Source organism: Gordonibacter sp. 28C (assembly GCF_003339845.1).
In the GTDB taxonomy this organism is placed as follows: domain Bacteria; phylum Actinomycetota; class Coriobacteriia; order Coriobacteriales; family Eggerthellaceae; genus Gordonibacter.
Genome location: NZ_PPTR01000018.1, coordinates 1 through 49,692, shown reverse-complemented (window position 1 = coordinate 49,692; position 49,692 = coordinate 1). Strand labels below are relative to the sequence as shown.

Annotated in this window: 32 protein-coding genes, 1 tRNA gene and 1 pseudogene; 16 read left to right on the top strand and 18 right to left on the bottom strand. The window is 62.5% G+C overall.

Annotation, left to right across the window (positions count from 1 at the left end):
• Window positions 1-171 precede the first annotated feature (171 nt).
• Together C1878_RS15600 and C1878_RS15595 are read right to left on the bottom strand one after the other, a co-directional pair.
• Window positions 172-417, bottom strand: a complete 246-nt coding sequence (locus tag C1878_RS15600) for a hypothetical protein (RefSeq protein WP_147272973.1) — start codon at window positions 415-417, stop codon at window positions 172-174.
• Between the two features lie 197 nt (window positions 418-614).
• Window positions 615-2,327: an FAD-binding protein gene (locus tag C1878_RS15595; RefSeq protein WP_114602521.1), complete on the bottom strand. Its 1,713-nt coding sequence runs from the start codon at window positions 2,325-2,327 to the stop codon at window positions 615-617.
• A gap of 250 nt (window positions 2,328-2,577) precedes the next feature.
• On the opposite strand from C1878_RS15595, the gene C1878_RS15590 reads away from it, so the two are divergent.
• Window positions 2,578-3,486: a LysR family transcriptional regulator gene (locus tag C1878_RS15590; RefSeq protein WP_114602520.1), complete on the top strand. Its 909-nt coding sequence runs from the start codon at window positions 2,578-2,580 to the stop codon at window positions 3,484-3,486.
• 107 nt (window positions 3,487-3,593) lie between these two features.
• On the opposite strand, the gene C1878_RS15585 is transcribed toward C1878_RS15590, so the two are convergent.
• Together C1878_RS15585 and C1878_RS15580 are read right to left on the bottom strand one after the other, a co-directional pair.
• On the bottom strand, window positions 3,594-3,833 hold the full coding sequence (locus C1878_RS15585; protein WP_114602519.1) for a glutathione S-transferase N-terminal domain-containing protein: 240 nt from the start codon (window positions 3,831-3,833) through the stop codon (window positions 3,594-3,596).
• A 335-nt stretch (window positions 3,834-4,168) separates the two neighbouring features.
• Window positions 4,169-4,244, bottom strand: a tRNA-Arg gene (locus C1878_RS15580).
• Between the two features lie 537 nt (window positions 4,245-4,781).
• Here C1878_RS15580 and arcA point away from each other — a divergent pair.
• The 5 genes from arcA (at window position 4,782) to C1878_RS15555 (ending at window position 20,284) form a co-directional block, all read left to right on the top strand.
• Window positions 4,782-5,999 carry an arginine deiminase gene (gene arcA, locus C1878_RS15575; protein WP_114602518.1) on the top strand — a complete coding sequence of 406 codons (1,218 nt, stop codon included), beginning with the start codon at window positions 4,782-4,784 and terminating at the stop codon, window positions 5,997-5,999.
• 174 nt (window positions 6,000-6,173) lie between these two features.
• A complete protein-coding gene (gene argF, locus C1878_RS15570; RefSeq protein WP_114602517.1) occupies window positions 6,174-7,169 on the top strand; it encodes an ornithine carbamoyltransferase in 996 nt (331 codons plus the stop codon).
• A gap of 34 nt (window positions 7,170-7,203) precedes the next feature.
• Window positions 7,204-8,157 (top strand): carbamate kinase, encoded by a 954-nt coding sequence (gene arcC / locus C1878_RS15565; protein WP_114602516.1) that lies wholly within the window; start codon window positions 7,204-7,206, stop codon window positions 8,155-8,157.
• A gap of 143 nt (window positions 8,158-8,300) precedes the next feature.
• On the top strand, window positions 8,301-9,923 hold the full coding sequence (locus C1878_RS15560) for a YfcC family protein (RefSeq protein WP_114602515.1): 1,623 nt from the start codon (window positions 8,301-8,303) through the stop codon (window positions 9,921-9,923).
• Window positions 9,924-10,462: 539 nt separating this feature from the next.
• Window positions 10,463-20,284, top strand: a complete 9,822-nt coding sequence (locus C1878_RS15555; protein ID WP_147272972.1) for a SpaA isopeptide-forming pilin-related protein — start codon at window positions 10,463-10,465, stop codon at window positions 20,282-20,284.
• Between the two features lie 167 nt (window positions 20,285-20,451).
• Here C1878_RS15555 and C1878_RS15550 read toward each other — a convergent pair whose 3' ends face one another.
• Entirely contained in the window at window positions 20,452-20,889 is a 438-nt protein-coding gene (locus C1878_RS15550) for a GNAT family N-acetyltransferase (RefSeq protein WP_114602513.1), read from the bottom strand.
• A gap of 224 nt (window positions 20,890-21,113) precedes the next feature.
• Here C1878_RS15550 and argS point away from each other — a divergent pair, with 224 nt between their 5' ends.
• Window positions 21,114-22,841, top strand: coding sequence for an arginine--tRNA ligase (argS, locus tag C1878_RS15545; RefSeq protein ID WP_114602512.1), 1,728 nt, complete (start codon window positions 21,114-21,116; stop codon window positions 22,839-22,841).
• Window positions 22,842-22,990: 149 nt separating this feature from the next.
• On the opposite strand, the gene C1878_RS15540 is transcribed toward argS, so the two are convergent.
• The gene (locus tag C1878_RS15540; RefSeq protein WP_114602511.1) at window positions 22,991-25,036 is read right to left on the bottom strand and encodes a Na+/H+ antiporter; all 2,046 of its coding nucleotides are present in this window, start codon (window positions 25,034-25,036) and stop codon (window positions 22,991-22,993) included.
• A gap of 131 nt (window positions 25,037-25,167) precedes the next feature.
• A complete protein-coding gene (locus tag C1878_RS15535) occupies window positions 25,168-25,710 on the bottom strand; it encodes a DUF1836 domain-containing protein (protein WP_114602526.1) in 543 nt (180 codons plus the stop codon).
• 151 nt (window positions 25,711-25,861) lie between these two features.
• Here C1878_RS15535 and C1878_RS15530 point away from each other — a divergent pair, with 151 nt between their 5' ends.
• Window positions 25,862-26,719: a DegV family protein gene (locus C1878_RS15530; RefSeq protein WP_114602510.1), complete on the top strand. Its 858-nt coding sequence runs from the start codon at window positions 25,862-25,864 to the stop codon at window positions 26,717-26,719.
• A gap of 6 nt (window positions 26,720-26,725) precedes the next feature.
• Here C1878_RS15530 and C1878_RS15525 read toward each other — a convergent pair whose 3' ends face one another.
• Window positions 26,726-28,222 carry a sensor histidine kinase KdpD gene (locus tag C1878_RS15525; RefSeq protein WP_114602509.1) on the bottom strand — a complete coding sequence of 499 codons (1,497 nt, stop codon included), beginning with the start codon at window positions 28,220-28,222 and terminating at the stop codon, window positions 26,726-26,728.
• A gap of 7 nt (window positions 28,223-28,229) precedes the next feature.
• Window positions 28,230-28,979 (bottom strand): response regulator transcription factor, encoded by a 750-nt coding sequence (locus C1878_RS15520; RefSeq protein WP_167510338.1) that lies wholly within the window; start codon window positions 28,977-28,979, stop codon window positions 28,230-28,232.
• 423 nt (window positions 28,980-29,402) lie between these two features.
• Between C1878_RS15520 and C1878_RS15515 the strand changes: the two genes are divergently transcribed.
• Together C1878_RS15515 and C1878_RS15510 are read left to right on the top strand one after the other, a co-directional pair.
• On the top strand, window positions 29,403-30,224 hold the full coding sequence (locus C1878_RS15515; RefSeq protein ID WP_114602508.1) for an ABC transporter ATP-binding protein: 822 nt from the start codon (window positions 29,403-29,405) through the stop codon (window positions 30,222-30,224).
• Window positions 30,214-32,319 carry an FtsX-like permease family protein gene (locus C1878_RS15510; RefSeq protein ID WP_114602507.1) on the top strand — a complete coding sequence of 702 codons (2,106 nt, stop codon included), beginning with the start codon at window positions 30,214-30,216 and terminating at the stop codon, window positions 32,317-32,319. The genes C1878_RS15515 and C1878_RS15510 overlap by 11 nt, the downstream gene beginning before the upstream one ends.
• A gap of 646 nt (window positions 32,320-32,965) precedes the next feature.
• On the opposite strand, the gene C1878_RS15505 is transcribed toward C1878_RS15510, so the two are convergent.
• On the bottom strand, window positions 32,966-33,343 hold the full coding sequence (locus C1878_RS15505) for a recombinase family protein (protein WP_114602506.1): 378 nt from the start codon (window positions 33,341-33,343) through the stop codon (window positions 32,966-32,968).
• Between C1878_RS15505 and C1878_RS16655 the strand changes: the two genes are divergently transcribed.
• Entirely contained in the window at window positions 33,342-33,710 is a 369-nt protein-coding gene (locus C1878_RS16655) for a hypothetical protein (RefSeq protein WP_158539846.1), read from the top strand. The two genes, C1878_RS15505 and C1878_RS16655, sit on opposite strands and share 2 nt — an antisense overlap.
• A gap of 74 nt (window positions 33,711-33,784) precedes the next feature.
• Here C1878_RS16655 and C1878_RS15495 read toward each other — a convergent pair whose 3' ends face one another.
• The 5 genes from C1878_RS15495 to C1878_RS15475 form a co-directional block, all read right to left on the bottom strand.
• On the bottom strand, window positions 33,785-34,126 hold the full coding sequence (locus tag C1878_RS15495; protein ID WP_241963791.1) for a 4Fe-4S dicluster domain-containing protein: 342 nt from the start codon (window positions 34,124-34,126) through the stop codon (window positions 33,785-33,787).
• Window positions 34,127-34,144: 18 nt separating this feature from the next.
• The gene (locus C1878_RS15490; RefSeq protein ID WP_114602504.1) at window positions 34,145-36,388 is read right to left on the bottom strand and encodes a molybdopterin dinucleotide binding domain-containing protein; all 2,244 of its coding nucleotides are present in this window, start codon (window positions 36,386-36,388) and stop codon (window positions 34,145-34,147) included.
• A 225-nt stretch (window positions 36,389-36,613) separates the two neighbouring features.
• Entirely contained in the window at window positions 36,614-37,156 is a 543-nt protein-coding gene (locus C1878_RS15485) for a TetR/AcrR family transcriptional regulator (RefSeq protein WP_114602503.1), read from the bottom strand.
• 24 nt (window positions 37,157-37,180) lie between these two features.
• On the bottom strand, window positions 37,181-37,759 hold the full coding sequence (locus C1878_RS15480; protein ID WP_114602502.1) for a TetR/AcrR family transcriptional regulator: 579 nt from the start codon (window positions 37,757-37,759) through the stop codon (window positions 37,181-37,183).
• Between the two features lie 325 nt (window positions 37,760-38,084).
• Window positions 38,085-38,738, bottom strand: coding sequence for a TetR/AcrR family transcriptional regulator (locus tag C1878_RS15475; RefSeq protein WP_114602501.1), 654 nt, complete (start codon window positions 38,736-38,738; stop codon window positions 38,085-38,087).
• Window positions 38,739-39,019: 281 nt separating this feature from the next.
• On the opposite strand from C1878_RS15475, the gene C1878_RS15470 reads away from it, so the two are divergent.
• The 4 genes from C1878_RS15470 to C1878_RS15455 all read left to right on the top strand — a co-directional run bounded on the left by C1878_RS15470 (window position 39,020) and on the right by C1878_RS15455 (window position 44,756).
• A complete protein-coding gene (locus C1878_RS15470; RefSeq protein WP_114602500.1) occupies window positions 39,020-41,506 on the top strand; it encodes a molybdopterin-dependent oxidoreductase in 2,487 nt (828 codons plus the stop codon).
• Window positions 41,507-41,518: 12 nt separating this feature from the next.
• Complete coding sequence (locus tag C1878_RS15465) at window positions 41,519-41,866, top strand: oxidoreductase (protein ID WP_114602499.1); 348 nt, start codon at window positions 41,519-41,521, stop codon at window positions 41,864-41,866.
• A 33-nt stretch (window positions 41,867-41,899) separates the two neighbouring features.
• Window positions 41,900-43,198, top strand: coding sequence for an MFS transporter (locus tag C1878_RS15460; protein WP_147272971.1), 1,299 nt, complete (start codon window positions 41,900-41,902; stop codon window positions 43,196-43,198).
• A gap of 253 nt (window positions 43,199-43,451) precedes the next feature.
• Window positions 43,452-44,756 (top strand): MFS transporter, encoded by a 1,305-nt coding sequence (locus tag C1878_RS15455; RefSeq protein WP_114602497.1) that lies wholly within the window; start codon window positions 43,452-43,454, stop codon window positions 44,754-44,756.
• A 507-nt stretch (window positions 44,757-45,263) separates the two neighbouring features.
• On the opposite strand, the gene C1878_RS15450 is transcribed toward C1878_RS15455, so the two are convergent.
• From C1878_RS15450 to C1878_RS15440, 3 genes are all read right to left on the bottom strand, one after another.
• Window positions 45,264-47,093 carry a hypothetical protein gene (locus tag C1878_RS15450; protein WP_114602496.1) on the bottom strand — a complete coding sequence of 610 codons (1,830 nt, stop codon included), beginning with the start codon at window positions 47,091-47,093 and terminating at the stop codon, window positions 45,264-45,266.
• Entirely contained in the window at window positions 47,090-47,749 is a 660-nt protein-coding gene (locus C1878_RS15445) for an RNA polymerase sigma factor (protein WP_241963790.1), read from the bottom strand. Before C1878_RS15445 ends, C1878_RS15450 begins: the two co-directional genes overlap by 4 nt.
• Window positions 47,750-47,919: 170 nt before the next feature.
• On the bottom strand, window positions 47,920-48,513 hold the full coding sequence (locus C1878_RS15440) for a flavodoxin family protein (RefSeq protein WP_114602495.1): 594 nt from the start codon (window positions 48,511-48,513) through the stop codon (window positions 47,920-47,922).
• A 524-nt stretch (window positions 48,514-49,037) separates the two neighbouring features.
• Here C1878_RS15440 and C1878_RS15435 point away from each other — a divergent pair.
• A pseudogene (locus tag C1878_RS15435) lies at window positions 49,038-49,692 on the top strand (hypothetical protein); the annotation flags it as partial.

Sequence of the window (49,692 nt, the reverse complement as noted above, 5' to 3'; positions counted from 1 at the left end):
CCTTCCGTGCGTGTGGCAACCTGGCCGGCTGCCGGTTTTATACGACACGACCATTGTCGGCCCCGATCCGCGGAAAATCAAAGACGGCACGAGCAAGGGGCTCCCAATGCTCTACTCATATCGTCTTTTACGCCAGCCTCTCGAATGCAACATCGTGAAGCCTTTCCCCGACTAGTCCAGGTCGGGGCTTTTCAGGTGCACGTACCATTTGGGCGGGTCGCTGTGCTGATAGGGCACCTCGTAGTAGAGGTTGGTGTAGTGCTCGCCGTTTATCGCTATGTGGTACTGCGTGCCGGTGCCGTGCCGGTCGCGCAGGGGATGCGAGTCGAGTACCTTCACGTCCCACCGTCGACGCCCCATGATTATCCTACGGGGCTCGACCTTGCCGTGCTCGTCGGTGGACGATATGACTTTCACGTACTTCTTCATACCGTATATGATACATACGTTCGTAGATTTGCAGCTGACGTTGCGCGAAACTTGAAAAAGCCGGACGTTTCCGGTTTCGGACCGCCCCGAGAAAAACGCGGCCCCGCCAACCAGGCGGGGCCGCGTTTCGCGCATGCGCCGTCGCGGGGGGAGGGGTGCGGCGGCGCGAGGGGAGGGGCTGTCGGTTACTTGCCCAGGTACTCCTTGGCGTCCTTCACGGCCAAGCGCCCGGAGTTCACGGCCCATGCGGCCTGCGAGCCGGGGGCGAACTTCACGTCGTAGGAATCGCCGTACAGGCCGCCCGCGTCGGAGCCGCCCGCGTACAAGCCGGGGATGACCTGGCCGTCGGCGTCCAGAACCTGGATCTTCTCATTTACCTTGATACCGCCGCACGTGGTGTAGAAGCCGTCGGCCGTCTCGCAGAGCCAGTAGGGGCCCGCGTCCATCTTGTGCAGGTACTTGGCGCGCTTGCCGAACTCCTCGTCGGCGCTGGGGTCGTCGCCGTCCAGGCCCGCGGCGGCGTCGCAGTAGCCGTTGTACTGGTCGACGGTCGCCTGCACGGCCGCGGCGTCGAGCCCGACCTCCTTGCACACGGCCTCGATCGAGTCGCCCACGTGGCAGCCCTCGGCCTTCTCCAGCACCTCGCGCGCCTTCGCAAGCGGGGTTCCGGGCGTGCCGAACGAGAACACCTGCCCGTCGGGCCCGTCCGTCTCCCAGCGCTTCATGTCGGCTTCGGTGAACAGCGCGAACGTCTTCTCCTGGTTGCGCACGCAGATGCCCGCGCCCGCGAAGTCGTCGAGCCAGAGGTCCTCCTTGCAGAAGCGCTCGCCCTTCTCGTTGAGCCAGAGGGTGGGCTGCACGCCGGCGGAGTACGCGTCGGTTGTCCACGTGGCCGTCACGGCGCCGATGGTGACCGGGCCGCACCACATGACCGTGCCCAGCCCCTCGGCGAACTCGGCGCCGGCGTCCTTGGCCATCTTCAGGCCGTCGCCGTCGCGGCAGTCCATGCCGAGCGCCTGGATGTTGGCGTTCTTCGTCTCCGACACGCTGTAGAGCATGTCGGAGTTGTTCGCGTAGCCGCCGGTGCCCACGATGACGACGGGCGCCTCCACCTTGATGACGTCGCCTTTGTCCGTCTCGGCCAGAAGCCCCGCCACCTTGCCGTTCTCCATGACTATCTTGCGGCCGAGCGTGTTGAAGCGCGCCTCCACGCCCAGCTTGTCGGCCTCCTTGCCGAAGCACTGCATGAAGTAGCCGCCGGGGCTGGCGTTGTCGCCCTTGTCGTAGACGTGCCACACCTTCGGGCCCACGCCGATGGAGATGTTGCCCTCGAACTCGATGCCGTGGCTCTCGAGCCAGTCGATGGTCTCGGCCGTCTGCCCGAAGAAGTTCTCGTAGAGCTTGTGCTGGGGGATCCAGTGGTGGAAGTTCAGGCAGGTGTTTATGGCGTTCTTCACGCCGTAGGGGGCGTTGGGGTTGTACGCGCCGGCGAACGTCACGCCGCCGTCGGCCTCGGTGAAGTGCGTCTCGAGGCCCGTCATGCCCTCGGTGCCGATGAACGATCCGCCGTAGCCGTTCAAACGCTCGATGACGACCGGCTTCAGGCCCAGGTCGATGGCCTGGATGGCCGCCGCCGTGCCCGTGCCGCCCGCGCCCACGATGCACACGTCGGCCTGGATGGTCTCCTTCGGCTCGCCCAGTTCGGGGATGCTCCAGATGGCGTCGGTCGCCTGGGTTCCCTCGGCGGCGCCCGTCGCGGCGGGCTCGGCCTCGCCGGCCTTCGGCTCGGTCTCCTTCGGCGAGCAGCCGACGAGCGCTCCGCCGGCTATGCCGGCCGTGAGCACGCCGGCGCCTGCGAGGAACGACCGCCTGCTCAGGTTCTGCGTTTTCTCGAACATGGGTAACCTCCTTGACGAAATGCCCCGCGATCGCCGATCCGACGCCCCGCGCCGTCCCGGCACCCCTGCGGGCAGCCGCCCTCCTGCGGCTTGGGTGCAGTATGTGCCTTCGCCGCGCCGGCCCGCAACGGTTTCGGGTTGAGCGAAAAGCTCAAGGTTGAACCGGTTGGATACAAGCGGTCTTCCAGGGGGTGGCGTATAATGGGGAGGCTGCACGAAAGCGCTCAGGAGGGGACGGGAGGGGTCCTGCATGCTGAACGACAAGTGCGACTACTTCATCTTGGCGTACGACTCGCCGAGCTTCAGCGCGGCCGCCGCCAAAGTGCCCATGTCGCCTCAGGGCTTTACGAAAGCCATCCACAATCTCGAACGCGAGCTGGGCGTCCCGCTGTTCGCCACCGAAGGCGACGGCACGCGGCGCCCCACGCCCTACGCGCACGAGTTCTACGAGTACGCCAAGCACATGCAGGTCGAGCGCAACATGCTGCAGGCCGCCTTCGAGCGCATCGCCTCGAGCGGCTACGTGGAGATCCGCGTGGCGTCCGCGCTGGGGGTGCCGGGGCTGCTCGGCCCCGACTTCCCGAACGGCTTCGCCGCCCAGCACCCGGACGTGTCCATCACGCTCAACGAGCTGCCCGACTCCCTGTGCGAGGCCGTCGTGCGCGACGGCCTGTACGACCTGGCGCTCACCATAACGCCTGCCGGGGGAGACTTCGCCACCCGCGAGCTGTACTCGTCGCCCGTGCTGTACTGGGTGCGCCGCGACGACCCGCTGGCCGCGAAGGCGTCCATCGGCGTGCGCGACCTCGCGGACCGGCGCATCGCCATACCCGGCCGCGAGTTCAAGTGCTGCCAGCAGCTGTGCCGGCGCTTCGAGGGCGAGGGGCTCGGCCAGCCCGCCATAGTCGAGCACTCCGAGATATTCTGGATCTACGAGTTCGTGCTGCACGGCGGCGGCGTGGGCTTCACGTTGCCGCATCTGGCCAAGCTCGAGGTGTTCAACGGAAGCGACGACGTGGTGGCCGTGCCGATGGAGGGCTGTTCCTGGGGCTTCGGCGTGTCCCGCCTCGGGATCCGCGGCCTGGGCGAGCGCGAAGAGGAGTTCGCCGCGTACGTGGCGAACTGCGCTCGGGAATCCGCCACGCGCCTTAGAGCATGACGCCTCTTGGGTTGCGGCTTCGCGGCGCTGTGCGCCGCTTTCCGCGCATAGAGAGCAACCCGCTTGCGCGGGTTGCTGCGAACTGAAAACCGATGGCGGGGAAGGGGCTAGGCTTTCCCCCGCAGGTACGCGATGATGTCGTCCGATTCGTACATCGGCTTCCCGCCCACCACGAGGCAGGGCACCTGCTTCTTGCCGCCGATGCGGATGAGGTCGTTCTGGTTTCCGGGTTGGAGCGTGTCGCGCATGTCCAAGTTGATCTTGTTGTCCTGCATGAACCGCAGCACCTTCTGACAGTACGGGCACGACTTCTTGTAATAGAGGGTGTGGTCTTCCAGGTAAGGCATGGGCGTTCCTTTCCTTATCGCTCGCAAAGAAGGCTTCGGCGATAACTATATGAACGGAAGCTTAATCATAATCGATAATCCGCCTTATTTTGCGCTCAACAGGCAAATCGTTTAAGAGCAGTTCATTTTATTAAGGAAAAATGATGGCGCCGTCGAGGCGAGCCGACGGGTCCCTCGCGCACCGAATCGGGTCGGGCAAGCTTTCGGGAGTGCGAACAGCGGGCAACTAATTTTCAAATTTTGCACCATAAAATATAAAATTATGATAAAATATTTTGTTTTTTGTCAAAACATTAAAAAAGCCGCATCCCTAAAGGGACGCGGCTGGCTCGTACTGGTGCGCCCGGCAGGACTCGAACCTGCAACCGACGGATTAGAAGTCCGTTGCTCTATCCATTGAGCCACGAGCGCGTTTGATTCAGCACCGGTATTATACCGTAAAACGCCTTCGCGCATATGGGGGAGACGGGAAAGGTTCCCGAACTATTCCCTGCGGAGAAACCGCACGTGAAAAACTACATTTTGGCTGCACGACGTCCGGAGGCGGCGCATGCGCGCCCCGCAGGCGCTCCCAGCTGCCAGCCCATCGATGAGCCGTTTGCGCCAGAAATGCATGTTTGACCCCGTTTATGCATTCCAATTTATCAGCTTGCGTCGAAACGGGGGAGGAACCTCTTGTCCCGGGGCGCAAAAAGCGACGTTTCGTTCGATTCAGCACTCTGTTGCAGTAAAGCAAATGTGAAGGAACGGTGAATTTGAGGGTAGTCAAAAGCAACCGCTCACCGAAAAAGCACCCGATATCAAACGGGGTACGATTTTGTTGCGAAAATGTGGTTGCAATTCGAATCGAACCGTGAGATTTTGGCCCTATCGAACGGGCAGACGGTGCGCAACGGCTGCCCTCGAGTCCGAAAATCTGGAAAATGCATAAAGAAAAGGAGGGTTGCAATGGCTGGTGTCAACGTTAAAAGCGAGATCAAGCCTTTGAAGCGAGTCCTGCTGCACCGCCCGGGCCGTGAGCTTCTGAACCTGACGCCGAACACGCTCGAAGAGCTGCTGTTCGACGACATCCCGTTCCTGAAGGTCGCCCAGGAGGAGCACGACGCGTTCGCCCAGGCTCTGCGCGACAACGGCGTGGAGGTCGTGTACCTCGAGGACCTCATGACCGAGGTGCTCGACCAGAACCCCGATGTGCGCGAGTCGTTCCTGAAGCAGTTCATCGAAGAGGCCGGCATCCGCACGGACCGCTACCAGAAGATCATCTTCGACTACCTGAACGACAACTATCCCAACAACAAGGACCTCGTGCTGAAGACCATGGAGGGCATCAACCTCACCGAGCTTCACACCGACAAGTCCAACTCGTTGGTCGACCTGGTCTCCGAGGCCTCCAAGATGGTCGTGGCCCCCATGCCGAACCTGTACTTCACGCGCGACAACTTCGCCATGATCGGCAACGGCGTGTCCATCAACCGCATGTACTCCGTCACGCGCAACCGCGAGACGATCTACGGCGAGTACATCTTCGAGTACCATCCGGACTTCAAGGACGTTCCGCAGTACTACAGCCGCTACAACACGTTCCACATCGAGGGCGGCGACATCCTCAACATCAACGAGCACGTGCTCGCCGTGGGCATCTCGCAGCGCACCGAGCCCGACGCCATCGACGCGTTGGCCCACAACATCTTCAACGACGACACCAGCCCCATCGACACCATCCTGGCGTTCAACATCCCGAACAATCGCGCCATGATGCACCTCGACACCGTGTTCACGCAGATCGACACGGACAAGTTCACCATCCATCCGGGCATCATGGGCCCGCTGACCGTCTTCGAGATCACGCCGGAAGGCGACGGCATCAAGGTCAAGGAGACGTCCGGCAAGCTGGAGAGCATCCTGGAGACCTACATGGGCCATCCGGTCGAGCTCATCCCCTGCGGCGGCGGCGACCGCATCGCGGCCGAGCGCGAGCAGTGGAACGACGGCAGCAACACGCTGTGCATCGCTCCGGGCGTGGTTTGCGTGTACGAGCGCAACGACGTGACGAACGCCGTGCTCGAGGAGAAGGGCATCAAGCTCGTCGTGATCCCCTCCGCCGAGCTGTCCCGCGGCCGTGGCGGCCCACGCTGCATGAGCATGCCCATCTGGCGCGAGGACTAGTTTCGCACAAGGTCCGGCCGCCGGTCGGACCGCAACCCTTTATCTTTTCCAGCCGAGAGGGGGGCCTTGGGTTCCCCTCGAAGGCTGAAAAGAGGCGGGCGGTTTAACTTGGCGTCGCCCGTCTGTTTGAACGTATCGAAGAAAACTTGGCAAGAAGAACGAAAGGAATGAATTATGCCCACGAGCCTGAGCGGACGCAACTTCCTGAAGCTGCTGGATTTCACGCCTGACGAGATCCGCTACCTCATCAAGTTGTCCAAGGAGTTCAAGAACCTGAAATTGACGGGTACCCCCCATCGCTACCTCGAAGGCAAGAACATCGTTCTGCTGTTCGAGAAGACCTCCACGCGCACCCGCTGCGCCTTCGAAGTCGGCGGCATGGACCTGGGCATGGGCGTCACCTACCTCGATCCCGGCAGCTCGCAGATGGGCAAGAAGGAGTCCATCGAGGACACCGCCCGCGTGCTCGGCCGCATGTACGACGGCATCGAGTACCGTGGCTACTCCCAGGAGATCGTCGAGGATCTGGCCGCCAACGCCGGTGTGCCGGTGTGGAACGGCCTGACCACCGAGTTCCATCCCACGCAGATGATCGCCGACATGCTGACGGTCGAGGAGAACTTCCCCCAGGGCCTCAAGGGCCTGAAGTTCGTGTTCATGGGCGACGCCGAGAACAACGTGGCGAACTCGCTCATGGTCGTGTGCGCCAAGCTGGGCCTGCACTTCGTGGCCTGCGGCCCCGAGGCCCGTATGCCGAAGGCCGATCTCGTGGCGCAGTGCCGCGAGGTTGCCGCCGAGACCGGCGCCACCATCACGCTCACCGAGGACGTCAAGGAAGCCTGCACGGGTGCCAACGTCATCTACACCGACATCTGGGTGTCCATGGGCGAGCCGGACGACATCTGGGCCGAGCGCATCAAGCTGCTGGAGCCGTATCGCGTGACGAAGGAGCTCATGGCCATGGCTTCCGACGACGCCATCTTCATGCACTGCCTGCCGTCGTTCCACGACACGAAGACCACCATCGGCGCCGAGATCGCCGAGAAGTTCGGCGTGACGGAGATGGAAGTCGAGGACGAGGTCTTCGAGTCCAGCCAGTCCAAGGTGTTCGACGAGGCCGAGAACCGCATGCACACCATCAAGGCCGTCATGTACGCCACGCTCTCCTAAGCAAGGCACTGACAAGGAAAGAAGGAGATAAGCTATGGCATACCAGAAAGGCGAAGGCAAGTCCGTGGTCATCGCGCTCGGCGGCAACGCCCTGGGCGACACGCCGCAGGAGCAGCTGGAGCTCGTGAAGAACACGGCCGAGCACATCGTGGACATGGTGGCCGAGGGCATCAACGTCGTGGTCTCCCACGGCAACGGCCCGCAGGTCGGCATGATCAACAACGCGTTCGCCTACGCGAGCGCCAACGACGGCAAGACGCCCGAGATACCCTTCCCCGAGTGCGGCGCCATGTCCCAGGGCTACATCGGCTACCAGCTCTCGCAGGCCATCCTGAACGAGATGAAGCGCCGCGGCATCATGCGCTCCACGGCCTGCGTCGTCACGCAGACGGTGGTCTACCCCGAGGACCCGGCCTTCCAGAACCCGACGAAGCCCGTGGGCGCGTTCATGACGGAGGAGGCCGCCAAGGCCAAGGCCGCCGAGACGGGCCTCACGTTCAAGGAGGACGCCGGCCGCGGCTGGCGCATGGTGGTGGCCTCCCCGAAGCCCCAGCGCATCGTGGAGTTCGACGCCATCAAGGACCTCATGGACGACGGCTACATCGTGGTGTCCACGGGCGGCGGCGGCGTGCCGGTCGTCGAGAAGGACGACAGCTACCACGGCGTGCCGGCCGTCATCGACAAGGACCGCTCGTCCGCCAAGCTGGCCGCGGACTTCCGCGCCGACATGCTTGTCATCCTCACGGCCGTGGAGAAGGTCTGCATCAACTTCAACACGCCGGAGCAGGAGGAGCTTACGAGCATGACGGTGGCCGAGGCCCGGAAGTACATCGAGGAGGGCCAGTTCGCCCCCGGCAGCATGCTGCCGAAGGTGGAGGCCTGCATCGAGTTCGTCCAGCAGCACCCCGAGGGACGCGCGCTCATCACGTCGCTCGAGTGCGCCGCCGACGGCCTGAAGGGCAAGACCGGTACGGTCATCACCGCTTAGTGTTTCGCGGCGGCGGGCGCGGAAGCGTCCCGCCGCCGCTTTGGGGTATCCGCGAGTTGGGCGGTTATGCTTCCGGTCAGCCCGTTTAGGTTTCTCGTTCGCCAAACGTATTCACCTCGATCCTCTTATAAGGAGGGGTTCTCATGACCGAGAAAACGAAGGAAAAAAGCAGAAAGAAGCGATCTATATCTTCATTTACCATTCTGGCCATCATCCTTATCGTGCTGGCGATCATCACGGTGATCATGGGCGCGACCGGAGTGGAAGGTGTCACGGGTGCGACGATCGCCAACGTGGCGACGGCACCGGTCAAGGGCTTTACCGACGCACTGCCCGTTTGTCTGTTCGTCCTCGTTTTGGGCGGCTTTTTGGGCATCGTGACGGAGACCGGGGCTCTCGACGCCGGCATCGCGGCACTCGTGAAGAAGCTGAAGGGCAATGAGCTCATCCTCATTCCCATCCTCATGTTCATCTTCTCCATCGGCGGCACGACGTACGGCATGTGCGAGGAAACGGTGCCGTTCTACCTGCTGCTCGCCGCCACGATGGTGGCTGCGGGCTTCGACAGCGTCGTCGGCGCGGCGGTCGTGTTGTTGGGCGCCGGCTGCGGCGTGCTCGGCTCGACGGTCAACCCGTTCGCCGTGGGCGCGGCCGTCGACTCGCTGTCCGGCACGGGCATCGCCGTCAACCAGGGCACCATCATCATGCTCGGCGTGATCCTGTGGCTGGTGACGCTGGCCATCTCCATCGTGTTCGTCATGCGCTACGCGAAGAAGGTCAAGGCCAACAAGGGCTCCACCATCATGTCGCTGCAGGAGCAGGAGACCATGAAGGCCGAGTTCGGCGAGGCCCAGCAGGAGACCGAAGAGGCTGAGGCGAATCCGGACAAGAAGCTCATGACCGGGCGCCAGAAGTGGACGCTCGTGGTGTTCGCGCTCACGTTCGTGGTCATGATCGTCAGCTTCATCCCCTGGGAGGACTTCGGCATCGACGTGTTCAACGCCGGCGCCGCCACTGAAGAGGTTACGACGCAGGTTTCCGGCGACGACATCTCGGCTTCGTGGGCCGACGCCGCAGACGCGGGCGCGCTCGATGGCGAGCTGACGTTCACGGGCGACGTCGAAGGCACCGTCACCGCCGAGGAGCAGGTGTCCGAGGGCTGGTCCGCGTTCCTCACGGGCGTGCCGCTGGGCCAGTGGTACTTCGACGAGGCCACCACGTGGTTCCTGCTCATGGCCATCGTCATCGCCGTTATCGGCGGCCTGTCCGAGAGCCGTTTCATCAAGGCGTTCATCAACGGCACCGCCGACATGATGAGCGTTGTGCTGATCATCGCCATGGCGCGCTCCATCACGGTGCTCATGGGCGAGACCGGCTTGGATATCTGGATCCTCGAGAACGCCGCGAACGCGCTGGCCGGCATGTCGGCAGTAATCTTCGCACCGCTGTCGTTCCTGCTCTACATCGTGCTGTCGTTCCTCATCCCGTCGTCGTCCGGCATGGCCACCGTGTCCATGCCCATCATGGGCCCGCTGGCGAACTCGCTCGGGTTCTCCACCGACGTGATGATCATGATCTACAGCGCCGGCAACGGCTTGGTGAACCTGTTCACCCCCACGAGCGGCGCCATCATGGGCGGCCTCGCGTTGGCGAAGATCGAGTACTCCACCTGGCTCAAGTTCGGCGGCAAGCTGTTCATCATCTTGGGCGTGGTCTGCGCCGTTATCTTGACCGCGGCGATGATGATCATACCGGGTGCGGCATAACGTTTGCCCTGATAGGCTGACGTAGCGTTCGCGCACGGAACCGCGTTTCGAATCCCCCGCTTCGGCGGGGGATTTTTTTATGCCCGGTGCGCGGGAGCCTGGTTGTAGCGCGCGGTGCGTCAGCGCATGGGAGGAGGTGGGGGACAGAACCGCGCCCCATGCGTTTGTCAAGGAAAGAATCAACTTCTGATCAGGCGTTCACCATATTTTGAATCAATATTAATGCAGTGGGGGTTAGCGTAGAATGCGCTCCAGCGTGCATTGGAGCTACCTGGACGGGGCTTTGCGCGAAATTTGCCGATGCGCGTTTTGGCTTTGCGCCGACGTGGCCGAAGCGAACGTGCTCGAATCCGTCGATCGACAAGGCATGGGGAGGGGAAAGAGAGCAGCGTTCGGGAGTTTAACGGAACGTCAACGAATGCCCAACGGGGCTCTAACGCTCCCTTTGACGGTTACGATTCGGAAATGCGGGTACGTGAAAATGAGCGCGCGAGCCTGTTCGGGCATATCTATGCCCGAACGCAACAGGAGGGACTCCCATGCACAAGAAAAGAATGCGCCGCGTCTTTTCGCTCTTTCTAGCGTTCGCCTTAATCTTCACCTGCAACAACGCCGTTTACCAACCGCTCATCGCGTTGGCCGACGGCGCTTCAGAGCAGGGGAGCGAACGGGCTTCGGCGATCGAGGAAGGCAAAGCCGTCACCGAATCGCCTGGTGAAGAGGATAGCATATACGCGGGAGCGGTCGATAACGTCCCGTTGACCGAACCGCTATCGTTTGATGACCTCGCGATCGAGCGCCGGCCGTTCGATGTCTCTCCAGCTTCCGCGATCGCGTCCGGGCTCGCCCAAACGGCGTCGTTCGACCAGTCGTCCGGCCAGGTTGCGTGGACCGTCGAGCTGGGCGCGGAATCGCCGGGTGCCGACCTGTCAGGTAGCGAGTTGACCTGGAACTACAACAAAGACCAGCTCGACATCGAGGCCGTGTACCTGGGCGGTGCCGCAGACGGCGTGGACGCGACGGGCGCCTTGCGCCATCCGACGTCCCGCGCGCCCCTCGCGGCCGAAGCGGCCGACGGGGCGGTTTCGCTTCCCTTGTCCGAGGTTCTGTCTGCGGCGCGCGACGTCCGCCCCGACGCCTCTGTCGCGGCGCCCTGCACGGTGACCGTCGTGACCGTTCCGAGTGCCGCCATGCGCGCAAGCGCGACGGGCGAACCCGTCGCCGTGACGGCGACCGCCAAGCTCGTCGTCCCGAATGCCGACGACAAACTCGCGGCGAACGTGTTCGAAGCCCGCGCATCCGTCGACGTGACGCTTTCCGCCGCGGAAAGCGGGGCGCCGGGGCGGGAATCCGACGCCTCAAGCGCCGTCGCGGACCTGTTGGCCGCCCCATTCGAGGCCGGCAGCGACGTGACGAGTGACACGAGCCAGCTCAAGCTCGCGGCGGGCTCCCTGACCTACCGGGATACGAGCGGCATTGTCCATCCCGTCGACATCGCGACCGACGCGCAGGGGAACCAGACCGTCGACCTGTCCGCCGTCCCGTTCGAATCCATCGACACGCTCAACATGCGCATCGATTTCTCCATTTTGAAAGACGACGAGGGCCGCAACGTCGAGCAGGGCGACTTCTACCGTTATTCGCTCGATTCGCGCTATTTCACCGTCACGGACGCAGTGGGCAAGATCACCGCCCAGAACGGCGTGGAGCTGGGCGAATACTCCATCGTGAGCAACGTGGTGACGGTGACGTTCTCGCAGGCCGTCAACCTCGACGAGGGCAACCAGAACATCAGGGGCGGCTGCGAGTGCGAGTTCAGGCTCAACGCCGACGGCCTCGACGACGCGAACCCCTCCGACATCGACCTCGACCTGCAGGGCGACGGCGGCAGCAGGCTCACCATCGTCGTGCCGCCGAAAACCCCCTTGCTGGGCGGCATCGAGAAAACCGGCGCGTTCAACAAGCGGGACTCCACCGTCACGTGGAGCATCGTGGTGGGCAAGGACACCCCCGGCGTTCCGCTGGCCGGCGTCAAGGTGGTCGACACGCTGGGCGAGGGCCTGGTCTTGAACCGGGCAACGGTGCAGGGCGAGGAATTCGCCTTCTCGGAAGAAGACGGGCACCTTGCCGGCGCGTTCCCGTCCGACAGCGCGCTCACGGCGCCCCAGACCATCGAGGTGACGACGAGCCTGACCGAGGACGCCCTGAAGCAGGCGAGCGACGGCAGCTTCGCGGCCTCGAACGAGGCGACGCTGCCGCAGCAGAAGGGCCGGGCGAACGTGCCCGCGGACGAAACCACGAGCGACAGCGTTCCGGTCGACGCGCCCTCGCTTGCCAAGCACGGCTCGCAGCTGGACGCGAGCACCATCCACTACGACATCGCGGTGAACGAGGACGGAAGCGGCAGCATCTACGACGCCGTGGTCACCGACGCGCTCGGCCGCGACGACGCGGGCAACTTCGCCACGCTGAAGGCCGACGAGCAGGGCCGCTACTGGGTGACCGTCGACGGAGTAGCCCTCGAGGCGCACACGGCCCTGCCGGTGCCGGACGAGAGCGCGACCTACGTCACCTACCTGCAAACCGACGGCCTTCCCACCATCCAGGTGCACTTCAAGAACGCGGCCGCGAACGACCTGCTGGCCGAGGCGCATCGCATTTCGTTCGACGCCTCCATCAACCTGGTGGACGACGAGCAGAAGGACACGGACCTGAACTTCCAGAACGCCGCCACGCTCGACGGCCGCTGGCCTACCGGCACGGGGCCGGGGCCCGGGTTCGAGCACCGGATGCCGGCCGTCGGCACGGACTTCCAGGTCTCCTACGTGAGCAAGGAGGCGACGGGCGCCGATCCGCGGACGGGCGTCGTCTCGTGGTCCATCACGCCCTCCACGCGCACAGCCGGCTACGACGGCTGGGTGATCGAGGACGTGGTCGGCGCGACGTGGAACGGGGCAGGTTACGCGCTGGGCACCTACACCGATGCGGGCGGCACCGTCCGGGCCGACCAGACCTACGAGCCCGGCTCCCTGGCCGTGTGGTGCGGCGGCGAGGACATCACGGACAAGTGCATCGTTTCGGAGGACGCCTTCACGGTCGGGGGCGTGGCTACCTCCAAGCTGTCCGTGTCGGTCGACCCCGCCAAAGACGACGGCGGCTACGGCCAGCGCATCGGCGAGATCGTCGTCACGCTGGACACGAAGGCCGTGAACTACCTGCACGAGAACGCGAAGAACCACGCGTACGCGAACGCGGCGCACCTCGAGGTGCAGAAGAGCGGCCGCGCCCCCTTCGACGCCTACGACAACGCGAGCAAGGCGTTTCCCAACACATTCTTGCAAAAGACGGCCTCGTTCGAGACGGTCGACGGATCCGCGCCCGGCACGAGCGACAACCTGCTGCGCTTCAAACTCACGGCCAACGCGAGCAAGATGGACTGCGCCGGGTTGGAGGTCGAGGACGACCTGGGCGCCCTCGCGAGCGACATCCGCGACGCGGGCGGCTCGGTCGTGGGAACCCTCGACGCCTCCGATTGGGACGTGGAGGGGGCCTCGGTGGCGAGGGACGGCGTACCCGTCTTGAGCGGCGGCAACGGGACGTGGGGCTTCGCGGGCAAGAAGTTCAGCGCCAACTTCGGCGCCACGTCCTCGACCTACGAGATCGAGCTCACGGTGAAGCTGAACGCGCAGGGGAAGGCCAAGCTCCTCGAGCACGACGGCTGCACCGTCGCGACGAAGAACACCGCCTGGGCGTCCGACGCGAACTTCGACGGCGGCAACGCCTGCAGCGTCGACTTCGCCACCGACGGCGAAACGGGCAGCTTCACGAACGACGTGGTGGGCAAGAGCGGCTCGTTCACGAAGGGAACCGACGCCGATCCCTCGTACATCGTGTGGACCGTGCAGGTCAACGCGCTCGGCAGCGCGCTGCACGACGCGAAGGTCACCGACGTGCTGCCCGACTCGCTCGAGCTCGACTATTCGTCGGTGAAGGTGTACTACGCGAAGCACAACGCGGACGGCTCCATCGCCGTTGACCACGGCGGCGAGGTGCCGGGCTGCACCGTGGGCATGTCGCTCTCGGACGACGGCAAGACCCGGTTCGAGGTGAACCTGCCAAACGGCAGCGAGTCGTACGTGCTGGAGTACCGCACGAACGTGGTGGGCCTGGTCGACGGGGGCGGCGTGAGCAACCATGCCGTGCTCTCCGTCGACGGCCAGGAGCGCGGCGAGGAGACCGCCTTCACGGAAGTGAACGTGGATTCCTGGGGTTGGCTCGACGCAACGGCGCTTCTCAGGCTGGTGAAGCAGGACGAGTTCGGCGGCGCCCAGCAGCCGCTCAAGGGCGTGGTGTTCGAGCTGTACAAGGATCCGGGGCGCACCCAGCTGTTCAAGACGGGCGTGTCGCGCGACGACGGCACCGTCCCGTTCTACGGTTTGGCCGCGAACACGACGTACTACTACAAAGAAACGTCGGCTCCGGTCGGCTACAGCGACCAGGTGCTCGAGGGCGATCTGGCAACGGGCGATGCCGGAAAGGCGAACGCGAAGGACGTCGCGGTGACGAACGCGCGCAAGTCGACCGACGGGCTGGTCGAGATCGACAAGACGTTCGGCAGCCCCGGCGACATAACCAACCCGGTGTCCGAGTTCAAGCTCTGGCTCTATCCGAACGGCTACGGCAACGCCAAGAAGGCGCCGGTGGGCCTGACGGGCGCCGACGGCGCGTACGCGTTCGACCGCACGGCCTCGCCGGACGCGGTCGTCGCGAGCAAGGCATGGGGCGGATCGATCAAGATCGCCGGCCTGCCGTGGGGCTGCTACGCGCTGGAGGAGACGAACCCCCAGGCCGGCTACGCGGCCTACGAGGGCATGAAGTACTTCGAGGTCACGTACGGGACGAACGACCGAGGCCTCGACGTGTGGGGCGTGGACTACGACCCGCGCGGCACCGGTGCCAACACCTCGGCGATCAAGAACGAGAAGACGGCGCTCGAAGTGGTGAAGACCTCGCCGAGCGGCACGTCGCTCACCGGAGCGGTGCTTTCGATTTACGAGACCGACGCGGCGGGGAACAAGACGGGCACCATGGTCCAGAGCCTCTTCGACGGCCTTTCGTACTCCGCGACGGTGACCGATCTTAGCACCCAAACGTTCACCTGGAGTTTGGTCGGGCTGCCTGCGGGCACGTACGTTCTGGCCGAAGACCAGGCGCCCGACGACCAGCAGCTCGTGAAATTCCAAGACGTGAAGTTCTCGGTCGACGCGTACGGAAAGGCGCGGGTTCTGTCCGGCCCGGGCGTCGTCGACGGAAAAGCCATCAAGGTATCGGACGGCACCGCTCTCGTCAAGCTGGCGAAGCTCGACCAGTTCGGCGTTCGCGTGGAGGGCGCCAAGGTCGAGCTTCAAAAACGGGACGGGTCGTCGTGGGATACGGTCGAGACGTACACGACGGACAACGCCGACAAGACCGTCACGGTGGAGCGCGACGCGACGTACCGCTTCGTCGAGACGAAGGTTCCCCTCGCATACCTGCCCGTGAACGACGGAACGCTGGACATCGGCATCTTCGCCTGCGTCGAGTTCAAGATCGACGAATTCGGCAAGATGGAGGTGCTCGACCTGCACAACCCCGCCGGGCTCGGCGCGAACGCGGCGTACGGCAACACGGCGAGCGCCGGTTCCAAATCCGTCACCCTGCGCAACGAGCGCGTCGTCGGCCACGCCTCGTTCAAGAAAACCGACGAGGATGGCACCCCGTTGAAGGACGCGAAGTTCGATCTGTACCGGGTGGGTGCGGCGAGCGATGGAAGCGACGACGCGAAGGTGAACCAGAGCGGCAGCTTCTCAAGCGCCGCGGACGGCACGGTGACGACGGAGGGCTCGTCCCTCGTCAACAACTTCACCGGGGAGCCGATCGCCAACGGCCTCGCACCGGGCAGCTACTACTTCAAAGAGACGGGCACGCACGACGACTTCGTGCTGCCCCGGGGCGATGCCGCAAACACCCCCGTGTTCACTGTTAATGCCGACGGCTCGAACCGCTACACCTGGCAAGGGGCGGGGTCGAACGCTCCCTGGCAGGCCATTCCCGTTTTCGACGGAGGTTCGTCGGCCAGCGCGATGGTCAACGTGCCGCTCGGGGCCGCAGTGGTCGTCAACAAGGTGGGCACGGTGGACGGAGAGCGCGACCAGCCCTTGCCCGGAGCCACGTTCCGGCTGCACGGCACCACGGCGTCGGGCTCGCCGTACGAGACGACCGCCGTGTCGGCCCCTCAAGGCGGCACGATAAACTGGAGCGACTCGAACGGCGGAGCCCATTCCACGGCGGTGGAGAGGGGCCAGGCGGTGTTCGCCAACGTTCCGGCGGGAACCTACGAGGTGGTCGAAGCGGCCGCGCCTCCCGGTTACATACTGGACGAGTACCCCTACAACGTGGTGGTGGCGTCCGATGCGGCCGGTTGGGTTTACGCGGTGGGAGACGGTGCGACCGGCAAGAACATCGTGCCCAACCGGTTGACCGCTTTCCGGTTGGACAAAGTCGACGCCGACACGGGCGCGCCCGTCGACGACGTCGAACTGTCGGTGTATCCGGCCGGCGCGCTCCCGTCGGATGCCGCGCTGGCGGTTTGGACGCGCGATGCCGCCGGCGACACGAGCGTGGAGGTTTTCGGGCCGGCGATGGACGTGGGATGGAACAACCAGGTGCAGGGCCTTCCCGCGGGCGATTATATGCTCAGGGAAACGAAGACGCCGACGGTCTACGCGACGGCTTCCGACATCCCGTTCACGCTCAAGCCCGACGGCGGCATCGAGAGCGCGACGCCCGGGGCGGTGTCGGGCGACGGGTCGACCGGCATCACGATCACCATGAAGGACCATATCGCGAAGGCCCAGGTCGAGTTGGCCAAGACCATCGAGGGAGGCTTGCCGGGAACGGTTTCCGGGGTCGAGTTCAGCCTGTGCAGGAAAGGCGCCCCCGACGCGTTGGTCGCGGAAGGCCTCGTTACGGGTGCCGCTGGAATATGGACGTCCGTCGGTTCGACCGTCGTTCGCGAAGACACCCATGAGCCCTTGGGCGACGGTCTGGAGGTGGGCGAGTACTACTTCGTGGAAACGAAGGCCACCGACGACACCGTGCTCGACGGCAGGCATTGGGAATTCGCGGTCGCGAACGCCGACGACTACGACGTCTCGGGCGCGCCTTTGTCCGTAACTGCGACCAACGCCCCGTTCTCGGCATCGCTCGTGCTGGACAAACTGGACGGCACGAGCGGAGAGGCGCTGGCGGGCGCGAAGTTCACGCTGTCCTACCAGCCTGCGAGCGGCGGTGCCGCCACGGACACCGCGTTGACGAGCGCGGACGGCAGGTTCATCGCCTCCAATCTGAAGAAGGGCTCCTACACCTTGACGGAAACGACGGTGCCGGAGGGCTACCGCGACGCCTTCTCGGCCACGTTCGAGCTGGCCGAGGGGGACAACGGCAAGACGGTCGAGGTCAGGGAGGGGGCGGCGTCCCCCGATGTCGTCGTGGCGAAGACGGGCGGAACCTGGACGGACGCGGGCGTCACGAACGCGCGCATCCCCGGTTCGCTGACGCTGACCAAGGTCGATGGGGACACCGGCGTCGGGCTTGGGGGAGCCGAGTTCGAGCTGACTGGCCCCGGCGGCAACGCGGTCACGTACGCGACCGGCCCCGACGGCACGTTGGGCGTCGACGGCCTCGCCTGGGGCTCCTACACCATCGCGGAAACGAAGGCGCCCGACGGCTATCGGTTGGGAGGCACCCCTTATTCCGGCACGTTCGCCATCGATGCGGGCAACGCCGCTTCCGGAGTCGACCTGGGGCTCGTCGGCAACGTCAAAACACGGGCGTCCATAGCCAAGACCGACGACGGGGGCAGCCCGCTCGCCGGCGCGCATCTGAGGCTTTCGGGCCGGTTCGCCGGTACCGCCGCCTCCGACGTTTCTTGGACGTCGGGGGCGGATCCTCGAGAATTCGCGGGCGAGCTCATCGTGGGCGAGACGTACACGCTGACCGAGTCCGATCGCCTGGGCGGCTACCTCACCTGGTCCGATGCCGTGACGTTCAAGCTGAACGACGCGGGCGCCATCGTGCTGACGGGCAATCCCGATCTGCGGGACGGTTCGCCCGCTGCAAGCGTGTCTCCCGACGGCCTGCGGCTTTCGCTGCGCAACGTGGCCGTCAAGGCGGACGTCGAGTTGGTCAAGACCCGCGACGGGGCAGGGCCGCTGGAGGGCGTCGTGTTCGACCTCTGTCAACAGGGCGCTCCGGGCGCGCTGCGAAGCGGGCTCGTAACCGACATGGACGGCAAGATAAGGGTGGAGGGGCTCCCCGAGGGAAGCTATTACTTCGTGGAAACCGCCACGCCCGGCAACGCGGTGATCGACCAGACGCACCGAACGTTCTCCGTCGGCGAGGCGCAGCACGGCACCACGGTGGCCGTGCTCGTGGACAACGCGAGCTTCCATTCGTCCGTGTCCGTGTTCAAGGTCGACGAAACCAGCGGCGAGCCGCTGGCGGGCACCCAGTTCGCCTTGTCGAAGTCGGACGGCGCGGGCGGGTTCGTCGCCGTGGGGTTGCCCGTCTCCACGAACGAGTTCGGCATGGTGGCGTTCGTGATGAAGGAAAAGGGGACGTACCGTGTCCAGGAGACGCAGGCGGCGCCGGGCTACGCGCTGGACGCCGGCAGCCCCTACACCGCCACGTTCACAGTGGAGAACACGGCCGACTTCCAGAGCCAGGAGCTCAAGCTGCACGAGAACGTCGACCAGGCCACGGCCGGCAAGTACCGCCTGAGCGTGGAGAACGCGCTGTACCGCAACGGCAACGTGGCCAACGAGCGCAAGCTCGGCTCGGTTTCGCTGCTGAAGATCGACGCGGAGACGAACGCCGCGCTCGACGACGTGGAGTTCCAGCTCTACGACGCCGCCGACCCCGGTACGGCGCTCGGCACCTTCACGACCGGCCGCGCGTACCCGTCGCCCGATGATGCCGCAGGAGCGCCGGGCGCTTCAGGCGTGCTCGATATCGCAGGGTTGGCTTGGGGAGACTACTATTTGCAGGAGACGAGGGCCGACGGCTACCGGGTGCTCGGCGACAAGCTTCCGTTCTCCATCGGAAGCTCCAACGCCGATCAAACGCCCTCCGTCGATCTGGGCGCGGTGGGCAACGATCCCATCGAATTCGGCTTCACGGCGCTCGAGCGGTACGTGGAGGGCTGCTCGGACGCGAGCCTGGGGGCCGAGGACCCCGAAGCCTTGAGGCCGCTCGAGGGCGCGGAGTTCACGGTTTACCGCGACCCGATTCTCGCGCAACCCGTCGAAGCGACGGCAAGCGGCAATGACGGGCAGGTGGCGTTCGCCAGGATCCCGGCCGGCACGTATTTCGTGCACGAGACGACGGTTCCCGACGGCCGCGTGTCGGACGGCACGGTCTACGAACTGGTCATCGGGGTCGACGGCACCATCGAACGTTTCGCCCCCGCAGGCGAGGACGGCGTGCTGACCCAGGTGGTGAACGACGTGCATCGCACCGACATCCACCTGAGAAAGGTGTCGGAGACCGACGAGGGCAAGGTGCTGCCCGGCTCCACGTACGGGCTGCACAAGCGCCTGCCGGCGCAGGCCTCGGCCGATCCGTCGTCCGCAGACGACCTGCGGCTCATCGCGAAGGCCGTCACCGACGCGGACGGGCACCTGGTGTTCGAGGGCGTCCTCATGGGGCAGGAGTACGTGATCTGCGAGCTCGAGGCCCCCGACGGGTGCCTGGTGTCGAAGAACCCCGTGTCCGTCACGTTCGCGATGGGCGAGGGCGGCGTGCCGAAGGTCGTCACGTTCGACGGCGGCTCGGGCACGGCCGATATCGACGAGGGCGGCGTCATCGTATGGAGGGAGCCGCAGGTCGTGGTTCGCTTCGACAAGAAGGGCCCCGAAGGAAACCTGCTGGCGGGCGCCAAGCTGCAAGTGGTCGACCAGGCCGGCGCCGTTGTGGTCGAGCCCTGGACCTCTTCGGCGGACGAGGGGCGCGAGGCGGAGGGCGTGCTCGCGGCGGGGAAGACGTACCGTCTGCAGGAGCTCGAGGCACCGCCCGGCTACTTGAAGGCCGACGACGTGGCGTTCACCGTGGACGACCCCAAGGTCGCCCCGGGCGAGCCCCACACCCAGCTCGTCGAGATGGTGGACCAGCGCGTTCCGGCACCCGCGAAAAGCGCGCCGTCCGCAGCCGCGCGCACCGGCGACCCTTGGGCGCCGCTCGTCCCCGTCATCGTCGGCGTCGCCGTAGTCGCCGTGATCGCCGCCGCAGCAGCGATCATAATCCGCCGCCGAAAGCGCAATTAAAAGAGAGAGGGAGGGAAAGCCCCTCCCTCTCTTGCTCTTTCCCTCACCCACAAGATCTGTGGCGTGCGCATCGGTTGCGGCCGAGGCCCCGCGCAGTGCGACGAACTTTCGCGAAGTGTGTGAGGAGTGCTGCGCGGGGCCTCGGCCGCAACCGATGCGGACAAGACTCAGAGCGTTTTCCTCATCCAGATGTGCTCCACGTGCTCGTCGAGCTCCACGGGGCCGTACTGCTCGTAGCCCACGCGCTCGTAGAACGACGTGACGCGGCACTGGGCGTGCAGGTGCATCTCCACGGCGCCCGCCGCCCGCGCAAGGCGCTCGGACTCGGCCAGAAGCGCCGCCCCGCGCCCGCCGTGGCGCGCCTCGGGCAGCACGGCCAAGCGTCCGAACACCCAGCGGCCCGGTTCGTCGGCGTGATCGGGGTCGGGGAAGGTCCGCGCGCAGCCCACGAGCGCCCCGTCGGCGTCGTACATGGTCACGTGGACGGTGTCCGGGCTCTCGTCAACGTCGTCGAACTCGTTCTCGAAGCCCTGCTCTTCCATGAACACGCGGGTTCGCACGATGCGCGCGTCCGCGAAGTTCCCCTGCTCGAACCGGTATTCCATACACGTCCTTTCCCACGGGTGTCGGCGTTCACGATACCACAAGGCGCGCAGGCGGGCGAACCTGCGCAAGGCGGCGGGCCTTGTCCGAGGTCGTGTGTGCGTTTTCTGCATAACGAGCGACGCCGTCCGGACGTTGGGATCGCGTGGCCCTCCGTGTGCGGAAAAGGTGGTAAAATCGTCCGATATGCAACGGTTTGGACTATCGAACAGGAAAGACGCTCACCATGCAAATTCGCGAACAACTTGAACAGCTGATCGACGCAGCCGTCGCGGCCGCGTGCGAAGACGGATCGCTCGAGCTCGAGCAGGCTCCCGAGGCGGCGCTGGAGCGCCCGCGCGACGAGAGCAACGGCGACTGGGCCTCCACCGTGGCCATGCGTTCCGCCAAGCAGGCCAAGAAGAATCCCCGCGAGATCGCCCAGATCATCGTCGACCACCTTCCCGAGAACGACATGATCGCCTCGGTGGACATCGCCGGCCCCGGCTTCATCAACATCCGCCTGGCTCCCGCCGTCCTGCAGGGCGTCGTGGCCACGGCGCGCGCCGAGAAGGGCGACTTCGGCAAGGGCGAGATCCCGGAGGGCGAGCGCAAGATCAACCTCGAGTACATCTCCGCGAACCCCACCGGCCCCCTGCACGTGGGCCACGGCCGTTGGGCCGCCCTCGGCGACGCCACGGCACGCGTCATGCGCCACGCGGGCTACGACGTGTTCGAGGAGTTCTACATCAACGACGCCGGCACGCAGATGGACAACTTCGGCGAGTCGGTGGCCGTGCGCTACCAGCAGCTGCTGGGACGCGACGTGGAAATGCCCGAGGCGTGCTACGCGGGCTCCTACGTGAAGGACATCGCGCAGGCCATCATCGACGAGGACGGAGATGCGTGGCTCGACGCCGACCCGAAGGAGCGCATGGAGAACTTCCGCGAGCGCGCCTACGCCTACGAGCTGGCCGAGCAGCATCGCGTGACCGAGCGCTTCGGCACCACGTTCGAGTGCTGGTTCAGCGAACGCAGCCTGTACGTGCCCGACGAGACGGGCAAGAGCGCGGTCGACCGCAGCCTCGAGGCCATGGACGAGAAGGGCTACATCTACGTCAAGGACGGCGCCACCTGGTTCAAGTCGAGCGCGTTCGACGACGAGAAGGACCGCGTGCTCATCAAGGCCAATGGCGAGATGACGTACTTCATGAGCGACGTGGCGTACCATTACAACAAGATGGAGCGCGGCTTCGACCATCTCATCAACATCTGGGGCGCCGACCACCACGGCTACATCGCCCGCTGCGAGGCCATGCTGGCCGCCTGGGGCTGGCCCGGCGCGCTGGAGATCATGCTCGGCCAGCTGGTGAACCTGTTCCGCGACGGCGAGGCCGTGCGCATGTCCAAGCGCACCGGCGAGATGATCACGTTCGAGGAGCTCATCGACGAGGTGGGCGTGGACGCCACGCGCTACCTCATGTTGGCGAAGTCCTCCGACCAGCCCATCGACTTCGACATCGAGGTGGCGAAGAAGAAGGACGCGTCGAACCCGGTGTACTACGTGCAGTACGCGCACGCGCGCATCTGCTCCATCCTGCGCAAGGCCGCCGATCCGGCCGACGCCGCGGCCGCCGAGGCCGGCGAGATGTCCATGGACGAGCTGGCCGCGAAGGTGGTCCCGGCGAACGTGGACCTGAGCCCGCTCACGCACGAGTCCGAGCTCGCCCTCATGCGCAAGATGGACGACTTCGGCCCGCTCGTGGCCCAGGCCGCCCGCGACCGCGCCGCCTTCCGCCTGACGCACTACGCGCAGGACCTGGCGTCGCTGTTCCACTCGTTCTACACGAACTGCCACGTCATCGGCGAGGAGGAGAGCGTGAAGAACGCCCGCCTGGCCCTCGTGGACGCCACCCGCATCGTGCTGGCCACCACCCTCAACCTCCTGGGCGTGAGCGCCCCCGCCAAGATGTAGCAATGTCATCCTGAGCGGAGCGCCGTAGGCGCGAAGTCGAAGGATCCCGTGCGGTGCCAACGGCGAGCGTTTCAACGAAGGCCGCCCGGCTCGATGCCGGGCGGCCTTTTCTCGCGTGGACGCCCATGCGCTTCGCGCTGCCTAGCCCGCTACACGTTGTCCTCTAGGTCCACCTGCATCAGGTACACGTTCTCGCGCAGGCGCTTGGCGGAAGAGCGGCAGAGCTCGCCTTCCTCGTAGCGCGTCTGTATCTGCTCGAGCTCCAGGTGCAGGCCCAGGCGCTCGATGTCCACGGCCTTGTCGGCGGTGTTCGTGAAGGCGGTGATGGAGGGGTTCGCGTTGCGCAGGAGCGCTATGGTGCGCTGGTACTCCATGACCAGCGCGCTCACGTCCTCGGCCGGCTCGTCGCACTCGGGCGAGGTGAGCATGGCCTGCAGCTTCTCGATAACGTGCTCGGACCCGTTGATCTGCAGCGCGCGGATGGCCTGGGTGCGCTCGGTGGGGCTCACGCCGGGCAGGCCGCTGAGCAGCCGGTGCCAGCCCGTGCGGGCGAGCGCGCGCAGGCGCAGGTAGGCGTTTTGCAGCGACCAGCGGCCCGCATGATGCTTGAGCAGGTTCTCTATGTGCGCGAGGCGGCTGAGGTACTGGTAGCCCACGATGGGGTAGACCTCCTCGTCCTCGATGAGCTTCAGCACGTAGTCCTGCTCCCATTCCAGGGCCCGCAGGCGCAACTCGGTGTTCGGCTCGTCCACGATGTCGTTGCTTCCCTTGATGCGCGCGATGCGCTGGTTGTACGAGTGGATGACGGTTTGCGTGGCCGCGCGGTTCTCGATGGTCTGGCGCGCCGCCAGCTCCTCTATGACCGAGCGCAGTATCTCCAGGCTCACCTGCGTCTCGTCGCAGCGCGCGTCCTCGTCGGTCAGGGGCTTCTTCGGCGCCAGGAGGGGAACCACGAACGTGGCCAGCAGCAGCGTGACCACGATCACGCCGCAGGCCAGGAATATGATGAGCTCGCGTTGGGGGAAGGCCACCATGCCCTTCGCGGGATCGAGGTAGTACAGCGGTATGGTGAGCACCACGGCCAGCGTGATGGTGCCCTTCGGTCCGGCGAGCGCCATGACGAGGGCCGAATGCAGGTCGGCGCGCCATCCCGGTTTCTGCTCGGCCGGCTCCTTGCGCCCGTGGACGCGCTCCATGGCGAACAGCCACACGAAGCGCACGACCACGTAGATGAGCGTGAGCAGCAGCACGTAGCCGATGAGCACGGCGTTGTCGATGGCCACGTTGTCCCAGGTGCTCCGCATGGCCTTCGGCAGCTGCGTGCCCAGGAACACGAACACGATGCCGTTCAGCGCGAACGACAGCACGCGCCACACGCTGGACGAGACGATGTTCATGCGCGAGATGGACGGGCCGATGGTGCGCGGCGAGATGACGTTCACCAGGCCGGCCGCCACCACGGCGATGATGCCGCTCGTGCCCAGGGCGCTGGCCACGAGGTAGACGATGAACGGCGTGAACACCTCGAACAGCACGTGGAACGTCGTGTTCTCCAGCCCCCACGAGCGCACGCGGCGCACGAGGAAGTTGCCGAAGTAGCCCAGCGCCACGCCGATGACGATGCCGCCGAAGAAGCTGACCACGAAGTCGAGCGACGCGTTCAGCAGCGAGAACGTGCCCGTGGTGGCGGCGGCGATGGCGAACTGGAACGCCACGATGCCCGAGGCGTCGTTGATGAGCGACTCGCCCTCCAGGATGCTCTTGTTGCGCGGCGCGATGTCCGTGTCCTTTGACAGCGAAGCCACGGCCACGGCGTCGGTGGGGCCGAGCGCCGCGCCCAGCGCGAAGGCGGCGAACAGGCTGATTGAGGGCTCCAGCCACTCGACGGCGAAGCCGATGATGAGGGCCGTGACCACCACCAGGCCGATGGCCAGCGACAGCACCGGGCGGCGGTTCTTCCACAGCGCGCCCTTGTCCACGTTCTTCGCCTCGTCGTACAACAAGGGGGCGATGAACATGACGAGGAACAGGTCGGGGTCGAGCGTGATGTTGATCTGGGAAGAGGCGAACAGGGCGATGAGCAGGCCCAAGCCGATTTGGATGAGAGGGGAGGATATCTTGGGGACGAGCTGGTCGATAACGGAGGAGAGCAGGACGGCGGCGAGCATGAGCAGTGCGAGCATGAGCGTTTCCAAGGGCTGTCCTCCTTCGTGTGCGAGCGCGTTTTGAGGTGTCGGCCGACGGGCCGGACCCTCTCATTGTAACCGACTGCGCCGCGCGGCCGGTTACGGAAGACGAGGGTTTTTCGTGTTGGTTACATTGCGGTTTACGCCGACGCCTCGGCCTGCACGAACGCGACGCTTGCCTTAATATAGAGCGTGTAGGCGACGGCCGCCGTGGAAGCCAGCACGAGGTCGCGCTCGAAGTCCCCCGCGTCCGCGCCGCTTGCGAGCCCGCGGGGGTTCGACGGAACGGGGCCGAACAGCGCCTGGACGGCCGCCTCGAAGGCGTCGCAGTAGTAGTCGTAGGCCACGCGCGTGTCGAACGTGGCTATCTGGCGACGTATCAGCAGGTCGATCTCGGCTAACGAGAACGTTTGCTTGAGCGTGCAGATGACCACGAGGTAGGCCACGTGGGAGCGCGTGTACTTCTTGCCGCTCACCGCCGCCAGCACGCCCTGCTTCACGTAGTTGTTCACCATGGAGCGCGTGATGATCTTCTCGTCGGGTTGGTAGAGGGGCGCGAGCGTCTCTTGCAGATAGCCCACGAGCTGGTCCATGTACAGGTCGATGCGGGGTATCTCCTCGTAACGGGGGAGATGCAACTCGAGGAGCTTTCGGGCGTAGGGAGTTGCGCTGACGTCTCTCATGTGCCGTGCCTTCCGATCGTGCGCTTGCGTGCCTTCGAGCATACCAAGAGATGCTTTTTTCGTCAATTCACGTAACCGCTTGACATAGTAATTGCAAGTTTATAATCTAGTTTTAAATACTAGATTGAAAGTAACCGAGAAAGCAGGCCCCATGGAACCCAACCGCATAGCGCTCGTCGTCGACTCGTGCACGGACGTTCCGCCCGAAGACGTGGAACGCTATGGCATGTACGTCGTTCCTCTGCAGGTGAACTACGAGCACGAGACGTACCTCGACAAGGTCACCATCACGCCGCAACAGGTGTACGACCGCTTCGCCGAGGAGGTTCCCACCACGTCCACGCCAACGCCGGCCGTGGCGCGCGAGGTGTTGGAGCGCGTGGCGGCCGACGGCTACGGGCAGGCGGTCGTCGTGACCATATCGAGCGGGCTCTCGGCCACCTACGACCTCATGCGCTCGGTGGCGTCGGGCATGGCCGGGCTGGAATGCGCCATCGTGGACACGAAGAACATCGGCATGGGCGCGGGCCTCGTGGCGCTGGCCGTGGCGCGGATGCTCGCGTCGGGCGCGACGCTCGACGACGTGCGGCGCGAAAGCCAGCGCATCGTCGAGGACACCAAGGTGTTCTTCTGCGTGGACACGCTGGAATACCTGCACAAGGGCGGGCGCATCGGAAACGTGACGTACGCCGTGGGCAGCCTGTTGGACATGCGTCCCGTCATAACCTGCAACGAGCAGGGCGTGTACACCACGGTGACGAAGGCGAAGGGCCGTCGCCAGTCGCTCAAGAAGGCCATGGCGGTGGCCGAGAAGTTCGCCGCCGGCTTTGCGCGCTGCACCATGGCCGTGGTGAACGGCGACGCCGTGGAGGAGGCCGCCGCCGTGCGCGCGGAGCTGGGCGCACGGGTGTCCAACGTCGACACCTGGTACGAGGGACAGATCAGCCCCGTCCTGGTGGTGCACACGGGTCCGGGACTCATCGGCATCGGGGTGCAGGGGGAGCGCTAGGCCGTCCTACGCCAACGGCAGCGCCACCTCCACCGAGAAGCCCTCGCCGGGTGCGCCGTCGAGGGCGATGCATCCTCCGTGGGCCCGTGCGATGCGGTCCACCAGCACCAGGCCCAATCCGTGCTCGGCCGTCGCGGTGGAGCTGGGGGAGCCCGCGGCGCAGCCGGAGGCGCTCGCGGCGGTGCGCGACCGGGCGAGGCGCGCTTCGAGGGCGGCGAGGCCTTCGCGCGAGACGCCCGCGCCGTCGTCGGTCACGCGGATGACGGCGAATCCGGCGGGATCGCCCGCAGTCGCGCCCGCGCCGCGCCCGCCGCCCGATGGCTTTCCCTGGCGCACCGAAAGCCTCACGACCACGTTGCAGCCGTCCTCGTTGTGCAGGCGGGCGTTGGCCAGGGCGTTCTCCACGGCGCGCGTCACCAGGCGCTCGTCGCCCAGCACCACGGCGTCGGCCGCGCTCTCGTCCACCTCGAGCTCGAGGGGGTGCGCCTCGTCCAAGCCGTCGTTCGCGTGCGCCGCCACGACGGAGCGCAGCGTGCGCGCGAGGTGGATGCGCTCCAGGTCGAGCGGCTGCATGTCGTAGTCGAGCCGCGAAGCCGTGTTCAGATCGGTCACCAGATCGGCTATCCGCAGGCCCTGCGTGCGGATGACGGCCGCCTGTGCGCGAACGCCGTCCGGCGCCTGCCCGTCCTGCGCCACGGCGTCGGCGTAGCCCAGGATCATCGACAGCGGTGTGCGGATGTCGTGCGACACGCCGCGGATCCAGTTCGCCCGCGCCGCGTCCTTCTGCTCTATCAACGCCGACGCCTCGGTGATGCGCTCGCCCACGTCGCGCAGGTCGCCCTTGAGGCGCAGGGTGGACGGGCGGCCCTCCGACAGGTCGTCGAGCGCGCCCAAGATGGGCGCCACGGCGCGCTGCGTGCGGCGGCGCGACACAAAGTACGCGACGAAGAAGATGGCCAAGTCCACGGCGAACATCAGCAGCAGATACAGCGGCAGGTTGCGTATGGTGGACTCGGGGAGGTCCATCGACATGTGCCAGTACGCGCCCTTCGGGAAGCCAACGACCAGCAGCCCGTCGTCGCGGTCCCAGAAGAACGCAGGTCGGTCGGCCACCGTGCCGTAGTGGGCGGCCATGGCCGCGTCGGCGGGCGTGAGCGAGCGCGGCACGTCGGCCGGGACGTCGTGCTCCCACACCGCCGCGCCCGTTCCGTCCACGAGCAGGGCCCATGCCTCCTGCTCGGCCAGCACGTCGGCGGCCTCGGGCGACAGCGCGTAGGCGCCGTCCTCCTGCGCGAGCCCCGCGTCCACGGCGCGCACGGTGGCGATGGGGGTTCCGTCGTTGAAGTTGTTCTCCGACTCGCTGTAGGCGATGGCCGCGTACAGGAAGAAGTCGACCACCACCACCGCGAACGCCAGCAGCAGAAACGCCAGCAGCTGCTTGGTGAAGAAGCGCGGGAAGCTCGTCTGCGCGGCGCGGTTGGACCTGTCGGAATGTCTGCTCACAGGAGCCTCATCGCTTCGCCAGCTTGTATCCCAGGCCCTTCACGGTCACGAGGGACGCGGGTTTCGAGGGGTTGGCCTCGATCTTCTCGCGCAGCCGGCGGATGTGGGCCATAAGCGAGTTCTCGTAGCCGAACGACGTGCCCCAGCACGCCTCGCACAAGGCGTCGATGGTCACGATGCGCCCGGCGTTGCGCGCGAGCACGCTCAGTATCTCGTGCTCCTTCGCCGTGAGCAGCACCGTTTCGCCATCGGCGCGCTCCACCTCGGCCGTGGCGAAGTTCACGCGGCTCGCCTCCAGCTCGAGCAGCGGGTTCTCCTCGGCATAGCAGCGGCGCAGCACGGCGGCGATGCGCAGCACGAGCTCCTGGGGCAGAAACGGCTTCGCTATATAGTCGTCCGCCCCGAGCGACAGCCCCGACACGCGGTCGAGGGGCTCGTCCTTCGCCGTGAGGAACAGCGCGGGGGTGGAGGCGTGCGCGGGGCGCTCGCGTATGCGCGCGAGCAGCTCGAAACCGTCCATGCCCGGCATCATCACGTCCAGAACGAACAGCTGGTAGGCGCTTTCGGACGACGCCGCGCGCTCGTCGATGGCCGCAAGCGCCTCGGCGCCCGCATGGGCCACGTCCACGTGCGAGAACCCCGCGCCGTTCAGGATGGCGGCCACCATGCCCGCAAGCTCCGCTTCGTCGTCAACCAGCAGAACGCGCTTGTCCCGCAGATGCCGCTCCACCAACCCGAACCCGCCCGTCACCGCCATGCATGCCCCTTTCTCTCCATCCGCATTATGTCACACCCTCTCGTCAAGGAAGGGCGATTCTCCCTCCCTCGTAAGGCAAATGCAAGGTTCGGTAAGGAAAACGCAAGGTAGCAGGCGAGAGCGCGTAAGGCCGCGTTTGTAACCTGAAGAGGCAGCAACCGATGGCGCCCTTGCCGTCACCCTGAGCGGAGGCGGCGAAGGCTCCCTGTCGTCATCCTGAGCGGAGCGCGAAGCGCGAAGTCGAAGGATCCCGTGCGGCGGCAGCTGAAAGCGCCACGGCCGACGCCGCGCCGGATCCTTCGACTGCGCTCGCTCCGTTCGCTTCGCTCGGGATGACAGGGAGGGGCGCGAACGGGCGCTCTGGAGAGCGCCCCTACAGGGGTCGCCCAGGAGGGTTAACCAGACAAGAGAAGGAGCAGAAGCATGCCAACGGGAAAGCACGCAGGTCAACCAACTTCAACCGTGGTGGAAGTGCGCAACGTGAGCAAGCGCTACGGAGTCCAAGGGGGGAAGCGCTCGGACGCCAACATCACGCAGGCCCTCGATCGGGTGAGCTTCGCCGTGGCGCGCGCCGAGTTCGTGGGCATCATGGGTCCGAGCGGCTCGGGCAAGTCGACGCTGCTGAACTGCCTGGCCACCATCGACGCGCCCACGAGCGGGCAGATCGTGGTCGACGGACGCGACGTCACGGCCCTGCGCGGCAAGGAGCTCTCCGCCTTCCGTCGCGACGAGCTGGGCTTCGTGTTCCAAGACGCCAACCTGCTGGACACGCTCACAGCCTACGAGAACATCGCGCTCGCGCTCACCATCCAGAAGGTCCCGGCCCGCGACATCGACGCGCGCGTGCGCGCCTCCGCCGAGCAGCTGGGCATAGCCGACGTGCTGGACAAGCACCCCTTCCAGATGTCGGGCGGCCAGAGGCAACGCGTGGCCGCCGCGCGCGCCACGGTGACGAACCCGAGCCTCGTGCTGGCCGACGAGCCCACGGGCGCGCTCGACTCGAAGTCGGCCGCGCAGCTGCTGGAATCGCTCGCGAACCTCAACGAGCTGGGCTCCACCATCCTCATGGTCACGCACGACGCCACGTCGGCCAGCTACTGCGGCCGCATCGTGTTCATCAAGGACGGCCGCCTTTACGGCGAGCTGCGTCGGCAGGGGGCCGCGCGTTCGACGTTCTACCGCAAGATCGCGGACGTGGTGTCCGACATGGGCGGCGAGGGAGAGGAGGCCGCCCATGCTTGCTAGGCTGGCGCTCGGCAACGTGCGGAAGTCCATCGCGGACTTCGGCATCTACTTTCTTACCGTGCTCTTGGGCGTGGCGGTGTTCTACGCGTTCAACTCCATGGCCGCGCAGCAGGGCGTGCTCGCGTTCTCCGAGACGCAGAGCAAGATGTTCGAGCTGCTGGGCATGGTCATAGGCGGCGTGGCGGTGTTCATCGCGTTCGTGCTCGTGTTCCTGGTGGTGTACGCGAACCGCTTCCTGGTGAAGCGGCGCAAGAAGGAGTTCGGGCTGTACCTCATGCTGGGCATGCGCACGGGCGACGTGGTGAGGATCGTGGCGCTGGAGTCGCTCATCGTGGGCGCGGCGTCGCTCGTCGTCGGCTTGGCGGTGGGCGTGGGCCTGTCGCAGCTTCTGCTGTACGTGACCTCGGCGCTGTTCCAGGCCGACGTGGCCGCGGAGAGCGGGTTCTCGTTCGTGTTCTCGGTCGACGCGCTGGCGGAGACGGTCGCGGTGTTCGCCGCCATCTTCGCGCTCGCGGCGCTGCTGAACGCGCGCACGGTGGCCAAGGCCCGGCTCATCGACCTGCTGCACGCCGAGAGCAGGGTCGAGGACATGAAGCTGACCAGCCTGCCGCTTTCGCTCGTGCTGTTCGCGGTGTCGGTGGCCATCATCGGCGTGTCCTACAAGCTGCTCGTCGACAACGGGCTCATGGAGCCGTCGCCCGAGTTCGCGGCCGCCACGGTGCTGGTGTGCGTGGGCACCGTGCTGTTCTTCTACGCGCTGTCCGGCTTTCTGCTCAAGCTGGTGCAGCTGGTGAAGCCGCTGTACCTGCGCGGTCTCAACATGTTCACGTTGCGCCAGCTCAACGCCAAGGTGAACACCACGTTCGCGTCGCTGTCCGTCGTGTGCCTCACGCTGTTCCTGGCCATCACCAGCGTGTGCGGCGGCATCGGCATCCGCAACGCCGTGGAGGGCAGTTTGGAAAAGGGAACCGCGTACAGCGCGAGCGCCGTCAGCGTGTTCGGCTCGTTCGACGCCGAAGGGAGCTACGTGCCCGATCCGACCATCGAGCCGTACGCGCGCTTCGCCGAAGCGCAGGGTTTCGACATGGCCGCAGGCCTGCGGCAGAGCGCCGCCACGCTGGGCGCGGGCGACTTCGACGCGCTCGTGCAGGACGCGGCGCAGGTCGACCAGTACGTCGACGCCGCCGACGCGCTCACCATGGGCGACGTGGAAGCGGCCAGCGGGCTTTGCCTCAAGGACACGGCCGGGCCGTCCGTCAACTCCGGCTACGTGAGCTACCCGGTGTGCCTGACCAAGCTGTCCCAGGTGAACGCGGCCCTTCAGCTGGCGGGGAAGGAGCCGCTGTCGCTTGGCGAGGGCGAGTGCGCGGTGATGAGCGACTCCGACATCACGTCCGAGTTCTACCGGGGCATGGTCGAGCGCCACACGGTCCTGCCCGTGAGCGGGCGCGATCTGAAGGTGGTCCGGTTCTCCGGCGAGTCGCTCATGACGGTGCCGTTCCCCATGAACACGGGCACGGTCGTGGTGAACGACGACGTGGTGCCCGAAAGCGCCGTCGTTCTGCAGTCGGTGCTGGACGTGCAGTGCGCGAGCGACGAGGACGAGCGCGCGCTCGGCGAGATGCTGGCCGCCGTGTCCGACACGGACAACCCCGACACCTGGCCCCTTTCGAGCACGTTCACGCGCGCCGAGGTGTACGAGCAGAGCCTGAGCCTGTCCACCGTGGTGGCGTACCTGGCCATCTACCTGGGTTTCGTGCTGGTCATAGCCTGCGCGGCCATACTCGCCATCCAGCAGCTCTCCGACGCGTCCGACAACGTGCGCCGCTACGGCCTGCTGCGCAAGCTCGGCGCGCCCGAGGGCATGATAAGCGGCGCCCTGTTCGCGCAGGTGCTGGTGTACTTCCTGTTCCCGCTGCTGCTGGCCGTGGCGCACGCCTGCTGCGCGCTGACGGTGGTCACCGACGTCGTGGCCGTGTTCGGGCACTTGGACATCGGCTCGATGGCCCTCACCTGCGCCGCCTGCTTCCTCGTCGTGTACGGCGCCTACTTCGCCGTAACGTATCTCGGCGCAAGGAGGATGATCCGGGGGTAGGGAAGATAGGAGTACCGTGGAACGGTCGTTTATGGAAGCCTCGTAGGGGGCTGTCAAAAGTCTCTGGCGAGAAAAGAGTTGGAATCTGTAAGGGGTTTCAACTCTTTTTAGTTTTGCGAATGGAAAGGCCGTGCGGTCCTGCGCTGGGAATGCGGTCGCCATGGCAGTGTTCTTCCTGCCCAGCGCTTCGAACAACTTCCTCATGTTGTGTCGAGCGCCACAAGGCCCCATTCGAGCGCTGCCTTCTCCAAGCCCCGCATTGTGAAGCGCTTGAAGCCCTAGTTGCCCTTGATGTTGCCGAGCACCGTTTCCATGTCGGTGGTCCGCCTACGCCCGAGAATGGCCCCTCGTCACTTGCAAGCATCCTCTCGCTCCGTTGCGGTAGGTCGTGAGGGAAATGGAGCGGCTGGTCGGCTAAAGGATATCAAGATGCGTTGCTGAATAGCTTCATTGCGTTCCTATAGAACTTCTCTGTCGTTAGGTCTTAGGACAACTCTAAAGAAATGGAAGCACAATAAATTCTATGAGCAAACGATGGGGGCGTGTTGATTGACGGGGCTCATATCCTCTTCAAAATCTTCATGGTGCACTGATTCAAGCAGCACGCCCCCTAATGCCAATAGTGGCTTAGCTCAAAGTTTTATGCTTAGGCACCCGCACCGCGGCAAGCGCCGCCCATCATGTTAGAGAAGATATCGGCGTTAGGATCAACGCAAACAATCTTGAGGTTCTGCTTCTCAAGCTCAAGGCTCAAGAACAGATAGCGCTTATGGTTGAGCGCAATTGTGCCGGTAGAGCTTACCAGAACGGCTTCTGTATGTTCAGGGACATCGCCGTTCAGAAGCCTATCGAGTTCGGGACGCTTGTCGCGCAGGCCTGCGCCGCTTTCATCGATATAGTAACCTGCAAGTTCTACGTTATTTTCCGCACAATATTTATCGATGATAGCTTTCTGATCCTCGATCAAATTAGTGCCTTCGGCTTTTTCTTCAGGTGAGATTCTGCAATATGCAACTGCTTTCATGATCGCTCCTCCTATATTGTTGAATGCGCAAAGCAATCAACTCGTTGCTTATGCGTACAGGGTTTCTGCCTATTCTCCAGAGACTCCCGGAGCATTGGGAGCCTTTGGGGTCGAAGGTACGCCCGGTATCGCAGGCGTTGCGTCAGACGCACTCAGCATTATGGAACAGAACGGGCATTCGTTGGGAACGTTGCCCATGACCGGATTGATTTTCTTGCCACAATTTGGGCATTCAATGCTTGTCTCGATGGCTGCTGGTCTGAAACACATATATTTTTCCTCATGTATTCTTTCTGCCACTTCTTACGCTGTGGCTGCGCTCTTGCTTCTTGCCTTTTTACCGACCCTTCTTCCAAATGCGGGATGATGAAAGAGTGGCCGTGGGGACAGCTGTTGCACTGGTATCTGAAACAGCCGTCCCTTTTCTGTTGAAGGCTTATGCTATTGGAACGGTACGAAACAAGCAGCTCCATCTCCAAGCTGTTTGAGCGTTGCCGGCAGATCATCAATGTCTACTACTTCGAGGCATTGTGCTAAGCAATGGTGGACGCATGCGGGCTTCTGCCCAGTTTCAATGCGGGCTGTGCAAAGATCGCAAAGCTGCGAAGGGATTGGTATGTAATCCCACGTCCACTTGCCGCCAAGTTGAGCGGGACCCATGTCTGCCAGCTTAATTCCCCATTCGTCTAGCGGGATGCCTTTCTCGTTACGGCAGGCTACCTCGCAGCTGTGGCAGCCGGTGCAATACTTAAAATCGACAACAAGGGCTTTGCCTTTCATCATGACACCTTCTCTCTTCTGCTAGCCTTCAAGCGAATCAACTTTAGCAACGCTGCACAAAGTGCTTTTGTAGTTAGCGCCAAGTCCCATAATGGCCGTGTGGTCGTTGGGGATAAGCGAGTTCACATCGCTCTTCCACAATCCGAACAGGTTAGGCGCTGCGGCTTCCTGCTCGGGGAACCACCAGCCGTGCTGGGCATGAACAACGCCTGGGAGAATGCCCTTGGTAACGTGGGCCTTCTCGACGCAACGGCCATACTGGTTCTCAAGAGCGACCCAATCCCCTTCTTCGATGCCGTATTCGGCAGCGGTGTCGGGGTTGATTTCAACGACCGGGTTCGGGTTGATGGCGCGTAGGCTGGGCATTTGGCGGTGCTCGGAATGGAACATGGCGATGCTGCGGGCACCCGTGGTCAGGATGAGCGGATATTTTTCGGCCAATTCCGGCATGCTGATCGGGCTGAATACGGGCTCCTCGTAGTAGGGCAGAGCGTCTTCCCCAAAGTTGGGGTAAATCGTGCTTTTAAGCTCTACAAAGCCCGTGGCGGTATTAAAACCGGGTTCGCCGTCGGGGCGCAGCAAACCCTTCTCGTACTTTTTGTAATGGAACTCCTGCTGCACGGTGACTCGCTCTTGAAGATCTTTGTAAGTCATGTTGAACGGCTCAAGGGCGTCGTCAACGAATTCTTGGGGGGTTCTCCACGGCCACATCTCGGGATTGAGGCGATGGCCGGCCCACAGCAAAATCTCAAGGTCGGATTTGCAGTTGCCAACGGTAACAACATCCTCTATGGCGCCTAGCATATGCGTGTTGTTGCCGAAGTGCGGATAGGCTACGCCCACGTGTTCCACCGTAGTATTGATAGGGAGGAACAAATCGCAAACAGCCATGGCAGTGGGTGTCATAACTATATCTTGAACCACGTTGAATTCCATCTTCATTAAAACGTTGTACCAGCGACTCGGTTCTGCATACGCCGTAGCCGCCAGGGGGTTGGTTCCGAAGAACCAGCACATACGAAGAGGGTAGGGCGTTTCGCGTTCGCCATAGCGCAGCAACGAGTCAGGATGGGCGCTGGCGAACGTCATGCGGAAGCCGTCCCATTCGGGATCGACGGCGCGTTTTGCCCAAAGTTCGGGACCCAGCGATTGAAGCGCGTTGCTCTGCCATTTTCCGAGGTAAGGGGAAGGTGTCGCAAGGGTGATGCCACCGGGCACGTCGAAGTAGCCGCAAATAGCGCCAATGCTCATTACCGCATAAGCACCTTGGGTAGCGTTTTTGGCAGTATCGAGCGCAAGGCCCCATAAAATGCTCGAGGGCTTTGAGTTGGCAAAGGCACGGGCTGCGCTGATGATGATGTCGCGTGGGACCCACGAAACATCTTCGGCGCGCTCGGGCGGATACTCCTGTACGCGTTCGCGAAGATCTTCGAATCCATAGCACCAGTTCTCGACGAACTCGTGATCGTAGATTTCTTCGTTGATAATCACGTTGAGCATCGCCAGAGCAACGATGGCGTCTGTGCCGGGCCTCAGCTGCAGGAAGTATTCAGCGTGTGCCGCAAGCCAGGTAACGCGGGGATCAATGACGATAAGCTTCGTCCCCCTTTTCATAAGGTCGATGACGGCGTGGCCGAACAGGCCATCGCCGTTTGAGTAGAGCGGGTTCTTGCCCCAAACCATGATGTACTTCGGTACCTCATAGCGCGGGTCATCATAGCGGTCGGGGAAGAACGCCGCATAGTCCAACTCGGGATAGCCGCCGCCGACGATGTAGTCGGCTACCGCGGTGCGGGGGCCGTAGCACGAGTAACCGCTCATCGTGAAAGTCGCATTTGGCGAGCCCAAGGCAGAATAGGTGAAACCGAAGCAATACTCGTTGACCTCGCGACCTGTGCCCTGAAGGCCGATGATGGACTCGGGCCCCCATTCCTCTTTGACATGGTTTACATGCATCTCGATAAGATCGAGCGCGTCGTCCCAAGAAATCTCCTCCCACGTATCTTTGCCGCGATCCTTGGGGTCGCGCACCAACGGATGGAGGATGCGATCTTTATGGTAAACGATTTCTTTCAGGCTGAGACATCTCGGGCACAAGCGGCCCTGCGTGATGGGGTGCTCCGGATCGCCTTCCACTTTTGTCAGCTCGCCGTCAACGGTTGTGAGCTTGAGACCGCATCCAACGGGATGGCATCCCGGAGGAGACCACGCACAGGCGCGGGTGACGACGACTCCGTTGCTTTCCTCTCTCCATTTTTCTCCCATGCAAAGCTCCTCTCTCACTCGTCTTCGGGTTCGTTATCGCAAAGCTCATTTCGGCCGCGATGGACAACCCCTATGAGTCAAGTGTATGAGCAGGATTTTTACAGCGCTCCTTACAACGTCTCTAAACTATGCGGAGAAAGTGACATAACGCCCAGTTTGTCACAGGAAAGCTGTCGCCTATAGGATGCCTGACAAGATAGTCTTGTAAGACGACTTTTGTGTTAGTTAATCGAGGAGGTCGATAAGGTAGTTGGGAATGCAGTTGTAGCAAATTTTTGCGAAGAAGGGAGGCTTTGGGCGCATGCCGCGCATGCACCAAGAAATGAGCGTGCGATAGTGGGTGTTGATGTATTCGTCAACGCAGTACGTCGTTTCGCTTGTCACTAAGATACCGAGTTCGGCGATGCATGCAAGAAGGCGCTCCTTGCTGAACCTGAAGCGTGATACAACATCAATGTCGTGCGGATTCAAGGTGAATGCATTGCAGAGATAATCCTTTTCCTCGTAAAGGAAATACACCTGGTTGATAAGGCTTTGGCGCCAATCCTCGCGTGAGGCGATGGCTTTGAAATAGAGTTCCTCACTTAAGTTGAGATACCAATAGGCGATGTCGTATTTTGACGAAAAATGCGCATAAAAGGTCTGGCGGGAGATGCCAATGGCGCTGCAGATGCTTTTTACCGAGATATCGTCGATCGGGCGGTCAATTGCGTGCAGAGCTTCTAAGTTGACTTTGTCGTTTTGGGTCAATAGTAAATACCCTGTCAAAAGAACCCCCTTCCAGAGTCCGTATCAGTCATACGTGAGCTCGATGGTATCGCGGTCGAGGGCCTCGATGAGAGGCGTCGGCATGCACTCGGTAAAGTAGCGGGTCGTCAGGTCGGGTGGAGTGGGCATGTTCTCCAGACACCAGTCGACTACGAACCTGTTTCCGCTGAAAGCGAAATACTGCGCGTAAAACCTCAGGTCGTCATCGATTGAGAGATGCTTGTAATCGCGCAGCGTCTTTATGAACTCGTCGCGGCGATGTTCGAGCTGAAGTTCAACGCTCGGCTTGTTGGGGGTGTTTGAGAAAGCGTACCTCAAATGACGCTTCTCACTATATAAAAGCGAAAAGTATCCGCGTACGCCCGTGTCCCATTTAAGCGAGCGGCCGATTTGGATCAAGTATAGTTCGGCGGCAAGATCGAAAAGCCAAGAGGCGATTGCATATTTCGAGTCGAAATGCGTATAGAAAGTAGGGCGCGAAATATGGCAGTTCTTACAGATTTGACTGACCGTAATTTCTTCAATCGGGCGGTCAATTCCGCGCAGAATCGCAAATTTTGTCTGCTCTTTTGCAGGAAGAAACACATACTTGACGTTATCCATGGCGCCTTCCTCTTACATTGATCGAGGCTCTGTTAGGCTGCTTCTGTAGTCACAGAAAACTTAAGGCTCATTTTACGGTTATCTGCAAGCATTCTTCCAGTCAAGCTAGTAACGCCCTCGAATGTTTGCTGGAGTTTTCGGGCCTGTAACCAAACCCAGCGCTAGCTATTCTGCGCCACTCCAGGCTTACTGATCGTCTTTTTTCCGCTGCGTACAATTTTGCCCCCGATTTGGCTCACCGGTTTTTCATTGAAAGAGACGCTCTCTCGCGTAAGAACGGGCATTTCCTTCGCCCATCCTTTGAACTTACCGCATCTTCCGCACATCATGCATGCATAGCCGCACATGATAATCTCCCGTCAGTATGAGCATGGGCAGCTGCTGTGCCAGTCGTCACGATTTTGCGCTGCTGATCCCGTGTGACAGGTGCTGCCGGCTCGTTTAACAGGTTGCGCAACCTCTCGGGCATGCAGGCGCTGAAATACTTTTTGAAGATTGCTGGCGGGTACGGGGTATTGCTAAGGCACCATTCGACGATCAAGGCCTCGCCCGTGAAGACGTAGAACCTTGCAAAATAAAGAAGCTCATCATCGATATGAGCCTTCTTAAAGTCTTGCAGCGTTTCGATCACCGTTTCATAACGAATCTTTAAGCGCTTTTCTACAGCCCTCACATCAGGATTCTCCGCAAAGGCGAACTTCAAATAATCGTGTTCCTCGTAGAGCATGGACAGAGCGAGCTCATGGCCCTTTGTCCAAGAGAGCGAGCGCCCGATTTCTCCCAAATAAAGTGAGTCGATCAACCCGAGGAACCAAAAGGCGATATCGTATTTTGATGCGAAATTGCGATAGAACGTTTGACGAGATACGCCGCTAGCTTGGCATATTTCGCTGACCGTCAATTTGTCGACAGGTTTGTCGAGCGCGTGGAGTATGCGCAACCTCATCTCTGCGTTGCTCGGAAGAAAGATGTAACGCATAAAGTTCACAGCCCCTTTCCTGCAAACATCGTGTGTCTTTAATTCTATAGAGAATCTTGCTGTTGTTGGGTTGACAAACGCCCCAAAATGTCACGCTCGAAAAGGCAAATAAACACTCGTTAAGCGGGATGCCGGGGCTTGAAAATCAGGCGAATCTTACAAAAGGCGCCAGAGTGTCTAATCGTTTTATATGGGAATCGTTTTTTGGAAATTGCTTATTAACGCAGCAGGTTTCTATCTTCTTATTGCAAGGAAAATTTCAACAAAGAAGAGGGGGTTTTATGCTTTTCAATTATGACGAGTTTCTCGAGTCTATTGACCGAGAGGCTTACCACGAGGGGGAATGGCGTTGGGAGGAAGACGGATACGAGGTAACTCGCACCTATCCGTATTCCGCCCCCGGTTGCCACAATTCCTGCGGGCTTCTTTACTATACCAAAGACGGCAAGCTGGAGCGTGTCGAGGGCGACCCGCTGGATCCGTTTGCGGGTGGCAAATTGTGCATGCGATGCCTTGACCTGCCCGAGGTGGTTAACCATCCTGAGCGCATTAAGTATCCGATGAAACGCGTCGGCGAACGGGGCGAGAACAAGTGGGAGCGCATCACGTGGGACGAGGCGGGCGAGATCATCAAAGCAGAACTTGCTAAGCTTGACGCGCAGGGCTACGGCCGTGAATCGATTTTCGTGGGTAGCGGTACTGGGCGCAACGTCATCTGGCAGGTTCCGCTTATCGGTGTCGCTCTCGGCACGCCCAACGTCGGACCGCTGAATCTGACCGGGCAGTCGTGCTACGCTCCTCGCGTTTGCGGCACCGCCGCTCCGATGGGCGACTATCCGATCGTTGACGCATCGATGACGAGTCCTGACCGATATGCAAACGTAGAGTGGCGCAAGACGGATATTTTAGTCGTATGGGGCAACGAACCGCTGAAGTCCAACGCCGACGGCTACATCGGCCACTGGCTTCTTCCGGCGATCCAGATGGGGACGAAGATCATCTCCGTCGACCCCGTTCTCACGTGGTGGGGGGCCCGCGCCGAGTACTGGTTGCCGGTTCGGCCCGGTACAGACTGCGCAATGGCTCTCGCCTGGCTGAACGTCATCATCTCCGAGGATCTCTACGATCACGAGTTCGTCGACTGCTGGTGCGCATATTTTGAGGAGCTGGCAGAGCACGTAAAGCAGTTCACCCCTGAGTGGGCGGCTGAAATTTGCGGCGTCCCGGAGGAAGATATCGTTGGAGCTGCCCGCCTGTACGCCAACGCTAGTCCCGGTGCCATTCAATGGGGTCTGGCTTACGACACCCAGGTCGCATCAATGGAGCTCACCCTTGCGGCAAGCGATATCATGGCTATTTGCGGCGACATCGATGTTCCCGGCGGTGCGGTTCTTGTTCACAATTCATTCGAGATCAATGCAGGCTATGCGTTGACTGACATGTATCTTCCGAATGCCGACAAGAAGCTCACCATCCGCGATCTGGGCTACGAGGGCTTTCCGTTTATGGGATCCCCTGATCCTGACGCGGTAAACATAGCGATGGAGGCTGGCAAGCCGTATCCGATCAAAATGCTTTGGACCCAGAGTTCGAACGCGCTCTCGTGTATGTCATTTGCGGCTCCGCGCACATATGAAACCGTTAAGAACGCTATTGATTTCTGCGTGTATGCAGATCCGTTCATGACTCCTTCAATGGTGGCCTTCGCCGATCTCGTTCTGCCCGTCGCTATGACCACCGAGCGCAATTCTGCGCGCACGTGGTGGGAGCCCGTTCGCGCAATGAAGAAGGTGACTTCGTTTTACGAGGCGAAGTCCGATGAAGAAATCATTTGCTGGCTTGGCAACTTGCTCTCACCCGAGATATTCAAGCGCTGGCCGACTGCGGAGGATTTGATCGAGGATTACCTACGTACTGGTCTTGCCGCACGCGGTGAAGACGGCGAAATCGTCAAGGCCGTATTTGTTGCGGCGCTCGATGATGACGATGCCGGTCTCAACGAGCGTAAGGATAGCGAAGATGAACGCACCCTCTTCCGCGCGAGCGAGGAAGGGATCGCTTTATTCGATGACTTGGTCCAGAACAGCTGCGGCCATCGATATTGGGATTGGAACGGCACTTATCGCAAGTATGAGAAGGGCCTGCTGCGTCCCGACGGCAAAGTTGGCTTCAACACGATAAGCGGCCGCATCGAGCTTGTTCCTCCTACATATCGGGTATGGGGTATCGATCCGCTGCCGACCCACTCAGAGAACATTCAGAGCCAGAAATGGTTCAACGATCCCGAGTTCCGTAAAGAGTATCCGTTCTATTGCGTTAACGGTGCCCGCTCTTATGAGTTCTTCCACTCCGAGCACCGACAGCTCGAGACAATGCGCGAATTCCATCCTGATCCGCTCGTCAAAATCAATCCCGAGACGGCCAAAGAATACGGTCTCAAAGACGGTGATTGGATCTGGATCGAGAATCCCGATGGCCGCTTCAAACAGCGCGTGAAGATCTTCCCCGGCGTGAGCAAGTGGTGTGTCTCGGCCGAGCACGGCTGGTGGTTCCCCGAGCAGCCTGCCGAAGAGCCGTACTTGTTTGGCACATTCGACTCGAATCCGAACAATATCACGCACGTTATGGAAACGGGATCGGGCGGTGTTGGCGCTCCCCGAAAGAATGTCTGTTGCAAGATTTACAAGGTCCAAGAAGGCGACACCATGCCTGGCGAGCAGATCACCCGCTTGGGCGGCTTCCGTGATTACGTCGCCGGCGAAATGTAGGAGGAAGCGGAAATGAAGGGAATTCTCGTCAATTACGAGTATTGCACCGGCTGCCACAGCTGCGAGGTGGCCTGCAAGAAGGAGCTCGGGCTTCCTAAGGGTGAGTACGGCATCAAGATCGATGAGTTCGGCCCAGTGAAGATCACTGTCGGCCCGAAAGCAGGCAAGTGGGAATGGGCGTTCTTTCCCATGGTCACGAAGTCATGCGACTTGTGCGAAGGCCGTATCGCCAAAGGCAAGATGCCCATGTGCGTCCAGCACTGTCAGGCGTGGTGCCTGGCCTATGGGGAAGTCGAGGATCTGGTCCGCAAAGTGGACGGCAAGACTCGCTATGCATTGTTGGTTCCAGAACAATCATAAAAGCCTTGCGATCAAAAAAGGAGATGGTGCGTTGTGGGAGAGCCTAAAAAAAAGATGCACTACGCATGGAAGGTATTGATCGGCTTGTGCTTCCTCGGCGTAGGCGGTTTTCCGTTGATTTTCAACCTCGTTGGTGTATACATGGTGCCGGTGAGCACTGCCATGGGAATGGATATGGGCAGTTTTGCAATGTTCTTGACCATAGAGGCGGTCGTTGCATTGTTCGTTATTCCAATCGGCGGCCGATTGTTCAAAACCAAACATGTCAGTTTAGTGATGACTGCGGGCATCATTTGCTGCGTGATTGGCGTTCTGGGCTTCACGATGGCAAGTCAGCCATGGCATATGTACGTCATCGGCGCAATTCTGGGTTTGGGCTGTCCGTTCATATTCGGGCTTCCGCAAACCGTTCTCATCGGTAATTGGTTCGGAAAGAAATACCAGGGTCGTATGATGTCGATCTGCATGGCTTGTTTGGTGGCCAGCCCGATTTTCTGGGCGCCGATCTTCACCATGATTCTCAACACCTTCGGGTATCACGTTACTTACATAATTAACGCCGCTCTTATCGCAATTCTCTGCCTCCCTTGGGCGATTTTCGTGTTCCGCAGGGCTCCCGAAGATATGGGTATGGAACCTTACGGCGTCAATGAGGAGGCAGGCGGCAAGAGCGCGCTTGAGGAAGAGAACGATCTCAAGGTTGGTATCACTCCCGGTGCCGCAATGAAGACCCTCCCGTTCTGGGCTATCTTGCTCGCTGCGTGTTTGATCTGCTTCGCAATGGGCTATCAGAACTACTCCGTGCTTCTTGCCGGCTCCTACCTGCCTAGCCTAGGCGAGGCAGGTGCGGCTATGTTCGGAGCCACTATGATCTCCACGTTCTCGATCGGCTCGCTGTGCGCAACGTTCCTGTTTGGCTTCCTGCTTGACAAGGGTTGGTTCAAGCAGACCTTCGTCCTGTTCCTGGCTCTGTTCGTTATCGGCATGGTGTGCTGGTTCACGCTGCACAATGAAATCGGGTTGCTAGTTGGCGCCTTCTGCCTTGGCACTCACAACGGCTTGGCAACAGTAGGCTTCCCGCTGGCCCTTCGCCGCCTGTTCGGCGGCAAACATTATTCCGTTACTTATTCGTACGTCAATATGTGCAGTTCGACCGTCGGCGGTTTCAGCTCGTCGATTCTCGGCTTCATTTTTGCAGCGGTTGGAGGCATACAAGGCATGCTCGTCTTTGGCATCGGCCTGGCAATCGTTATTGCGATCTGTGCGCTTATTGGCGTATCCTTCATCGGCAAGATTCCGTGGCCAGAGGATAGCAAGGCAGCTGAAGCATAAACTCGGGGGTGCGGCAAGAAACCCTGGAGATAGGTGAAGGGGTTGCCGCATCTGCCCGATGTCGTTAGGCGACGATTTATACACCGGTTAGGCAGTTATTGGAGCGGCCTATCTATCCAATGAGCAGCGCTTGATCAGATAGGCCCTTCCGTATGCTGTTTGGCGCTTATATGCACGCAACTGAATCAAAGAGGAGCGCCCTCTTGCAAGACGATGCTTCGAGGAGCGCATGAGTGCGTATTAGGGGGGGAAAGTGACTGTTGGGGGAAAGCAAATTCATTATGCATGGCTCATCTTTGTAGGATGCTGCCTTTTAACAATTGGCGGCTTTCCGCTCGTATATAGCTTGCTGGCCGTATATCTGCTTCCAGTCTCTTCGGGCCTTGGAATCAATACGGCAGATGTGTCGATATGGCTGTCTGCCGACGGTTTAGCCGCATTGGCTGCAATGCCTCTCGCAGGTTATCTGTTGCAAAAAAAGAACATCAACGTATGCATGACGGTTGGTGCATTGCTGACTATCGCTGGTATCGCTGGCTTTGCGTTTGCTGCGAACGCATATCACTTCATCATCTGCGGCCTGTTTATTGGCTTTGGTATGCCGTATCTGTTCGGCCTTGCAGAAGTGATGCTCATCGGCAACTGGTTCGCCGTCAAGTATCAAGGCCGGGTGCTGGGCATATCCATGGGCTGTCTCGGTCTTGCTGTGGCGGTTTGGTCGCCTCTGTTTACTTGGCTGGTCCAAAACCTCGGTTTCCAGACGACTTACCTCATTAACGCTGCCTTGGTGGCGGTTTTGATCCTTCCCTGGACACTGTTTGTTTTTAAACGAGATCCTGCAGACAAGAATCTTCTGCCTTATGGCGTCGAAGAAGGCCATTCGGATGATGCCCTCGAAGCAGACGCACACGTGGGGATGAGGCCGGGCAAGGCATTTAGGACAGTCGGCTTTTGGATGGTGTACATTGCCGCCTGCACTACCAGCATCGGTATGGCATTCGACAACCATCAGCCTTCAATCGCTATCGAGTTTCTGGCCCCCGATGTCATGAGTGTGGATGCTGCGGTCTCCTTCAGCGGATGGCTGCTTTCTTGCTATGGCATCGGGCAGGTTGCGGGGACTTTTGGCTTTGGGTGGCTGCTCGATCGTATGAAGATGAAGCCTGTATACGGGCTCTTTCTTGTTATGTTTGCGGCAACATTTGCGGTGTGGACGTTTTGGCATTCTCAGGCAGGCCTCGTTGCGGCGGCGCTGTTGCTCGGTACGCATAATGGTCTCGCTACAGTTGGTTACCCATTGCTCATACGTCGCCTGTTTGGAGGAAAATACTATTCGCGAATCTACTCTATCGTCAACATGAGTACAGCTTTCCTTGGTGGGTTGGCCACAACGCTCGTGAGCCTGAGCTACGATGCTTTGGGCTCCTACGCAAACGTCATCATGGTCGCATTCTGCCTCATTTGCTGCATTGCGGTTTGCAGCTTTGTTGCAATGTCCCGCATTGGGAAATACAAATGGGAAGACGATGGGTGCGCTCCTGCTCTGCAGCAAGTTTAATAAATTGATAGTTCATTTACGTATCGAAGTGAGAATCGTGCAAGCTAATCAGAGGGGTTTTTGAAAAACTGTTAGAAATCTATTGATCTCGGCTAGGATCAATCGGCTCAACCCAAGACCGTTGAAAAAGGTATCTTCTTTTGTTTTGCTTTGCTCTGCCTTAGAGGAAGGGCGGGTGCGCCTACAACTCGAAGATGATGTTCAAAGTTGCCCGCTTCGTTTACGCAAACGGTGTCTACTCGTCGTGTAAGACAGGGCGGGTCGCGCCCGAGAGTGCCTGGTTCATGTCGCTCTCGGGCATGTTTCCGCTCGCCGCAACACAGGGAAGCTGTTCGAGGCTATTAACGGGAAAACTCCGCTATGGTGGTCGTGTTCCCGGCATAAGACCCTGTAGCCTTTTTGTCTGTAAAACCAAAAAGACCGGAACCATTGCAAGTTCCGGTCTTTTCTCGCCAGAAGACTTTTTGGTAAAGCCCCGTTTCGGCTGATACAGCTCCCTTTTCGTCGTCACATCTGCGCGCCGAGGGCGAAGGCCTGGGTGATGCCCGCCCCTGTGATGTCGACGACGAACAGGCATGACGGGTCGTCGAGCACGGAGTCGGGGACGATTTTGATTATCGTCGCCCGCTTCGTCTCGCCGGGCTCGAACGACAGCGCGCACGGGTTCGTGCCTTTGAGGTTCTCGCCCCCGTCACCGAAGTAGAGGGCTTCGTTGAGGGCGTTGAACGTCGCGTTTCCCTGTCCGTCAACGACGGCGAATTCGCCTAGACCGAGTTCGCGCAACCGCTCTGAGTTCAGCGGCAGTTGCCGGGCTTCGGCGGCCTCGTTCGTCACGTCCATGGTGACGGTCGCAAACGAGAAGCCGTCGCTGATCTCGTGCGTTTCCTCGTCGATGCGGTAGCCATGCACCTGCTCGCTGATCCGGTTCGCATAGGCTGCGTCCGTCTCGCCCAGGACGTCTTCCAGCGCGAGCGCCTTCGGCAGCGTTCGCGTGCGCTCCACGGCGGGAAAGGATAGGGAGAACGAGGCCGTGCTGCCGTCCTCGCCCGACACGAGCGCCTGATCGCCGGGCTCGAGCCGCGCCCCTTCGGCGACGGCGAGCGCATGGCCGTCTCGCTGCGCCGGCTTGACGACGGGTTGACGGTCGAGGGTCATGGCCGGCATGACGGTTGCAGCGTATTCGTTGGCTTGGGACAGGTCGCCCGCAAACGGCTCGTTGCTTGTTTCGACGACGATACCGTACAGCGTGTGCACGAAGGTTTCGCCTTCCCTCAGGCTCTCGCGGTCTTGAACGATCTCGGGCGCTACCTGTTGTCGCATCCCTCCCAGGCTTTCCGTGCTTGCGGGAACGGTTTTCATGTCGGCAGCGTGCAGCTCGATGACTTGCGTGGTACAGTGGCCGTCCTCGAACGTGACGGTGACGGTGAGCGTTTGGCCGTCGAAGAGGTCGACAGCGGTATCGAAGGGAAACATCCCCGCTTCCTCGTCGTAGTCGTCGTTCGTCCATAGGCCGAAGCTCGTGGTTCCATCGGCTATGCCGGGTTCGTCGGCGCTGGTCACGTCGATGGTGGAGCCGAATATCTTAGCAAGGTTGACGCCGACGAGCTTACCGTGCGAACCCTCTGACACGCCGCCGGGCTTGCCTATGGGCACAACGTTGTCGTATGCGCTGAAGTACGTTCCCGTGCCGCGCTTCGTCGGTTTCCAAGAGAGGGCCTCGGTCCACTTCTCGGGTTCCTCCCCGGTTGTGCAAAGCTCGGTGGTGAAACGATACAGGCGGCCGTGCGTGACGTTCATCTGCACGCGGGCGATGCCTTCGCCTTCAATGCTGAACAGACAGCCGGTGTAGAACCCTTCGGTTTTGTACCGCTCGCCTTCGTACAGGCCATTGCTTAGGTCGCGGTCGAAGACGATCATGTCGTTCTCGCTCGGCTCGAGGGCTGTTGACCGGTCCGATGCCCAGGCCTGCACGGAGAACCCGCAGCGCGCGGCCGCCTCGTCAAGGGCGATGGAGGACGTTGCGGAAGGCCCGCCGTGCAGCGCGGAGGTGAGCGCCGGCACGCCGGCCACGACGAGGGCGCCGGCCACGAGGCAGGCGGCGGCGGGCAGGGCCCAGCGGCGGGCGAGGGCCGCGGCTCCGGGCGCGCGCTTAGCCGGTTGGGGCCTGCGGCGGGTCGGGCGCTTGGCCGGCGCGGCATGCGTCCGTGCGTCGCGCTCCTCGCTGCCTGCGGCGTCGGCCCGCAGGGCTTCGGCCACGACGCGGTGCTTCAGTTCCTGCGATGCCTTGATGTTCCCCTGCGCAGCGGCTAAGCGCTCGCGGAATTCCTTCTCGTTCATAGGTGCGCTCCTAAGTCGATCTTGAGGGCCTTGCGTGCGCGATGGAGGTGGGATCGGACGGTGGCGGGTCGCTCGCCGGTGATCTGGGCTATCTCGTCGGTTGCGTATCCTTCGTAATAGTGCAGCAGCACGGCCGTGCGCTGCTTGACGGTCAGGCGCGCGAGGGCGGCTTCCAGCTCGTCGTCGCGCTCCTCGCCGGTTTCCGCTTCGGGCTGCGCGGACAAGCGCTCCATGCTCTCGTCGTCGAGCTCGGCGCGGCGCTTGTGCCACGGACTGCGCCGCAGATCGTGGCAGCAGTTTACGGTCACGTGCAAAAGCCACGCCTTCAGATGCTCGTCGTCGCGGAAGCGTTTACCGCTCTGGTGCAGGCGCAGGAACACGGTCTGGAGCACGTCCTCGGCATCGGCGCGGTTGCCCGTGCGCCTCGCCGCCAGCCCGTACACCGTGTCGCCCCAGCGCGCGACGGCGTCCTCGAGCCGCGCTGCCGCCTCGCGCGCCGGCGCGACGCGCTCGTTGTCGGATGCGCCGATGTCCGCGGCGTTGCGGGAAACGCGTTCGCGAGCGTCTTCGCCGTGCGGGGGCCGCGCCGCGTCCGGCCGTCCCCGCGTTGCGACGCCGAAGCCCGCAGGCAGCGCCATCTCTGCTGATTCGTCCATGTCCCATCTCCTTTCCCCATGAACACGGAGAAGGGGTTGCCTTTTGTTGCGGTTTTTGAAAAAAGCCCGGCAGTAGGTTCCGACCATGCGCAGAACCTACTGCCGGGCTGCAAGGCGGCCCGCTGCCATCCGTATCGCAACGGCCGCTTCGCTTTGCGCAGGCGTGCGTCCTACAGCGAGGCGCCCAAGGCGCGGGCCTCTTCGAGGGCGGGGTTTTCGGCTATGTCGCCCACTCGGTACACCCCTCCCACCAGCACGCGGCCCAAGTCGCGCCAGCCCATGCGCTCGCACAGCGTCTCGTAATAGGAAACGATGGGGGAGAAGTTGCGTTCGGTGTCCTCTTCGGCGGGCATGAACAGCACGCAGCCCTTGCCGCCCGCCTCCTTAGCCGCGGCCGCCGCAGCCTCGCCGCCTGCCGCGGCGGCGCGCATGCCGGCCTCCATGAGCGCGAACAGGCGGTCGAGCACGGCCTTCATCTGCGCCGTGAAGCTCCAGCAGTACATAGGCGAGGCCAGCACCACCACGTCGGCCGCGCGGTAGGCGGCGTAGACGGCGTCCATGTCGTCCTTCTGCACGCAGGGGCTGTGCACGTCGGCGCCGCCGCCCAGGCAGCCTCGGCACGGCGCGATGTCCATGAGCGCCACGTCGAAGCGCGCGATGGTGCCGCCCGCCTGTTCGGCACCTTCCGCGAACGCGTCCACGAGCGCCGCCGTGTTCCCCTCGCGGCGCGGGCTTCCGTTCAGCACCAGCACGTTCTTCCCCATGGTCTGCCTCCTTGTCGTCATCCGCTCTCTGCAGCCGATTGTAGCGTGTCGAACCGCCCCGCCTTCCGACTTTTTGTAAAGCGTATAACCGTTCGAGCTCGGTTTCCTGAGACGGGTTCTCACGGTTGCATGGATTTCCGTCTTCCGCTGTTAAACCACCGTTGACACGTCCGTTCGCTTCTGTGGAGCGCCAGGCCGCCATCAGGCGCTATGCAGAGGTGCATAACGGTGGTTTATCAACGGAGAAGGGGGAATCTTGGCAGAAAAACCGAGTTCAGGGAATGGGAAGTGCTTGCCGGTTCGCTTTTTGATGATCGCCGAATCGTGTGACCTGGGATTTTCTAAAACCCTCATCGCGAAAGGTCACGAAACGGCCCGAACCGATTCCCTGAACTCGGTTTTTGTGCCAAGATTCGGATCTTCCGCTGTTAAACCAATATTGACATAGTCCCTATTTCGGGACAGCAGAAAAGGATCCCCGCCCTATGATGCGACCGTCGACGAAGCATCCAGGAGGAGGATCCATGGACCGGATTATAGACCAGATCAAGAGAATGCCCCTCGCGGAGAAGCGCGAGCTGGCCGGCGCGCTCAGGTCGGCGATAGCCGACGACCTGGCCGCCTGCGCGCGCGACGAGCCCGACCGGTGCCCGAGGTGCGGGTGCCCGGCCTTCGTGCGGAAGGGCCGCGACGCGTCCGGCGCGCAGCGCTGGCTGTGCCGGGGCTGCGCGCGCACCTTCGGCGCCAAGACCCTCGGCCTGCTCGGCCGCTCCAAGCTGCCGCCCTCGGCGTGGATGGGGTTCGCCGCCTGCATGGCCGACGCGCTGCCCCTGCGCGAGACGGCGCGACGCGTCGGGACGTCTCTCTACACCGCCTGGTACATGAGGATGCGCGTGTGCGAGGTCATGGGGCGCAGGCTGCTGCCCCTGCGAGGCGAGTCCTTCGAGGTCGACGGGACGTACTTCCACGGGTCCCTGCCGGGCGACCATGCGAGGTCGGGGTGGTTCGGGCTCGGGCGGGAGCCCCACCGCACCGGCCACGACGCGGGGTCCGCGGGACCGGGCAAGAAGGCGTGCGTCCTGTGCGGGGTCAGCGAGCTCGGCGACTGCTTCTGCGAGCTCGTCGACGGGGCCGAGGACAAGGCGAGCGCGTCCGTCGTCCTGGGCGCGAGGCTGCCCG

What these genes read in the sequence shown, in the direction of transcription:
- C1878_RS15595 (WP_114602521.1), bottom strand. Translation starts at nt 2,327, where the DNA reads ATGTTCGAGAAAACGCAGAACCTGAGCAGGCGGTCGTTCCTCGCAGGC.
- C1878_RS15590 (WP_114602520.1), top strand. Translation starts at nt 2,578, where the DNA reads ATGCTGAACGACAAGTGCGACTACTTCATCTTGGCGTACGACTCGCCG.
- C1878_RS15585 (WP_114602519.1), bottom strand. Translation starts at nt 3,833, where the DNA reads ATGCCTTACCTGGAAGACCACACCCTCTATTACAAGAAGTCGTGCCCG.
- arcA (WP_114602518.1), top strand. Translation starts at nt 4,782, where the DNA reads ATGGCTGGTGTCAACGTTAAAAGCGAGATCAAGCCTTTGAAGCGAGTC.
- argF (WP_114602517.1), top strand. Translation starts at nt 6,174, where the DNA reads ATGCCCACGAGCCTGAGCGGACGCAACTTCCTGAAGCTGCTGGATTTC.
- arcC (WP_114602516.1), top strand. Translation starts at nt 7,204, where the DNA reads ATGGCATACCAGAAAGGCGAAGGCAAGTCCGTGGTCATCGCGCTCGGC.
- C1878_RS15560 (WP_114602515.1), top strand. Translation starts at nt 8,301, where the DNA reads ATGACCGAGAAAACGAAGGAAAAAAGCAGAAAGAAGCGATCTATATCT.
- C1878_RS15555 (WP_147272972.1), top strand. Translation starts at nt 10,463, where the DNA reads ATGCACAAGAAAAGAATGCGCCGCGTCTTTTCGCTCTTTCTAGCGTTC.
- C1878_RS15550 (WP_114602513.1), bottom strand. Translation starts at nt 20,889, where the DNA reads ATGGAATACCGGTTCGAGCAGGGGAACTTCGCGGACGCGCGCATCGTG.
- argS (WP_114602512.1), top strand. Translation starts at nt 21,114, where the DNA reads ATGCAAATTCGCGAACAACTTGAACAGCTGATCGACGCAGCCGTCGCG.
- C1878_RS15535 (WP_114602526.1), bottom strand. Translation starts at nt 25,710, where the DNA reads ATGAGAGACGTCAGCGCAACTCCCTACGCCCGAAAGCTCCTCGAGTTG.
- C1878_RS15530 (WP_114602510.1), top strand. Translation starts at nt 25,862, where the DNA reads ATGGAACCCAACCGCATAGCGCTCGTCGTCGACTCGTGCACGGACGTT.
- C1878_RS15520 (WP_167510338.1), bottom strand. Translation starts at nt 28,979, where the DNA reads ATGGCGGTGACGGGCGGGTTCGGGTTGGTGGAGCGGCATCTGCGGGAC.
- C1878_RS15515 (WP_114602508.1), top strand. Translation starts at nt 29,403, where the DNA reads ATGCCAACGGGAAAGCACGCAGGTCAACCAACTTCAACCGTGGTGGAA.
- C1878_RS15510 (WP_114602507.1), top strand. Translation starts at nt 30,214, where the DNA reads ATGCTTGCTAGGCTGGCGCTCGGCAACGTGCGGAAGTCCATCGCGGAC.
- C1878_RS16655 (WP_158539846.1), top strand. Translation starts at nt 33,342, where the DNA reads ATGATCGCTCCTCCTATATTGTTGAATGCGCAAAGCAATCAACTCGTT.
- C1878_RS15505 (WP_114602506.1), bottom strand. Translation starts at nt 33,343, where the DNA reads ATGAAAGCAGTTGCATATTGCAGAATCTCACCTGAAGAAAAAGCCGAA.
- C1878_RS15495 (WP_241963791.1), bottom strand. Translation starts at nt 34,126, where the DNA reads ATGATGAAAGGCAAAGCCCTTGTTGTCGATTTTAAGTATTGCACCGGC.
- C1878_RS15490 (WP_114602504.1), bottom strand. Translation starts at nt 36,388, where the DNA reads ATGGGAGAAAAATGGAGAGAGGAAAGCAACGGAGTCGTCGTCACCCGC.
- C1878_RS15480 (WP_114602502.1), bottom strand. Translation starts at nt 37,759, where the DNA reads ATGGATAACGTCAAGTATGTGTTTCTTCCTGCAAAAGAGCAGACAAAA.
- C1878_RS15475 (WP_114602501.1), bottom strand. Translation starts at nt 38,738, where the DNA reads ATGCGTTACATCTTTCTTCCGAGCAACGCAGAGATGAGGTTGCGCATA.
- C1878_RS15470 (WP_114602500.1), top strand. Translation starts at nt 39,020, where the DNA reads ATGCTTTTCAATTATGACGAGTTTCTCGAGTCTATTGACCGAGAGGCT.
- C1878_RS15465 (WP_114602499.1), top strand. Translation starts at nt 41,519, where the DNA reads ATGAAGGGAATTCTCGTCAATTACGAGTATTGCACCGGCTGCCACAGC.
- C1878_RS15450 (WP_114602496.1), bottom strand. Translation starts at nt 47,093, where the DNA reads ATGAACGAGAAGGAATTCCGCGAGCGCTTAGCCGCTGCGCAGGGGAAC.
- C1878_RS15445 (WP_241963790.1), bottom strand. Translation starts at nt 47,749, where the DNA reads ATGGACGAATCAGCAGAGATGGCGCTGCCTGCGGGCTTCGGCGTCGCA.
- C1878_RS15440 (WP_114602495.1), bottom strand. Translation starts at nt 48,513, where the DNA reads ATGGGGAAGAACGTGCTGGTGCTGAACGGAAGCCCGCGCCGCGAGGGG.